The sequence below is a fragment of the Bradyrhizobium guangzhouense genome (genome assembly GCF_004114955.1).
GTDB lineage: Bacteria > Pseudomonadota > Alphaproteobacteria > Rhizobiales > Xanthobacteraceae > Bradyrhizobium > Bradyrhizobium guangzhouense.
On the sequence record NZ_CP030053.1, the window covers coordinates 3,733,875 to 3,791,545 of the forward strand.

49 protein-coding genes and 1 pseudogene (2 of these 50 cut by a window edge) are annotated in these 57,671 nt (G+C 63.3%); 25 read left to right on the top strand and 25 right to left on the bottom strand.

The window, feature by feature from the left end:
• The 5 genes from XH91_RS18045 to XH91_RS18065 form a co-directional block, all read left to right on the top strand.
• Positions 1-260 carry the end of a DUF3300 domain-containing protein gene (locus XH91_RS18045; RefSeq protein ID WP_128951814.1) on the top strand. It extends 1,465 nt beyond the left edge of the window, so the window shows 260 of its 1,725 coding nt (coding positions 1,466-1,725); its start codon lies off the left edge, out of view; its stop codon occupies positions 258-260.
• On the top strand, positions 257-1,174 hold the full coding sequence (locus tag XH91_RS18050) for a DUF2950 domain-containing protein (RefSeq protein ID WP_128951815.1): 918 nt from the start codon (positions 257-259) through the stop codon (positions 1,172-1,174). The genes XH91_RS18045 and XH91_RS18050 overlap by 4 nt, the downstream gene beginning before the upstream one ends.
• Positions 1,158-1,616, top strand: a complete 459-nt coding sequence (locus XH91_RS18055) for a hypothetical protein (protein WP_128951816.1) — start codon at positions 1,158-1,160, stop codon at positions 1,614-1,616. Before XH91_RS18050 ends, XH91_RS18055 begins: the two co-directional genes overlap by 17 nt.
• Before the next feature lie 278 nt (positions 1,617-1,894).
• Positions 1,895-2,086 carry a hypothetical protein gene (locus tag XH91_RS18060; protein WP_057756667.1) on the top strand — a complete coding sequence of 64 codons (192 nt, stop codon included), beginning with the start codon at positions 1,895-1,897 and terminating at the stop codon, positions 2,084-2,086.
• Between the two features lie 265 nt (positions 2,087-2,351).
• On the top strand, positions 2,352-2,678 hold the full coding sequence (locus XH91_RS18065; protein WP_164933965.1) for a DUF1476 domain-containing protein: 327 nt from the start codon (positions 2,352-2,354) through the stop codon (positions 2,676-2,678).
• Positions 2,679-2,692: 14 nt separating this feature from the next.
• Here XH91_RS18065 and XH91_RS18070 read toward each other — a convergent pair whose 3' ends face one another.
• Positions 2,693-3,268 carry a TIGR00645 family protein gene (locus XH91_RS18070; protein ID WP_128951818.1) on the bottom strand — a complete coding sequence of 192 codons (576 nt, stop codon included), beginning with the start codon at positions 3,266-3,268 and terminating at the stop codon, positions 2,693-2,695.
• A 197-nt stretch (positions 3,269-3,465) separates the two neighbouring features.
• Here XH91_RS18070 and XH91_RS18075 point away from each other — a divergent pair, with 197 nt between their 5' ends.
• Complete coding sequence (locus XH91_RS18075; protein WP_128954895.1) at positions 3,466-3,705, top strand: hypothetical protein; 240 nt, start codon at positions 3,466-3,468, stop codon at positions 3,703-3,705.
• A gap of 22 nt (positions 3,706-3,727) precedes the next feature.
• On the opposite strand, the gene XH91_RS39895 is transcribed toward XH91_RS18075, so the two are convergent.
• Positions 3,728-3,856, bottom strand: coding sequence for a hypothetical protein (locus XH91_RS39895; RefSeq protein WP_283813040.1), 129 nt, complete (start codon positions 3,854-3,856; stop codon positions 3,728-3,730).
• Positions 3,857-4,662: 806 nt separating this feature from the next.
• Here XH91_RS39895 and XH91_RS18085 point away from each other — a divergent pair.
• Positions 4,663-5,592: a septal ring lytic transglycosylase RlpA family protein gene (locus XH91_RS18085; protein WP_128951819.1), complete on the top strand. Its 930-nt coding sequence runs from the start codon at positions 4,663-4,665 to the stop codon at positions 5,590-5,592.
• Positions 5,593-5,607: 15 nt separating this feature from the next.
• Here XH91_RS18085 and XH91_RS18090 read toward each other — a convergent pair whose 3' ends face one another.
• Complete coding sequence (locus XH91_RS18090) at positions 5,608-6,567, bottom strand: alpha/beta fold hydrolase (protein WP_128951820.1); 960 nt, start codon at positions 6,565-6,567, stop codon at positions 5,608-5,610.
• A 152-nt stretch (positions 6,568-6,719) separates the two neighbouring features.
• Here XH91_RS18090 and XH91_RS18095 point away from each other — a divergent pair, with 152 nt between their 5' ends.
• The 7 genes from XH91_RS18095 to XH91_RS18125 all read left to right on the top strand — a co-directional run bounded on the left by XH91_RS18095 (position 6,720) and on the right by XH91_RS18125 (position 15,963).
• Positions 6,720-7,982, top strand: a complete 1,263-nt coding sequence (locus XH91_RS18095; RefSeq protein WP_128951821.1) for a D-alanyl-D-alanine carboxypeptidase family protein — start codon at positions 6,720-6,722, stop codon at positions 7,980-7,982.
• Between the two features lie 2 nt (positions 7,983-7,984).
• Positions 7,985-8,671, top strand: a complete 687-nt coding sequence (gene tmk / locus XH91_RS18100; RefSeq protein ID WP_128951822.1) for a dTMP kinase — start codon at positions 7,985-7,987, stop codon at positions 8,669-8,671.
• Positions 8,668-9,714, top strand: a complete 1,047-nt coding sequence (locus tag XH91_RS18105; protein ID WP_128951823.1) for a DNA polymerase III subunit delta' — start codon at positions 8,668-8,670, stop codon at positions 9,712-9,714. The genes tmk and XH91_RS18105 overlap by 4 nt, the downstream gene beginning before the upstream one ends.
• Before the next feature lie 108 nt (positions 9,715-9,822).
• Entirely contained in the window at positions 9,823-11,742 is a 1,920-nt protein-coding gene (metG, locus tag XH91_RS18110) for a methionine--tRNA ligase (protein WP_128951824.1), read from the top strand.
• A 419-nt stretch (positions 11,743-12,161) separates the two neighbouring features.
• Positions 12,162-14,219, top strand: a complete 2,058-nt coding sequence (locus XH91_RS18115) for a hybrid sensor histidine kinase/response regulator (RefSeq protein WP_128951825.1) — start codon at positions 12,162-12,164, stop codon at positions 14,217-14,219.
• A 156-nt stretch (positions 14,220-14,375) separates the two neighbouring features.
• Entirely contained in the window at positions 14,376-15,152 is a 777-nt protein-coding gene (locus XH91_RS18120; RefSeq protein WP_128951826.1) for a TatD family hydrolase, read from the top strand.
• A gap of 13 nt (positions 15,153-15,165) precedes the next feature.
• A complete protein-coding gene (locus XH91_RS18125) occupies positions 15,166-15,963 on the top strand; it encodes an MBL fold metallo-hydrolase (protein ID WP_128951827.1) in 798 nt (265 codons plus the stop codon).
• A 24-nt stretch (positions 15,964-15,987) separates the two neighbouring features.
• On the opposite strand, the gene XH91_RS18130 is transcribed toward XH91_RS18125, so the two are convergent.
• Genes XH91_RS18130 through XH91_RS18140 form a run of 3 tightly spaced genes read right to left on the bottom strand, consistent with a single transcriptional unit; the run spans position 15,988 to position 20,610 of the window.
• On the bottom strand, positions 15,988-17,649 hold the full coding sequence (locus XH91_RS18130; protein ID WP_164933964.1) for an acyl-CoA synthetase: 1,662 nt from the start codon (positions 17,647-17,649) through the stop codon (positions 15,988-15,990).
• Between the two features lie 24 nt (positions 17,650-17,673).
• The gene (locus XH91_RS18135; RefSeq protein ID WP_128951829.1) at positions 17,674-19,563 is read right to left on the bottom strand and encodes a TRAP transporter large permease; all 1,890 of its coding nucleotides are present in this window, start codon (positions 19,561-19,563) and stop codon (positions 17,674-17,676) included.
• Between the two features lie 15 nt (positions 19,564-19,578).
• Complete coding sequence (locus XH91_RS18140; RefSeq protein ID WP_128951830.1) at positions 19,579-20,610, bottom strand: TRAP transporter substrate-binding protein; 1,032 nt, start codon at positions 20,608-20,610, stop codon at positions 19,579-19,581.
• 95 nt (positions 20,611-20,705) lie between these two features.
• Between XH91_RS18140 and XH91_RS38885 the strand changes: the two genes are divergently transcribed.
• Positions 20,706-20,882: a hypothetical protein gene (locus XH91_RS38885; RefSeq protein WP_164933963.1), complete on the top strand. Its 177-nt coding sequence runs from the start codon at positions 20,706-20,708 to the stop codon at positions 20,880-20,882.
• A gap of 321 nt (positions 20,883-21,203) precedes the next feature.
• Here the strand turns inward: XH91_RS38885 and XH91_RS18145 are convergent, their stop codons facing one another.
• The 6 genes from XH91_RS18145 to XH91_RS18175 form a co-directional block, all read right to left on the bottom strand.
• Complete coding sequence (locus tag XH91_RS18145; protein WP_128951831.1) at positions 21,204-21,527, bottom strand: DUF3240 family protein; 324 nt, start codon at positions 21,525-21,527, stop codon at positions 21,204-21,206.
• Positions 21,524-24,601 (bottom strand): efflux RND transporter permease subunit, encoded by a 3,078-nt coding sequence (locus XH91_RS18150; protein WP_128951832.1) that lies wholly within the window; start codon positions 24,599-24,601, stop codon positions 21,524-21,526. The genes XH91_RS18145 and XH91_RS18150 overlap by 4 nt, the downstream gene beginning before the upstream one ends.
• Positions 24,601-25,725, bottom strand: a complete 1,125-nt coding sequence (locus tag XH91_RS18155) for an efflux RND transporter periplasmic adaptor subunit (RefSeq protein ID WP_128951833.1) — start codon at positions 25,723-25,725, stop codon at positions 24,601-24,603. The genes XH91_RS18150 and XH91_RS18155 overlap by 1 nt, the downstream gene beginning before the upstream one ends.
• Before the next feature lie 451 nt (positions 25,726-26,176).
• Entirely contained in the window at positions 26,177-27,592 is a 1,416-nt protein-coding gene (locus XH91_RS18165) for a sensor histidine kinase (RefSeq protein WP_128951835.1), read from the bottom strand.
• The gene (locus XH91_RS18170) at positions 27,589-28,254 is read right to left on the bottom strand and encodes a response regulator transcription factor (RefSeq protein ID WP_128951836.1); all 666 of its coding nucleotides are present in this window, start codon (positions 28,252-28,254) and stop codon (positions 27,589-27,591) included. The genes XH91_RS18165 and XH91_RS18170 overlap by 4 nt, the downstream gene beginning before the upstream one ends.
• Entirely contained in the window at positions 28,254-28,568 is a 315-nt protein-coding gene (locus XH91_RS18175) for a PepSY domain-containing protein (RefSeq protein WP_128951837.1), read from the bottom strand. The genes XH91_RS18170 and XH91_RS18175 overlap by 1 nt, the downstream gene beginning before the upstream one ends.
• Before the next feature lie 146 nt (positions 28,569-28,714).
• On the opposite strand from XH91_RS18175, the gene XH91_RS18180 reads away from it, so the two are divergent.
• Genes XH91_RS18180 through XH91_RS18190 form a run of 3 tightly spaced genes read left to right on the top strand, consistent with a single transcriptional unit; the run spans position 28,715 to position 30,299 of the window.
• Positions 28,715-28,987 (top strand): PepSY domain-containing protein, encoded by a 273-nt coding sequence (locus XH91_RS18180; RefSeq protein ID WP_128951838.1) that lies wholly within the window; start codon positions 28,715-28,717, stop codon positions 28,985-28,987.
• 10 nt (positions 28,988-28,997) lie between these two features.
• Positions 28,998-29,564 (top strand): cytochrome b/b6 domain-containing protein, encoded by a 567-nt coding sequence (locus tag XH91_RS18185; RefSeq protein WP_128951839.1) that lies wholly within the window; start codon positions 28,998-29,000, stop codon positions 29,562-29,564.
• 39 nt (positions 29,565-29,603) lie between these two features.
• Positions 29,604-30,299, top strand: a complete 696-nt coding sequence (locus XH91_RS18190; RefSeq protein ID WP_128951840.1) for a VIT1/CCC1 transporter family protein — start codon at positions 29,604-29,606, stop codon at positions 30,297-30,299.
• A gap of 66 nt (positions 30,300-30,365) precedes the next feature.
• Here XH91_RS18190 and XH91_RS18195 read toward each other — a convergent pair whose 3' ends face one another.
• The 6 genes from XH91_RS18195 to XH91_RS18220 all read right to left on the bottom strand — a co-directional run bounded on the left by XH91_RS18195 (position 30,366) and on the right by XH91_RS18220 (position 40,639).
• Positions 30,366-32,960: a cation-translocating P-type ATPase gene (locus XH91_RS18195; protein ID WP_245477146.1), complete on the bottom strand. Its 2,595-nt coding sequence runs from the start codon at positions 32,958-32,960 to the stop codon at positions 30,366-30,368.
• A gap of 136 nt (positions 32,961-33,096) precedes the next feature.
• The gene (locus tag XH91_RS18200) at positions 33,097-35,382 is read right to left on the bottom strand and encodes a heavy metal translocating P-type ATPase (protein WP_128951841.1); all 2,286 of its coding nucleotides are present in this window, start codon (positions 35,380-35,382) and stop codon (positions 33,097-33,099) included.
• A 66-nt stretch (positions 35,383-35,448) separates the two neighbouring features.
• Positions 35,449-36,648 (bottom strand): efflux RND transporter periplasmic adaptor subunit, encoded by a 1,200-nt coding sequence (locus XH91_RS18205; RefSeq protein WP_128951842.1) that lies wholly within the window; start codon positions 36,646-36,648, stop codon positions 35,449-35,451.
• A gap of 2 nt (positions 36,649-36,650) precedes the next feature.
• Entirely contained in the window at positions 36,651-39,014 is a 2,364-nt protein-coding gene (locus XH91_RS18210; protein ID WP_206733525.1) for an ABC transporter permease, read from the bottom strand.
• On the bottom strand, positions 39,011-39,748 hold the full coding sequence (locus tag XH91_RS18215; RefSeq protein ID WP_128951844.1) for an ABC transporter ATP-binding protein: 738 nt from the start codon (positions 39,746-39,748) through the stop codon (positions 39,011-39,013). Before XH91_RS18215 ends, XH91_RS18210 begins: the two co-directional genes overlap by 4 nt.
• A 54-nt stretch (positions 39,749-39,802) precedes the next feature.
• A complete protein-coding gene (locus XH91_RS18220) occupies positions 39,803-40,639 on the bottom strand; it encodes a universal stress protein (protein WP_128951845.1) in 837 nt (278 codons plus the stop codon).
• A gap of 481 nt (positions 40,640-41,120) precedes the next feature.
• On the opposite strand from XH91_RS18220, the gene XH91_RS18225 reads away from it, so the two are divergent.
• The 4 genes from XH91_RS18225 (at position 41,121) to XH91_RS18240 (ending at position 44,471) form a co-directional block, all read left to right on the top strand.
• Positions 41,121-42,194 carry an AI-2E family transporter gene (locus XH91_RS18225; RefSeq protein WP_128951846.1) on the top strand — a complete coding sequence of 358 codons (1,074 nt, stop codon included), beginning with the start codon at positions 41,121-41,123 and terminating at the stop codon, positions 42,192-42,194.
• A gap of 114 nt (positions 42,195-42,308) precedes the next feature.
• Positions 42,309-42,815, top strand: a complete 507-nt coding sequence (locus XH91_RS18230) for a Spy/CpxP family protein refolding chaperone (protein WP_128951847.1) — start codon at positions 42,309-42,311, stop codon at positions 42,813-42,815.
• Positions 42,816-42,896: 81 nt separating this feature from the next.
• Complete coding sequence (locus XH91_RS18235) at positions 42,897-43,283, top strand: DUF302 domain-containing protein (protein ID WP_128951848.1); 387 nt, start codon at positions 42,897-42,899, stop codon at positions 43,281-43,283.
• Between the two features lie 222 nt (positions 43,284-43,505).
• Complete coding sequence (locus tag XH91_RS18240) at positions 43,506-44,471, top strand: metallophosphoesterase (RefSeq protein ID WP_128951849.1); 966 nt, start codon at positions 43,506-43,508, stop codon at positions 44,469-44,471.
• Here XH91_RS18240 and XH91_RS18245 read toward each other — a convergent pair.
• Positions 44,452-44,940 (bottom strand): CDP-archaeol synthase, encoded by a 489-nt coding sequence (locus XH91_RS18245; RefSeq protein WP_128951850.1) that lies wholly within the window; start codon positions 44,938-44,940, stop codon positions 44,452-44,454. The genes XH91_RS18240 and XH91_RS18245 overlap by 20 nt on opposite strands.
• A 64-nt stretch (positions 44,941-45,004) precedes the next feature.
• Positions 45,005-45,571, bottom strand: coding sequence for a cytochrome b (locus XH91_RS18250; RefSeq protein WP_128951851.1), 567 nt, complete (start codon positions 45,569-45,571; stop codon positions 45,005-45,007).
• A gap of 262 nt (positions 45,572-45,833) precedes the next feature.
• Between XH91_RS18250 and XH91_RS18255 the strand changes: the two genes are divergently transcribed.
• Complete coding sequence (locus XH91_RS18255) at positions 45,834-47,027, top strand: OpgC domain-containing protein (RefSeq protein ID WP_128951852.1); 1,194 nt, start codon at positions 45,834-45,836, stop codon at positions 47,025-47,027.
• Between the two features lie 67 nt (positions 47,028-47,094).
• Here the strand turns inward: XH91_RS18255 and chrA are convergent, their stop codons facing one another.
• The 4 genes and pseudogenes from chrA to XH91_RS18275 all read right to left on the bottom strand — a co-directional run.
• Positions 47,095-48,279, bottom strand: a complete 1,185-nt coding sequence (gene chrA / locus XH91_RS18260; protein WP_128951853.1) for a chromate efflux transporter — start codon at positions 48,277-48,279, stop codon at positions 47,095-47,097.
• 70 nt (positions 48,280-48,349) lie between these two features.
• A complete protein-coding gene (locus tag XH91_RS18265) occupies positions 48,350-49,261 on the bottom strand; it encodes a DUF1259 domain-containing protein (protein WP_164933962.1) in 912 nt (303 codons plus the stop codon).
• Between the two features lie 17 nt (positions 49,262-49,278).
• Positions 49,279-49,512, bottom strand: coding sequence for a PepSY domain-containing protein (locus tag XH91_RS18270; protein WP_128951855.1), 234 nt, complete (start codon positions 49,510-49,512; stop codon positions 49,279-49,281).
• 49 nt (positions 49,513-49,561) lie between these two features.
• Positions 49,562-49,717: pseudogene (locus XH91_RS18275) on the bottom strand (sulfurtransferase); the annotation flags it as partial.
• A 436-nt stretch (positions 49,718-50,153) separates the two neighbouring features.
• Here XH91_RS18275 and XH91_RS18280 point away from each other — a divergent pair.
• Together XH91_RS18280 and XH91_RS18285 are read left to right on the top strand one after the other, a co-directional pair.
• On the top strand, positions 50,154-51,188 hold the full coding sequence (locus XH91_RS18280) for a Cj0069 family protein (RefSeq protein ID WP_128951856.1): 1,035 nt from the start codon (positions 50,154-50,156) through the stop codon (positions 51,186-51,188).
• 411 nt (positions 51,189-51,599) lie between these two features.
• Positions 51,600-56,363, top strand: coding sequence for a hypothetical protein (locus XH91_RS18285; protein WP_128951857.1), 4,764 nt, complete (start codon positions 51,600-51,602; stop codon positions 56,361-56,363).
• Positions 56,364-56,377: 14 nt separating this feature from the next.
• Here XH91_RS18285 and XH91_RS18290 read toward each other — a convergent pair whose 3' ends face one another.
• Positions 56,378-57,671 carry the end of an ATP-binding protein gene (locus XH91_RS18290; RefSeq protein ID WP_128951858.1) on the bottom strand. It continues 1,748 nt past the right edge of the window, so the window shows 1,294 of its 3,042 coding nt (coding positions 1,749-3,042); its start codon lies beyond the right edge, outside the window — the gene reads right to left on this strand; it ends in the stop codon at positions 56,378-56,380.

The window sequence follows — 57,671 nt, forward strand, 5'->3', positions numbered from 1 at the left end:
ATATCGCGCTGAAGCACGACATCGTCCTGCTTGGGCATCTTTCGAATGGGCTCGGTTATTATCGCTTCAGCTATATCGGCAGCGACAAGAGCTATGTCGGCGTGATGGCACAGGAGGTGGAGCGGGTGATGCCCGAGGCGGTGACCCGCGGCAGCGACGGTTATCTGCGCGTCTATTACGACAAACTGGGGCTGACGTTCCGCACTTACCGCGAGTGGCTCGCCGGCGGCGCGAAAATCCCCACGGAGGTGATGCCATGAACTGCGTGACATCGTTCCATCGTGCGATCCTGCCCGGCGTGATCGCGCTCGCGTTGTTCGCCTCGCCGTCGCTCGCGCAGGAATCCTACAAGTCCCCGGAGGATGCCGCATCAGCACTGGCGGCCGCCGTCAAGGCTGGCCCGAAAGACATCCTGAAGGTGCTGGGCAGGGCAGCCGAGGACATCGTCTCGTCCGGGGACGAGGTCGCCGACAAGGACATCCGCGCGCGCTTCTCGTCGATGTACGACACCAAGCATGGCATCAAGGCAGAGGGCAACAAGACCGCGACCCTGATGCTGGGACCGGATGATTTCCCATTCCCGATTCCGCTGGTGAACACCAAGGCCGGCTGGGCGTTCGATGCGGACGAGGGCCGCATCGAGGTGCTTCGCCGGCGCATCGGCCGCAACGAGCTCGACGCAATCCAGACTGCGCTGGCCTATGTCGATGCGCAGAACGAATACGCCGACAAGGACCGCGGCGAGGGCGTCGGCGTCTACGCCCAGCGCTTCGTCTCGTCGCCCGGCAAGAAGGACGGGCTGTTCTGGCGTGACGACAGCGATCCGAGCCCGCTCGGCCCCTTCGCGGCCGAGGCCTCGCGGGAGGGGTATGAGGCCAGCGACGTCGGGCCCACGCCCTATCACGGCTACTACTTCCACATCCTCAAGGGGCAGGGGCGTGACGCGCCTGGCGGCACGCTCAACTATGTCGTCAAAGGCAAGATGATCGGCGGTTTCGGACTGATCGCCTGGCCCGCCGAATACGGCAATTCCGGCGTGATGACGTTCCTCGTCAACCATGCCGGCACCGTCTATCAGAAGGATCTCGGCAAGCGCACCGAGTTCATCGCCGAGCGCACCACGTTGTTCGATCCCGATGAGACCTGGAAGAAGGTCGATGCCGCAAAACCCTGAACGACGCGCGCACCTGCTTCGCCTGATGGCCATGCTGCTGCTGGCATTCGGGCTCGCCGCGCCGGCGAAACCGTCCTTCGCCCAGGCGGCCGGCCATGTCAGGGTCAAGATCCTCAAGGCTGGCTTGCTGGTGGGCGGCGGCGCCGGCCGCGGCGTGCTGACCTATCGCGGCAAGACCTATCCTTTCAAGATCACCGGCCTGAGCTTCGGCATCACGGCTGGCGTCACGGTCGGTCGCCTCGATGGCTGGGCTTCTGATATAAGCGACGTCAGCGATTTCGCCGGCACCTACAGCTCCGTCGGCGGCGGCTTTGCACTGGTCGGCGGCGTCAACGGCGTTCACCTCCGCAACGAGAAGGGCGTCACCATGGTGCTGCAGGGCCCGAAGGCGGGGCTCGAGCTCGCGGCCAATATCAGCCAGATCACCATTGCGCTGAGGTGAGGCGCGTCGGACGCGCCGTGGAATGGCACGTGGGTTGAGTATTGTGCCGTCGCGCAGCGCGCGTGACAGTCAATTTCGGAATAGTCGCATTTTGCCACTGTTTTGCCCGACGCGTCAAATGGTTTTCCCGGACGTGCAACACGATGCGCGCAAGGTGTTGATTCGACCGGGCGCGCTACTGTGCATGGGGTTGTTTTCGGTTTTCTTCCGATGACATGCGGCGGAGGGGCCGCAAGGCCCGAGGTGGAACTTTCCAGTCACCGGCGCGTTATCCGGCCATGACTGAAGACCTTTCCTTCCGACGCAAACCCCTGACACCGGAACAGCGCCAGGCGCGCGATGCGGCTCGCCGGATCGAGGCCGAGAAGGCCATGCGCGACCATGAAGAGGCGCAGAAGGCGTTTCACGCCAATCGCGAGCGGCTGAAGGCCGAGCGGCTGGCCCGCGAGGCGGCCGCAGCAAAGGCCTGACGGCCCCGGGGCTGCTGGGCACGGCCGGTTCGGCACCGGCCGGACGGGCGCCAGGCGGCGTCTAAATCCCCGAAGCTCTGCTCATGCGTTGGCTCTCGATGTCCCCGGAGGCCGCGTGCGCGCCGTCGCCAGCCAGGCGCACGCGACGGCTTGACGCCGTCGGCCTTCGGCCGGAAGATTTCAAATCATCCTGAGATGACCAGAACCACGGAGACGTTCGCTCCCAGTCCAGATCCCACCAGCGATAGCGCAAATGGAGCTGACCATGACCACGTTCGACAAGCGCGAGCAGGGCTTTGAGGCCAAATTCGCCCATGACGAGGAGCTCATGTTCAAGGCCGCGGCCCGATCGAACAAGCTGCTCGGGCTGTGGGCTGCAGGCGAGCTCGGGCTCAGCGGCGATGCCGCCGCTGCTTACGCGACGAAGCTGGTGACCGACAGTCTGGCGAATCGGACGATGGACGAGACTTTGAACAAGGTTTCGAGCGACCTCGCCGCGAAGGGCATTTCGCGCGAGCATGTTGCGCAGAAGATGCAGGAATGCCTGCACCAGGCGCTGGCGCAGCTCGAAGCCGTATCGCGCCAGGCTTGACGTCGATCAGCACCTCACTCCTGGTGCTTGCGTGTGGTGTCGCTGAACCTGTCGACGAAGGCGATCCCGATCGCCGACGCGACGAACGTGATGTGGATCAGCACCTGCCACATCACGCCGTTCTCGGTCAGGCTGGCGCGGCTCGAGCCGAGATTGCCGGCCTCGATGAAGGTGCGCAGCAGCGCGATCGAGGAGATGCCGATGATCGCCATCGCGAGCTTGATCTTGAGCACGCTGGCGTTGACATGGCCGAGCCATTCCGGCTCGTCGGGATGGCCCTGGAGGTCGAGCCGGGAGACGAAGGTCTCGTAGCCGCCGACGATCACCATCACCAAGAGGTTGGAGATCATCACGACGTCGATCAGCGCCAGCACGCTCATCATGATCTCCTGCTCGGTGAGCTCGAGCGCATGCGATGCGAGGTGCCAGAGCTCCTTCAGGAACAGCACGATGTAGACGCATTGCGCCACGATCAGCCCGAGATAGAGCGGCAGCTGCAGCCAGCGGGACCCGAAGATGATCATCGGCAACAGGCCGAGGCGCGGCGAGGGCGGGCGAGGGCCGGTCGTCGTTTCAGGCTCTACCGACATGCAAGGTCCGAAGATGGAGGTGACGCTGGTCCCCATGTACCGCGCCACGATGGCCGGAGGAAGACGTCAGGCCGGGTCTGCTTCTGGAGCTCGTATCGTCTCGTGCTATCGTCCCGGACGGACGGCTGGCGATCCCCAGGAGGCAGACAGTGCGCGGCTTTGGCCAACGGCTCGGAAGGATCGCGCTTGCAAGCGCGATGATCTTTGCTGCCGGCAAGGCCGCGGAGGTGGCGGCGACGCCGCTGACGCCGTTTCGCTATGAGGCGCAGGCCCAGCGCCATTGCCCCGGCGACCAGGTGGTCTGGCTGGATTTCAGGAAGGGCGTCTACTACCGCAAGGGACAGAAGTTGTATGGCCAAGGGTTTGACGGCAGCTTCGTCTGCGCGAATGAAGCGCGCGACAGCCTCTATCGCAGCTCTCGGTTGGGCCTGCGCTGAGCGGGGCGAGCGCGAGGCGAAGCTATTTCTGCTTCGGCAGCGTCATCGGGACGTGCGGGGAGGTGCTGATGACCCGGGAGCTTCCGTCGGGATAGGTCCGGCCGCCGCGGATCAGCGATTCCAGAACCAGGATGAATTTCTCGGCTAGCATGTTCGTCACCTTGGCTGGTGGTGGCCTCTTGAAATTACGTCGAGGCGCCGAACACGAGAATTCAATCAACTAAATGGGAGCGGAGTCTGTCGCGCATGCTGCGCTGCGATGCGCAGCGATCTGAAAATGCAGAAGGGTTGGTCGGAGGATCAGGCGAAGGCCAACGCCACGAGGCTCGAGCAGAGCAGGACCAGACCGCCTGCGGTCAAGGCCAGAAAGCCATCGGACACGAGGTCATGTTTGCGCATGGGACACCTGCTACTCTCGTCCTCGATGCTCGATCGGATTGATTAAAATTGTCCGAACGTGCCGCTGTGAAGAGGTGATGCAATGTCGCCCGCGAGAGTGCCTTCAGGCCCTCGTGCGGTAGCCTTCAAACGCATGGGCCAGGAAGATCCCCGCGCTTACCAGACCCATCAGTGCCGAAACCGTCTCGATCATCGTTAAATTCCAATCCCGCCCCTGCAGGCGAGAAAACGCGGGCGGCCTTGCACAGTCAAAAGAATTCCGGTGAAGCCAGCGATATCGAGGGTGGAGTGAGCTTTTGCCGCAACAGCTTGTGCAGGACTGGCACAGACGAGCCGGTGCCAAGGCCTTTGCGCCCCGTAGATCAACGGAGAATTGCGAACGTCCTGTTTACCATCCCGGTGCGTACATTATGAACTCCCCATTTCCGCCGTGTTCGGGTTGCGTTATCGTTACCGCCTCTGGGTCGGTGGTGGGCCGCCTCGGAGCTTGAGGTCCGGAGGGCGCCCCCGCAGACAAGCGGGTTGGGTTCGGCTCCGGCGAAATGGTATTTGGGGCGAATGGGGATCCGACGGTCAGATTCGGTGGTGCGGGCGGCGCGGTGCGTTGCGGCGGTCGCCACCTGCCTAGCGCTCGCCAATTGCGCCTCGTCCAACAAGTTCGCCGGCCGGGTCGATCCCAAATATGGCGTGTCGTCGAGCCCGCGCGTCGTGGCCTGGGGCGAGCCCGTGCCCAAAGGCGGCGGCACCTATCGCGTCGGCAAGCCTTACGTCGTGGCCGGCCGGACCTATGTGCCGGAGGAGGACGTCAACTACCGGGCCGAGGGCATGGCCTCCTGGTATGGTGATGATTTCCACGGCCGCCTGACTGCCAATGGCGAGGTCTTCGACATGGGCTCGCTGACGGCAGCCCATCCGACCCTGCCAATGCCGTGCTATGCGCGGGTGACCAATCTCTCCAATGGCAAGTCGCTGATCGTCCGCGTCAATGATCGCGGTCCCTATCACGGCAACCGCCTCATCGACGTCTCGAACAAAGCCGCCGAACTGCTTGAATTCAAAGGCAATGGCGTCGCCAAGGTCCGCGTCGAATATGTCGGCCGGGCGCCGCTGGAAGGCTCGGATGACCGCCAGCTGATGGCGACACTGCGCACCGGCGTGCCGGCGCCGTCGCCCTCGATGGTGCGGGTCGCCTCGGCGCGGCCGTTCGTGCCAGAGCTGCCCTCGTCGAACCGCGGCGCCATCAGGGGCGAAGTCCCGATGCCGGAGGGGCGGCCTTACAGCCTCGGCAACACTTCAGCGGACGTTGCCTCGATCAATGCGACCTCCGAGATGTCGGCATCGAGCCGCAGCCGGGGCCGGGCGCTGCAGAATGTCCGGCAGGTGTCTTATGACCAGGACGGCCGCTACGCCTCCGATAGCGGTCTTGCCGCCTCTGACGACGGTGCAGCCGAGGCCCGCAGCATCCTGACTGGCCGCGGCCTGTACTGATCCCCGTGCGCCCGCTTAGTGCGACGACGCTTCGCGCAGAAATGCGACCAGCGCGGCGTTGACCTCGCCGGGCCGCTCCTGCTGCACCCAATGGCCGGCGCCCTCGAGGATCAGTTTTCGCGTCAGATTCGGCAGCACGCGCTCCAGCTCGTTGACGCGCTTGGCGCCGATCAGGCCGGTGATGACAGCGTCCTGCGCGCCGGCGATGAAGAGGGAGGGTTGGTGGATCTGCGCGTCCTGCCAGGGTGCGGTCAGTTCCCAATTGCGGTCGATATTGCGATACCAGTTCAGACCGCCGCGAAAGCCGGACCTGCGGAAGTTTTCGGTGAAATGAGCCAGATCGTCCTCGGTCAGCCACGCCGGTAGCGGCCCCTCGGCGGTCGCATGGCCGAGAAAGCCCTTGCCCTCCTGCACGAACATCGCGGCATCAGGGGCGGCAAGTCCGCGGCCGCCAAGCACGATGCGCATGGTGCGAGCAACGTCCTGCTCGAACTCGGCCTCGGCGACATCAGGCGTCTGGAAATACTGCCAGTAGAAATTGGTGATGCCGCCCTGGCGCAGCAGCTCGAGCGGCCGACCGCGTCCGCGGAACGGCGGCGGCACGCTCAGGCCTGCGACGGCCGTGAAGATATCGGGACGGAACAGAGCCGCATGCCAGGCGACGGGGGCGCCCCAGTCGTGCCCGACCACCATGGCTTTGGTCTTCCCGAGCGCCTGGACCAGACCGACGACGTCGCCCACCAGGTCAAAGATCGAATAGGCTGATACGTCCGACGGCGCAGCGCTCCGGCCGAAGCCGCGCATGTCAGGGGCCACGACGTGAAAGCCGGCGGCCGCCAGTGCCGGGATCTGATGTCGCCACGAATAAGACAGTTCCGGCCAGCCATGGCACAGCACCACCAGCGGTCCCTGGCCGGTGGCTTCGCGGATGAAGAGGTCGATCCCATTGGCCTTGATCACACGAGTCGTGGACATCGCTTTTCCGCCTTGTTTCAGGGATTTGGTCGGGAAACATAAGGTGCCACGATAGGGATGCGGCGAGAATCGTGCAATCTCGCGGCAAGCGCTGATCCTCATGTTGTTCGCACCGGTTCCGTTTGTTAGAACGCCGCTCTCAGGGCTTCGCCATGGCATTTGGTCTGATCTTGCTCCGCCATCCCCGGTTCACAGCCGGAGCGCTGGTGCGCGGGCTGGTCGCGGCGGCGCTTGCGGTGAGCCTCGGCTGGGGCGGGGTGCTCTATGCCGCCAACCAGAGCGTCCAGGGCGCCAAGAAGACTGAAGATGCCGGCTTCGACGGCGATGCACCTACGGCGATCCTAGTCGAGGCCTCCAGCGGCAGCGTGCTGTTCGAGAAGAACGCCGACGAGCTGCGTGCGCCCTCCAGCATGATGAAGCTCATGACCGCGGAGGTCGTGTTCAACGCGATCAAGAAGGGCGACGTCAAGCTGACCGACGAATACCGGATCAGCGAGAACGCCTGGCGCAAGGGCGGGGCACCCTCCGGCACCTCGACCATGTTCGCGGCCATCAACAGCAAGGTCTCGGTCGATGACCTGCTGCACGGCGCGATCATCCAGAGCGGCAACGACGCCTGCATTGCGCTTGCCGAGGGCATCGCCGGCAACGAGAAGATCTTTGCCTCCGACTTCATGACCAAGCGCGCCCGCGAGCTCGGTATGACGAAGTCGACCTTCGCCAATTCCAACGGCTTGCCTGACCCCGGCAACAAGATGACGGTGCGCGAACTCGGCATGCTCGCGCGGCACATCATCCTGGACTTTCCGGAGTTCTACAAACTGTTCGGCGAGAAGGAGTTCACCTGGAACAAGATCCGCCAGCCCAACCGCAATCCCCTGCTCAATTCGATGGAAGGCGCCGACGGCCTCAAGACCGGTTACACCAAGGAAGGCGGCTATGGCATGGTCGGCTCGGCGGTGCAGAACGGCACGCGGCTGATCGTGGTCGTCAATGGGCTTGAAGATGTCGAGGATCGCGCCACCGAAGCCAAGAAGATGCTGGAATGGGGCTTTCGCAATTTCGAGACCCGCACGTTGATCGCGGCCAACCAGCCCGTCGGCTACGCCAAAGTATTTGGCGGCGATAGCCGCTCGGTGAAGCTGGTTGCGAAAGAGCCGGTGAAGGTGATGGTGCACAAGAGCGGCGGCGACAAGCTGATCGCGCGCATCGTCTATAGTGGTCCCGTGCGCGCGCCTGTTCAGGAAGGTCAACAGGTCGGCGTGGTCAAGGTCTGGCGCGGCGGCAATATCGCTGTGGAAACGCCGGTCTACGCCGCGGAATCGATCGGCACCGGCTCGACCATACGGCGCGCGATCGACGGCGCCAGCGAGCTCGTGATCGGCATGTTCCGCGCGGGCGCCGAGAAGCTCTGATCATGAGTGAGAGCACGGGACAGCGGCCGTCCGGACGCGGACGCTTCATCACCTTTGAAGGCGGCGAGGGGACCGGCAAGTCGACCCAGATCAAAAAGCTCGCCGAACGTCTCAACGCGACCAGACTGCGGATTTTGGTCACACGCGAGCCGGGTGGCTCGCCGGGCGCCGAGATTATGCGCCATTTGGTGCTGTCGGGGATGGGCAAGCTGCTCGGGCCCGAAGCCGAGACGCTGCTATTTGCCGCCGCGCGCGACGACCATGTCCGCACCGTGATCGAGCCCGCGCTCAAACAAGGCGTTTGGGTGCTGTGCGACCGCTTCGCCGACTCGACGCGAGCCTATCAGGGCAGCCTCGGCAGCGTGCCTGCCGGACTCATCAACGCGATGCAGCGGGTCACCATCGGCGATCTCAAGCCTGATCTCACCATGATCCTCGATCTGCCGGTCGAGATTGGGTTGGCGCGTGCGGCGGCGCGGCGCGGCAGCGGCACGCCTGACAGGTTCGAGGGCGAGAAGCTCGCCTTCCACCAGGGTCTGCGCGAGGCCTATCGCAAAATCGGCGCGGACGATCCCGCGCGCTGCGTCCTGATCGACGCGAATTCCGACCCTGATACGGTCGCCGGCCGCGTCTGGACCGCATTGCGCGATCGCCTCCTGCCGACGCCTGCTTCGGTGATCTCGGCATGAGCCCGCGTCAAGCCGAGCGCGAGAGCGCGATCCCGCATCCCCGGGAGACCAGCCTTTTGTTCGGCCATCGCGAGGCCGAGGCGGCGTTGCTGACCGCCTATCGCAGCGGACGCATCCCGCATGCGTGGCTGATTGGCGGGCCGCAGGGGATCGGCAAGGCAACGCTGGCCTATCGCATGGCGCGCTTCGTGCTCGCCCACGGCCAGCCGCTGGCGACGGCCGTGCAGGCGGCCGAAGACCTCGCCATTAATCCTGATGACGCCGTGGCGCGACAGGTCGCAGCCGGCTCGCATGGCGGACTGCTGACGCTCGAGCGCACCGCCAACGACCGCGGCGTGATGCGCACCGTCATCACGGTCGACGAGACCCGCGAGACCATCGCGTTCTTCGGCTCGACGGCTGCAGCGGAGGGCTGGCGCGTCTGCATCGTCGACACCGTCGACGAGCTCAATCCGAATGCGGCGAACGCGCTGCTCAAGATCCTCGAGGAGCCGCCGCAGCGATCGCTGTTCCTGTTGGTGAGCCACGCACCGGCGCGCGTGCTCGCCACCATCCAGTCACGTTGTCGCAAGCTGCGTTTGCGAGCACTGTCGACCGACGAGGTCATTGGCGCAGCGGCTGCAGCCGCCGACGTCGCGCCGACCGATTTGGCGCTGCGCGAGGCAGCGGAGGCCTCGGAGGGCAGCGTCTCGCGCGCGCTGACGCTACTCGGTGGCGATGCGCTGAAGCTCCAGCAGCGCACGGCGGCGCTCCTGGCGCGATTGCCCGAGGTCGATCCGCGTGATCTGCACACGCTCGGTGAATCCCTCGGCACCAGCGACCGCGTGGCGCTTGCCGCCTTCGTCGACGGCATCGATCGCTGGATCGCGGACCGCCTGCATGCCGACGAAGCCAATGCCAACCAGAACCTGCCGCGCCTTGCGCGCTTGAGCGAGGTATGGGAAAAGATCGTCCGCGCCGCGCGCGACACCGAAACCTACAATCTGGAGCGAAAGCCCTTGGTTTTCTCGGTGTTCGGCTGGCTGGCGGACGCAACGCGCTAGAGCATGATCCGGAAAAATGTGTAGCGGTTTTCCGAGAGGATCATGCTCAGAATAACAACCTAAGCAGGTTCGTTTCCAAATTTCGAGAAGCCGGTAAAGGAATTTGTCGTGGCAACACGAGCTAAGAAAGCCGCCAAGGGCAAGCGCAGCAAGAAGGCTGCAAAGAAGGTCGCCAAGAAGGCCGTGAAGGCGCTGGCGCGTAAGGCTGCCAAGAAGGTCAAGAAGACCAAGAAGGCTGTCGCCAAGAAGGGCGTGAAGAAGAGCGCTGCGAAGACGGTAAAGAAGGCCAGCAAGAAGGCGGCGAAGAAGCCAGCCAAGGCTCCTGCAAAGAACGCGGTCAAGAAGGCGAAGAAGGCTGAGGCCACCGTGATCGCCGCGCCGGCTCCTGTCGTCGCGCCGCCAAAGGCCGTCAAGCCCAAACCGTCAAAACCCAGAGCGCCGAAGCCGGTGGCCGCGCCGAAAACGGATGTGCCCGCGGCCGCACGTGGCGACAATGTCTTCTACATCTCGACCGCCATCGCCTATCCCAACGGCAGCCCGCATATCGGTCACGCCTATGAGGCGATCTCGGCCGACGTGCTGGCGCGCTTCGCCCGGCTCGACGGCAAGGACGTGTTCTTTCTGACGGGCACGGACGAGCACGGCCAGAAGATGGTTCAGACCGCGCAGAACGAGGGCCTGTCGCCGTCGGCGCTCGCGACCCGCAATGCCAACCGCTTCAAGGAGATGGACCAGCGCCTGAACGTCTCGTTCGATCGCTTCATTCGCACCACCGAAGAGCAGCATCATCGCTCGAGCCAGGAGATCTGGCGGCGCATGGAAGCGAATGGCGACATCTACGCCGACACTTATTCGGGCTGGTATTCGGTGCGTGATGAGGCCTATTACGCCGAAGACGAGACACGTCTGAACGATGATGGCGTCCGCCTCGGTCCGCAGGGCACGCCGGTCGAATGGGTCGAGGAGAAGAGCTATTTCTTCCGCCTGTCGACCTACCAGGACAAGCTGCTGAAGCTCTACGCAGACCATCCCGAATTTATCGGCCCGGACTCGCGCAAGAACGAGGTGGTGAGCTTCGTGAGAGGCGGCCTGCGCGATCTCTCGATCTCGCGCACCACCTTCGATTGGGGTGTAAAAGTGCCCAGCGACGATGAGCATGTGATGTATGTCTGGGTCGACGCGCTGACCAACTACATCACCGGCGTCGGCTTCCCCGACGAAAGCGACAAGAACTGGCGCTACTGGCCGGCCGACGTGCATATCATCGGCAAGGACATCATCCGCTTCCACGCCGTGTACTGGCCGGCATTCCTGATGTCGGCGGGCCTTGCGCTGCCAAAACGGGTCTATGCCCACGGTTTCCTGTTCAACAGGGGTGAGAAGATGTCGAAGTCGGTCGGCAACGTCGTCGACCCCTTCAATCTCGCCGACCAGTACGGCGTCGACCAGATGCGCTATTTCTTCCTGCGTGAGGTCTCCTACGGCCAGGACGGCAACTACAACCATGAAGCCATCGTCGCGCGCATCAATGCCGATCTCGCCAACGATCTCGGCAACCTCGCGCAGCGCTCGCTGTCGATGATCGCCAAGCAGCTGGGCGGCGTGCTGCCGGAGCCCGGCGCGTTCAGCGACAACGACAAAGCGATCCTGGCGATGGCCGACGCCATGATTGGCGCGTCGCGCGAAGCCATGGCGACGCAGCAGATCCATCAATGGCTCAATGCCGTGTGGGCGGTGGTCGCGGAAGCCAATCGCTATTTCGCGGGAGAGGCGCCATGGGCGCTCGCCAAGACCGATCCTGTCCGGCAGAAGACGGTGCTCTATGTCACCGCCGAAGTCGTGCGCCAGATCGCGATCCTGGCCCAGCCGGCGATGCCGACCGCATCAGGGCTGCTGCTCGATAGCCTCGGCATCCCGGCAGCTGAGCGCAATTTCGCGATGCTCGGCGGCGAGAAGCGGATCGCACCTGGCGCGGCGCTGCCAGCGCCGACGCCGGCGTTCCCGCGCTACGTCGAGCCGGCGGCCTAACTTTCAATCTCGTGGTGATGCGATTCGGAAACCGGATCGCGTCACCGCGCAGCGGTTGCGGGGTACCAAGACCTGCCAACCATCGCCGATGGCCGAAACCGGTATCGAGATAGGCAGCGTCGCCATGCGAGCGGTGTCAGGCGCGAGATACGATTCGCGTCATTGATCCAGATCATTGCAAACGAAACGCAGGTCTCTGCTTCTCATACGGGACGAAGTGGCAGGACGACGCTGCTTCGCGTTCGATGGGTGAGGCATCCATCGCGGCGGTGACGCAACGCGTGCCGATGAGAGATCCGTGCTTTCGTGGCCCCAGTGGGTGCAACCGCGCAGGGACGCAACGTGCCAAGGGAGACGGTCAGCTCGATGTTACGTCGTTCGCCTGGAAGTGGCCTCGAGAGCCGCATGGTAGGTGAGATTTGAGTCATCCGGGTACCGGAGACGATGACGAGGCTTCCGAAAAACTGAAAACCTCGTTGTGGTCCAAACTACAGCAGCGATTGCGCGCCCTCAAACTTGGCAAGGCTGGCGCGCATCGGGCGAAGGCGGCAGCCGATTTGCACGCGAGCGAAGTGAGATTCAGAGGCGTCCTCGCCGCGAGCCCGGACGCGGTGCTGATGGTCAACAACGCCGGTGTGATCGAGTTCGCGAGCGACCGCGTCTTTGACATTTTCGGGTATGCCCCTGAAGAACTCGTGGACAAGCCCGTCAGCATACTGATTCCGGAGCGATTCCGCGGCGGACATTTGCCGCATTTGAACGCCTATTTTACGCACCCGAAGACCCGGATGATGGGCGGCGGTCTGTTGTTATCGGGACGCCGCAAGGACGCGACGGAATTCCCAGCCGAGATCAGTCTTAGTCCAATTGCAATGGCGGGTCGATCCGCCGCGATCGCCGCGGTGAGGGACGTTTCGGAGCGCAGGGCCCTCGAAGCTCTCCAGCAAAAGGCGGCAGAAGCCTTGCGGGAGAGCGAAGAACGCCTGAGATATTTCATCAAGTACGCCCCCGCTGCGATTGCGATACTCGATAAAGAGCTGCGCTATCTCGTCTACAGCGACCGGTGGCTTGCGGACTATGGCCTTGGCGGCCAGGATCTGCGCGGGCTGTCTCATTATGAGGTGTTTCCGGAAATCCCCGAGCGCTGGCGTCAAATTCATCGCCGTGCACTCGAGGGCGAGACGCTTCATGCCGACGAGGATTCCTTCACGCGACACGACGGACGTGTGCAATGGCTACGTTGGGAGGTGCGACCCTGGTTTGATACTCTTGGTCGCATCGGCGGTGTTGCCTTCTTGACCGAGGACATCACGGATCGCAAGCGGATGGAGTCTCAGCTGCTGCAGGCGCAGAAGATGCAAGCAATCGGCCAGCTGACCGGCGGCGTCGCCCACGACTTCAATAATCTATTGACTGTCATTCTCGGCAATGCAGAGGTCTTGCTCGACGAGCTGAATAGTCACGATGCGCATCGCAAGCTCGTCGAGCCAATCGTTGCGGCCGCCGAACGCGGCGCAAGTCTGACGCAGCTAATGCTTGCCTTCGCCCGCCGCCAGGCGCTGGAGCCGAGCACTTTTGATCTGAATGAGGTCGTGACGCGCATGAACTCGCTGCTACGGCGCACCATTGGCGAGAACGTCGAAGTCGATCTTCGTTTGACGAAGTCGTTATGGACGGTAACCGCCGATATTCGTCAAATGGAGACTGCAATCCTCAACGTCATTCTGAATGCGCGCGATGCTATGCCGCAGGGAGGCAAGCTGACGATCGAGACCAGTAATGTCGAACTGTCGGACGACTATGCCGCGCACAGGGTGGAGGTCGATCCTGGCCAATATGTCATGCTGGCTTTGTCCGATACGGGGAGCGGAATAGCACCAGGAGTCATCGACCGCATTTTCGAACCGTTTTTCACGACCAAGCCGGTCGGCAAGGGGACGGGACTTGGGCTCAGCATGGTGCACGGCTTCGTCAAGCAGACGGGCGGACACATCCAGATTTACAGCGAGGTCGGACACGGCACCTGCGTGAAGATCTTTTTGCCGCGCGCCAAGGCCGATGCGACGACGGCTGTTCAACCAGCCCGTGCTCCTGCGACGCTTGCGACGGGCGCTGAATCGATCCTCGTGGTGGAGGACGATCCTCATGTGCGGATGTTCGCGGTCCAGCAATTGCGCCGCTTGGGTTATACGGTGACCGAGGCCAGCGACGGGCCGTCCGCGCTGCAGCAGGTGACGCGTTCCGGTGCCCCCGATCTCTTGTTCACAGACGTTGTCATGCCTGGCGGCATGACTGGAAGGCAACTCGCCGAGCGGGTGGGGCAGATGGCCCCCGGCACCAAGATACTGTACACGTCGGGCTACACCGAGAACGCGATTGTCCATCATGGCAGGCTCGATCCAGGGGTCCATCTGCTGCAAAAGCCCTACAGGGGCGACAAGCTCGCGCGCAAGGTGCGCGAAGTGCTGGACCTCTGATCGCACAGCGACACTTGGTCGTCGCGGCTGAATCGTGCTCCGGAACCAGCCATATGAGCGGTTATCGGTCCCGTTGACGTCCTCTCACGCTTCCCCTACCTGTGAAAGGCTGGTACCGGCCGGCCTCAGGATGGATTTGGAAAGCGATACTCGGAGATGCTGGTCGACAGTCACTGCCATCTGGATTTCCCGGACTTTACGGAGGATCTCGACGGGATAGTGTCGCGTGCCCGCGCGGCCGGGATCGGCCGCATGGTCACGATCTCGACGCGGGTGCGAAAGCTCGGTCAGCTTCTCGCCATCGCCGAGCGTTATGATGACGTCTATTGTTCGGTTGGCACCCATCCGCACAACGCGGATGAGGAAGACGGCATCTCGCCTGACCAGTTGATCGCGCTGACGCTGCACCCCAAGGTGGTTGCGCTGGGCGAAGCTGGGCTCGACTATTTCTACGACGACGGCTCGCCGGAGGCGCAGGCGAGGGGCTTTCGTGCCCATATCGCAGCCGCGCGGGCCACCGGCCTGCCGCTGGTGATCCACACCCGCGAGGCGGACGAAGACTGCGTGCGCATCCTGGAGGAGGAAGCGGCAAAGGGATCGTTTCGCGCCGTGCTGCATTGTTACACCGGCGGGCGCGAGCTGGCGCTGAGGGCGGTGTCGCTCGGGCTTTATATCGGCTTTACGGGTATCCTGACGTTTAAGAAGTCGGACGCTCTGCGCGCGCTCGCCGCCGAGCTGCCGTCCGACCGCATTCTGGTTGAAACAGACTCGCCCTACCTTGCTCCGGGCAAGTTCCGGGGCAAGCGCAATGAGCCGGCCTATGTGATCGAGGTCGCCAAGGTGCTCGCTGAAACGCGCGGCGTGTCTCTCGAGGAGATTTCGCGCCAGACCAGCGAAAACTTCTTCCGCCTGTTCTCCAAGGTGAAAGCTTGAGGTTGCAATCCGCATGACGCTGACACTGACGATCCTGGGCTGCGGCTCCTCCGCCGGTGTGCCGCGTCCCGCTCTCGGTTGGGGCGCATGTGATCCCACCAATTCAAAGAACCGCCGCCGCCGCTGCTCGCTGCTGGTCGAAAAGACATCCCACCGCGGCACCACGCGCATCGTGATCGATACTTCGCCGGACCTGCGAGAGCAGTTGATCTCGACCGATGTCGACCACATCGACGCGGTGTTCCTGACGCATGAACATGCCGATCAGACCCACGGCATGGACGATCTGCGTCCGGTCGTGATGCACATGCGCAAGCGCATTCCCGTTTATTTCAACCAGTCGACCGCGAAAGACATCATGGCGCGGTTCTCCTATTGCTTCATCGCGCCGGAGGGCAGCGACTACCCGCCGATCCTCGTCAGGCATTCGATCGAGGCCGGCGGCAGCCAGGTCATCAGCGGCAAGGGCGGCGACGTGACCATGAGTGCCTTCCTGGTCCAGCACGGCAATATTCCTGCGCTTGGCTATCGCATCGGCAATGCAGCCTACACGCCTGATCTCAACGATATTCCGCGCGAGAGTTTTGGCGCGTTGGAGAACCTCGACCTCTGGATCGTCGACGGCCTGCGCTACACCCAGCATGTCAGCCATTTCAGCATCAGCGATGCCTTGTCGTGGATCGAGCGCTTCAAGCCGAAGCGCGCCGTCATCACCAACATGACGGCGGACGTCGATTATGAGGCGATCCGGCAGAAACTACCCGCAGGCGTGGTGCCGGCCTATGACGGTTTGAGGCTGGAGACGCATTAATTAGTTTAGCAGTAGCGCCCCTCGCTAGGTCGAGATCGCTTTCGCCGATCCAACTTCGTTGCGCAGCAGGAATTTCTGGATCTTGCCCGTCGACGTTTTCGGGATCGATCCGAACACCACGGCCTTCGGTGTCTTGAAGCCGCTCATATGTGTGCGGCAGAAGGCGATGATGTCGGCCTCGCTCGCGCTCGCGCCGTCCTTGAGCTCGACGAAGGCACAGGGTACTTCGCCCCATTTCGGATCGGGTTTTGCGACCACGGCCGCGAACAGCACGGCCGGGTGCTTGTAGAGGATGTCCTCGACCTCGACGGAGGAGATGTTCTCGCCGCCCGAAATGATGATGTCCTTGGAGCGGTCCTTGATGGTGACGTAGCCGTGCTCATCGAGCACACCAAGATCGCCGGTGTGAAACCAGCCGCCCTCGAAAGATTCCTTGGTCGCCTTCTCGTTCTTGAGATAGCCCTTCATCACGATGTTGCCGCGGAACATGACCTCGCCGATGGTCTCGCCGTCGCGCGGCACCTCTTGCATGGTCTGCGGATTGATGACGGTGACGCCTTCCTCGAGCGGGTAGGGCACGCCCTGCCGACGCTTCATCTTGGCGCGCTCGGCAGGCGGAAGCTCGTCCCAGCCGGGCTGCTCGGCGCAGACGGAGGCGGGGCCGTACACCTCGGTCAGGCCGTAGACATGCGTGAGCTTGATGCCGATGTTTTCGGCGCCTTCAAGCACTGCAACCGGCGGGGCTGCGCCGGCGATCAGGCCGACGACGCGGCGGGCCGCGTTGCCGGTTGACGTTACTTTGGGCGCATCGGGCGCGTTGATCAGCGTGTTGTACACAATTGGCGCGCCGCACATGTGGGTGACGCCGTGCAGCCTGATCAGCTCGAAGATTTTGGTCGGCTCGACCTTGCGTAGGCAGACATTGATGCCGGCGGCCGCCGCAAGCGTCCAGGGGAAGCACCAGCCGTTGCAATGGAACATCGGCAGGGTCCAGAGGTACACTGGATGCTGGCCGAGATTGCCGGCGAGAATGTTGCTGACAGCGTTCAGATACGCGCCGCGATGATGGGTGACGACGCCCTTGGGATTGCCCGTGGTGCCCGAGGTGTAGCTCAGCGCGATCGCGTCCCATTCGTCGCTTGGAAGGATCGCCGTGAAATTCGCGTCGCCCTGAGCGAGGGCGGATTCATATTCGATCTCACCGATGCGCTTGCCGCCTTTGAAGGCGGCATCGTCGACGTCGATCACGAACGGCTTCGGCCCGGTCATCTGCGCCAGCGCATCGATGATCACGCCCGAAAATTCAGGATCGACCAGAATGATCTTGGCGCCACCATGGTCAAGCTGAAATGCGATCGAGGGCGCGTCGAGGCGGATGTTGAGCGCATTGAGCACCGCGCCGGTCATGGGAACCGCGAAATGGGCCTCGTTCATCGCCGGGATGTTCGGCAGCATGGCAGCGACCGTATCGCCGACGCCGATGCCCTTGCCGGCGAGATAGGAGGCAAATCGCTTGCAGCGCTCGTGCGTCTGGCGCCACGTGAAGCTGCGGCCCTCATAGACCGTGCTGACGTGATCCGGATACACCGCGGCGCTGCGCGCGAGGAAGCTCAGCGGCGACAGCGGCACGTAATTGGCGGGGGTCTTGTCGAGACCGATATTGTACTGGTTCTGCAGATCACTCATCGACACCCTCCTTGGCGCCGCGCGTTACAGGAATCCGATCGAGATCCAGGGAAAGACTGCGACGACGATCAATCCGGCCAGAAGCGCCAGCAGATAACCCCAGATCGGCCTGATGCCCTCGGCCGGCTCGACGCGTCCGATGGCGCAGGCGGCATAATAACCGACGCCGAAGGGCGGCGCGAATAGCCCGATACCCATCGCCAGAATGATGATCATGGCGTAGTGCACCTCGTGCACGCCGACGGCGTGGGCGATCGGAAACAGCAACGGCCCGAACAGCACGATCGCGGGAATCCCCTCCAGAACGCTGCCGAGGATGGTGAAGGCCAGGATCGACACGGCGATGAAGGTCGCAGCTCCCCCAGGCAAGCCGGTCATGGCGGAGGCCAGCGAGCGCGAAAAGCCCGATTGCGTCAGGCCCCAGGCCATGCCGGTGGCCGTACCGATGATCAGCAGGATCGCACCCGACAGCGCCGCCGTCTCGACCAGCATCGGAAACAGCCGCTGCCAGTCGAAGCGGCGATAGACGACCAGGCCGACGAGGGCGCCATAGACGATGCCGATGGTGGAGACTTCGGTGGCGGTCGCAATGCCTTCGACCACGGCGTAGCGGATCACGAAGGGCAGCGCGAGCGCGGGCAGGGCGATGACGAAGGTCTTGCCGATCTCGGACGCGGTGGCGCGGCGGACATGGCTCATGTCCTCATGGCGATAGCGCCACCACACCAGCGTGCAGAGCGTGAGTGCGAGCACGACGCCGGGCAGCAGGCCGCCAGTGAAGAGGGCGGCGATCGACACGCCGGTGACCGAGCCGATCGTGATCAGCACCAGGCTCGGCGGAATGGTTTCGGTCTGGGCACCCGTGGCCGCGAGCAGTGCGACGAGATCGCCGGGCTTGGCGCCGCGCTGCTTCATCTCGGGGAACAGAACGGGCGCGACCGCAGCCATGTCGGCGGCCTTGGCGCCTGATATGCCGGAGACAAGGTACATGGCGCCCACCAGCACATAGTGCAGGCCGCCGCGGACATGGCCGAGCAGGCTCGCCAGGAACGCCACCATGGCCCGGGCCATGCCGGTCATCTCGATCAGAAGCCCCAGAAACACGAAGAGCGGCACCGACAGCAGGATGAGATGGCTCATGCCTTCGTCCATCCGTCCGACCAGGACCATGACCGGCGTGTGCGTGGTCAGTGCCAGATAGCCGAAGATCGCAAGGCCGAAGCCGAACGCAATGGGAACGCCAGCGAAGACGCAAAAGCCAGCGACTCCGACGAAGAAGATGAGGAGGTTGAGATTTCCGAGCGGCCGCAGGTAAGGCTGCGCCAGCCAGAACAGCCCGACCACGGCAGCGACCGACAACGCGGCCGTCAGCACCTTCAGGTAGTCGGCCGCACGCACGAGACGCAGCAGCGCGAATGCCGCCATCAGGCAAAGCCCGACCGGCAGCGCGACGGCGCGCCACATGTTCGAGATCTGGAGCGCCGGCGTGGTGATGAAGCTCTCTTCGTACGCGTAGTCGTAGGCCGGCCAGACGATCATCGCGAGGAATGCCAGCGCGGCACAGACCGCCACCAGATCGAGCCAGGCCCGCATCGCAGGCCCGGCGCTGCCGACGATCGCGGTCATACGCATGTGCTCGGAGCGGCGGAACGCCACCGCCGCGCCCAGCATCGCCAGCCACAGGAACAGGATCGAGGCAAGCTCGTCCGACCAGATCAGCGGCCGGTGCAGGCCGTAGCGTGCGACCACGCCGGCGAACAGGATCACGATCTCGGCGGCGACCAGGATCGCGGCGGGGATATCGACGGCGAGGCCGAGAAGGCGCTCCAGCGAGGCCAGCCGTGAGCGTCGGCGAGGGGACTGGACAGCCGCCTCGCCCGCCATTTCGGTCACCTGAACCCCGACCCGAGCCATGACGGCCCCAACGCGTTACGACAGCTTGCCGACGGCCTTTTCCAGCAGCTCCCAGGCCTGCTCGCCGTATTTGCCCTTCCATTCGGCATAGAAGCCGGCGGAGCGCAGCTTGTCGCGGAATGGCGCGATCGCCGGCTGGTTGAAGGTCAGGCCCTTGCCCGCGAGCTCCTGCTGGAGATTTGAGTTCAGCTTGGCGGTATCCTCGCGCTCCTTGACGGCGGCGGCGTTGATGTTCTTGGCGACGATGGCCTTGATGTCGTCGGGCAGCGCAGCCCAGGCTCTGCGGTTGGCCAGGAACCAGAAGCCGTCCCACATGTGGTTGGTCAGCGAGCAGTATTTCTGGACTTCGTACAGCTTCGCCGTCGAGATGATCGCCAGCGGGTTCTCCTGGCCCTCGACGATCTTGGTCTGGAGCGCGGAATAGACCTCGGCGAAATTGATCGAGGCGGGCGCGGCGTCGAACGCCTTGAACATCGAGGTCCACAGCGGCGACACCGGCACGCGGATCTTGAAACCCTTGAAATCATCAGGGCCGTTGATCGGCTTGGTCGACGACGTGGTCTGGCGGAAGCCGTTGTCCCAGATCTTGTCCATCACCTCGAGGCCGGCCTTCTTGATCTCGCCGCGGACATAGGCGCCGAGGTCGCCGTCCATGGCCTTCCAGACCGTGTCGTAGTCCGGGAACGCGAAGCCGATGCCGTTGATGGACGTAGCCGGCACCAGGGTCGACAGGATCAGGCCGGACAGCGTGAAGAACTCGACGCCGCCCGAGCGGATCTGGCTGAGCATGTCGGTGTCGGAACCGAGCTGGTTGTTCGGGAAGATCTGGAGGTCGAACTTGCCATTGGTCTCGCTCTTGATCGCCGCGGCCATCTCCTTGGCGCGGGCGTTCATCGGGTGCGAGTCAGGCAGGTTGTTGGCGTATTTGTAGGTGAACTGCGCGGCCTGGGCCCGGGCCACATAGGGCGCGCTGACGCCGCCGAAAACGGCGGTCGCGGCAGAGGCCTTGAGAAGCGTGCGGCGGGAAAAACGCGTTGAAAGGACCATGGGTCTGCTTCCTCAAAAGTTTGTTCTTGTTGTGAGACGCAAACCTATACGGACGTCAGGTCGGCAGTCATCTGCGATCTCGCGGAGTTCGCTTATTGCAGCCGGACAAGGTCGCGGCAATATCGGCTTTCGGTGTGGCCGGCCGCGATGGAAAACGCGAAAACAACCCCATGCACAGTAGACGTCTGGTCGGGAAGCGATCGGCGATCGCCGGGCCCGAAATTGATGCCGGAGCCAAGGTGGCGTGGCAGCAATCCGGCCTAAATAACTGATCTAATTCGACATAAATATATTCCATAATATACCTTATGCGAATTACGGATATGGCTGGATGGACCTGGGCCAAGGTCCTGGAGCCCTCGCCAAACGGCACTCCTCCGCTGGGCGGACAAACGTGCCTTGTGTTTGTGGAGTGCCGTCGAAGTGATTCCAAAAGCGGAAGGCTGTGAGGCAGCAGTTCTCCGGCTCGCGGATATCCGCGCTTGAGCTGGTCTTCGATATGAACCGCGGTGGCCAACCGGACCGGGGATAGCCGCTGGAATGAATTCCGGGTTTGGCATCCCGGTATGGTGCCGCAGCAGGTATCGCGGGGCTCATCGATCGGGACGATCGACGACGCCAAATTCCGTGACTGGCATGATCCAATAGACGATCCTGGATCCGACAAAGGCCGCCTTCAGCCGTTCGAGCAGTTGCGCCGCCTGTTGTCCCTGTAGAATGATCAACACCATGAGCTCGTCAGCACGTCCCCTCACCTGTTCCTCCGGCGTCTGCAACCGGACGTCGGGACCGTGGCCGGCGGCGTCCGAGGCCGTGAAGCCGGAAACGAGATCGCGCTGCTCGCTCAGAAAGTCGAACAATTCGTCGCGGAGCGCTCGGCCCGCGATCAGCGTGAGGCAGGCGAATTCGGCGCTCATTTGGGCTCCTTCATGATGCCGCCAAATCGGCGATAAAGGATCGGCAAAAGGATCAGCGTCAAGGCTGTCGAGGAGAGCAAGCCGCCGATCACCACGATGGCGAGCGGACGCTGGATCTCCGATCCCGGGCCGGTTGCAAACAAGAGCGGGATCAGGCCCAGGGCCGTGATGCTCGCCGTCATCAGGACCGGTCTGAGCCTGCGCATGGCGCCATCCACGACGATGCGACCCTCCGGTACGCCGTGGGCACGCAGCTGGTTGAAATAGGAGACCAGAACGACGCCGTTCAGCACGGCGATTCCCAACAGCGCAATGAATCCGACGGACGCCGGAACTGAAAGGTATTCGCCGGTAAGCACCAGAGCAAACACGCCGCCAATCACGGCGAACGGGATATTGACGAGCACCAGCAGCGCTTGCCGGATCGAACCGAACGTCGTGAAGAGCAACACGAAGATCAGCCCGATCGCGACCGGCACCACGATTGAGAGGCGCGCCGCCGCCCGTTGCTGATTTTCGAACTGACCGCCCCAAGTCAGCCTGTAACCCCCGGGCAACGGCAATTCCGCGGCGACTTTCTGCCGGGCCGCCTCGACGAAGCCGACCATGTCGCGGCCACGCACATTGGCTCGCACGACGCTCATCCTGTTCCCATTCTCGCGATTGACCACAACGGGACCGTCCACCCGCTGGATGCGGGCGACTTGCGAGAGCGCTACGTGCTGGCCCGAGGCGAGCGTCAGCGGCAGGCTCGCGAGCAGTGTCGGAGCCTCGCGCGTCGTTTCGCTGCCGCGAACCAGGATGGGAGTACGGCGGCCCTCTTCCAGCACCGTGCCGATCGTGCGTCCCTCGATCTGGGTGCGCAACGAAGTGGAGATGGCATCCACCGTCAGGCCGAGGCGTCCCGCCTCCATCCGATTCACGGCGACCGTGTAATATTGGGCACCCTCGTTGAGTGTGGTGTAGACATCCTCAGCGCCGTCGATGCCGGCCAAAATGGCGGATAGCTTGCTCGCAATCTCATTGAGCTTGGCGATATCAGGTCCAAAGATCTTCACCGCGACATCGCCGCGGACGCCGCTGATCATTTCCTGCACGCGCATGTCGATCGGCTGTGTAAAGCTGAGAGATAGCCCCGGGAAGTTGCCGAGCACCTGCCGCAACTCTTCGATCAGGGCAGATTTGTCGATTGCCTTTCGCTCTTCTGCGGGCTTCAAAACCAGGAACGTGTCGGTCTGGTTGGGTCCCATCGGGTCAAGCCCGAGCTCGTCGGATCCGGTTCGGGCCACGATACTCTTGACGTCAGGGACCTTCGCGAGAATGGCCGATTGAAGCCTGGCGTTGATCGCGATCATTTCGTCCAGGTTGATCGACGGTAGCGCCTCGACGCTGACGATGATATCGCCTTCGTCCATCGTCGGCATAAACGTCTTGCCGAGCTGGGTGTAGGCATAGCCGGCAGCAACGAGGGCCGCCACCGCCGCGATGATGACCTTGCGCTCATTATTCAGAGCCCAAGCAAGTGCAGGCGCATAAAGTCGCGACGCGATTCGGATCAGCCACGGCTCGTGGTGCGAGGTGCTCTTGAGGAGAAACGAAGTTGCCACGGGGATGACCGTGAGCGCCAAGAGCAGCGAGCCAGCAAGCGCGAAGATGATTGCGAGCGCCACAGGGATGAATAACTTCCCTTCAAGCCCCTCCAGCGTCAGCAGCGGCACGAATACGATCATGATAATCAGCACGCCCGAGGCAACCGGCTGAAGCACCTCGGACACCGAGCGATAGATGATATGGACAAGCGGCGCGGCCTTGCCCTGCGACTCCTTGCTGAGGTTTCCCACGACGTTCTCGACCACCACCACCAGCGCGTCGATCAGCATGCCGATGGCGATGGCAAGGCCGCCCAAGCTCATCAGGTTTGCCGACATGCCCACGATGCGCATGACGATGAGGGCAATCATGATCGCGAGCGGCAGGCTCAGGGCGATCACCAGAGAGGCTCGCCAGTTACCGAGAAATAGCAGGAGGAGGACGACGACAAGGACGGTTGCCTCGCCAAGGGCGCGGATAACCGTGCCGACGGCGCGGTCGACCAGTCGGCCACGGTCGTAAAAGACCTGGATACTGACACTTTGAGGCAGTGATTGCTTGATCTCGTCGAGGCGTGCCTGCACGTCGGCCACGAGTTGACGCGCATTGGCCCCTCGCAGACCAAGCACGAGGCCCTCGACCGTTTCGCCATGGCCATCCGCGGTGACAGCGCCGTACCGTGTCAGTGCCCCTAACTGGACGCGGGCAATGTCCTTGACCCGGATCGGAACCCCATCCTTGGTATCGACCACGATCTGCCTGATGTCGTCGATGGTCCGAATGCTGCCTTCGATACGCACGAGAGCGCTGTCTTCGCCCTGATTGACACGGCCGGCGCCGTCATTGCGGCTGTTCGTCTCGATCGCGCGCCGAAACATCTCGTAGGAAATGCCGCGGGCTGCAAGCGCATCGCTGAGCGGGACGATCTCAAAAGCCCGCACATAGCCCCCGAGCGCATTGACATCGGCCACTCCCGGCACCGTCCGTAGCGCCGGACGGATCACCCAATCGAGCAGACTCCGTCGCTCGGCCAGCGAAAGTTCCGCACTTTCGATGGTGAACATGAACATTTCGCCGAGCGGGCTGGTGATCGGGGCGAGCCCACCCGCCACCCCCTCCGGCAAGTCACGGGTGATGTTGGCCAAGCGTTCGGACACTTGGTTGCGGGCCCAGTAGATGTCCGTGCCGTCCTCGAAATCGACTGTGACATCGGCCAGGGCGTATTTGGTGGTCGAGCGCAGGATCTTTTTGTTCGGCAGTCCAAGAAGTTCGAGCTCGATCGGCACCGTGACCCGCTGTTCCACCTCCTCCGGGGTGAGACCCGGCGCCTTCATGATGACCTTGACCTGGACCGGCGAGACATCCGGAAAGGCGTCGATCGGCAGGCTGGGCAACATGACCAGTCCGGCGCCGATCAACAGGAGCACGCCAAGGGCGACGAACAGCCGCTGAGACAGCGCAAAAGCGACAAGGCGTTCGAGCACTAGCCTGCTCCCAGCTTCAGCAGGATACCGCGGAGCGCGGAGATGCCGCTGACGGCTACCTCGTCGTCGTTCGAGATGGCGCCGGAGACCACGACATGGTCTTGGTCCTCTTCAAGCAGCGTGACCGGCACCAGGCGGAAGCCGCCCTGCACTGCCACGAATACGGAAGCTTGCTCGCCGCGGCGGAATATCGCGCTGTAAGGGAGTTCCCAGGCGTTCTCCCGTTTGGAGGCAAAGGAGATGCGAGCAGCAGCCGTTTGACCCGGCCGCAAATCGCCCGAATTGGGTACTTCGGCACGGACCAGCACCGTTTGCGTCGCCGCATCGGCCGTCTCGGAAACCAGCATCACCTGGCCCGGAGTTTCGTAACCATCGACCTCCACCTTTGCGCCTTGTCGAATGGCTTTGATGTTCAATGCCGGAACCGCGATCTCGACCCATAGCGGAGAAAGTTGTGCGAGCTTGATCAGTGGCGCCGATTGCTCCACGCGTTGGCCAGGAGAAACGGCAATATCTATGACAGTCGCCGGCCGCGGAGCGGCAACCGTAAGAGTCGCGCTGATCGCCGCCTCGCTGGTCAGTTTTGCGATGGTCTCATCCGAGAGGCCGCTGAGACGAAGCATCTGACGGCGCTCTGCTACCGCAATGCTCGCTTGCCGTGCCTCGGCCTGGCTCGCCTCGAGAACGCGCTGCGCGACCGCGTTCCCTTGAAATAGCTGAGTGTTGCGGTTGAGCTGCTGAGCCGCCAGGACGTCCTGCGCAACGGCATGCAGATAGTCGCGCTGCTGCGACACGAAGCCCGGGCTCTCCATCAAAGCGAGCGGCTGCCCAGCCGTGACGCGGTCACCTCGCGCCACTGAAAGGTTGATGACCATGCCAGCCACAGGAGCGCTAACGACCCACATTTGCGGCGTCGGGACGACGATCTGTGCCGGATAAGGCAGTGTCTTGTCGGTTGGACTGGCGACGGGACGAACGACGCGAATCCCAAGGCTCGTTGCCTGCTCAGGGCTGAGTTTCACTCCATCCTCGGCCATGGATATGGATGGCAAATTCAGGAACGCCGTGGCCATCAGGATGCGAGCCCCGTTCCTCCACGAGAGCATCAGTGAATTCAGATGCATTGCGAAAATCCCATCGTGGCGACCGAGACCGGAGAATTGGCCTTTCCGGCGAACTGTTCTCCGATCTGCCTGTCTGAGGGTTGATCTTCATCAAGTGCGCCGCCAGTCGCGGCCTGATCAATAAGACACCCCCGCTGACGGGACGCTGTTGGACATTGTCAGCGAATTGTAAGGTCAAATCGGCATAAAGACTGACTATGAAACCGAAGTGGTACATCTCCTTCGAACCGGCCGCCCCCGGAAAGGACCGAATTTACCGGCGCGAGACCAAGACCTTTCTTACGGAAGCCGAGGCCAAGGCATTTGCACGAATGATCCTCGAACGCGCCCTGCGCATTTCCGCCGGGACAATAAATCCCGCTCAGCCGAAGCGAGTGATTGGATCTCCGCGCGAGCTTTCTGAGTGGCTTTCACGGACTTAATCAGAATGCTGGTGCCGGCATCTGCGGCGTCAGGCGTTCTGCGGCGAAGGCAATGACGCGTTCGATTCTTTCGAAGAACTCGATAGCCGGGCCGCCGCAGATTTCGGACCGATTGTCGCCTTCAGCCCACCGAGCTCCGACTTCGAGAGTTCCAGTCCCCACTCGTACGCGTCCAGAACGTCCTGAACGATGGCAAGCCCCAGACCCGCAGCTCCTCCGCGCTCGTCGAGGCGAGTGCCGCGCGCGATCACGCGCGACAGGTGGGTTGGTTCAATGCCTTCGCCGTCGTCTCCGACAGCGAGGGACGGCCGATTGTGATCGGCGGCAATGCGGACGCATCCTGCCGCATGGCGGGCAGCGTTCTCGATCAGATTACCGAGGATTTCCGCAAGGTCGGTCCTATCCAGCGGCAGACAAAGATCATCGGCGACGAGGTTCTCGAATCTGACTCGCGCACCCTCGGGCGTGCGGGACACAGTCGCGATGATGGACCCCACGAGCGGTTTCACGGCAACGGATGTCGCTACGCCGCCTCTGGCGCGCCCACGAACCCTGGCGCGGGCAAGTTCGCGGTCGACGTGGCGCCCCATGGCTTCGCCAACGGCCTCGATATCCTTGGCGATATCATGCTCGCCCCGCTCCCGGAGGCGCGACGAATCGGCCGCGAGGGCCGCCAGCGGCGTCTTGAGGCCGTGCGCGAGGTCCGCTGCGCGACCGCGGGATCGTTCGATTTCGGTGTCCTGCGCATCGATGAGCGCGTTGACTTCTTCGACCAGAGGATGGACTTCGGTCGGGACCGAGGAAGGCAGGTGGCGAATTCGCCCTGCTCTGATATCGGCTACTCCGCGATGCAGTGCGATCAGCGGATGCAAGCCGACACCAACCTGGACCCAGGTCGCAAGGGCCAGGACACAACCGAGAAGAGCGAGCGCAATCGAGAGATCCTTGGCGAACGCGGAGCTTGCCTCCGAAACCCTCGCCAGATCCTCTGCGACGGCAAGGCGGATGGTCACGGGCTTGCCGCCTGCGGAAAGCGTAATGGCTCGCTCGGCCACCAGCACGCGCTGACCATCAGGTCCTGCCGCTTCGTGCTGGTGCGTTTCGCCGGGCGCGAGCCGATCCGCCGGGAGCGCCATGGCGGAATCCCACAGCGAGCGTGAGCGCAGCAACTGCCCGTGATCATCGCCAACCTGCCAGTAAAGTCCGGAAAGAGGATCCGCGAACCGCGGATCGACTGGGGTCTGCGTCAAAACCAGCTTGCCTTGGGAATTGACGTCGATATTGGCGAGAAGCTGCTTCAGATGGACGTCGAGATCCTGGGCCAGGGTGCGCGAGACATGACGCTCGAAAACGACGACCAGCGCGACGCCGGCGATCCCGAGCGCGATCAGGATCGCGACAATGCCGCCGGCGACAAGCCGCAGTCTGAGCGAATGCCGGCTCATTCGGGGGCCCCGTGCATCAGATAGCCGAACCCACGCCGCGTCTCGATCGCATCCGCGCCCAGCTTCTTGCGTACGCGGCCGACCAGCACCTCGAGCGTGTTTGAATCGTGCTCTTCGCCGTGGCCATAGACATTTTCATCGATCTCCTGCGGCGAGACGACTCGACCTCGATTGCGGAGAAGATGGGCGACTAATCTGTATTCGAGCGGCGAAAGCGTGATCGGCACGCCGCGACGGGTCACCTTCATCTGTCGCTCGTCGAGCGTGATCTCTCCAGCGGTCATGACCGAGGAGCCGTGCCCCACCGATCGCCGCACGATGGACCGCAGCCGCGCCAGCAACTCCTCCATCCGGAATGGCTTCGGCAAGTAGTCATCCCCACCCGCATCGATGCCATCCACCCGCTCCGCCCAGCTCCCGCGCGCGGTGAGAATGAGAACGGGCAAGTTGCGCCCATTGGCGCGCCAGCGCTTCAGGACCGCGAGTCCGTCCATCCCGGGCAGGCCGAGATCGAGAATGACGGCTCCGTAGTCCTCGGTATCGCCGAGAAACCAGGCGTCCTCGCCGTTCGCGACCGTTTCGACCACGTAGCCGGATGCTTCGAGCGTGCGCGCGACGTCCGATGCAATCCGCGGGTCGTCCTCGACAACAAGCACGCGCATCACCTCTCCTGGGTCCGTTCGACTTCGCCACTCCTGGCGTCGACGTGGATTTCGAACAGGCGCCCGTGGTCGTCCACGACACGCAGCTCGTACATCCAGGCGCCGGCTTCGCGTTCGAGCTTCACACCGACGACTTCGCCCGGAAGCTTCCGCTTCACTACATTGAGGATGTCGGCGAACGGCCGGATCTCGCCGGCCTCGACGGCCCGCCGTGCATCATCGTGATCGCGCGCAACGGACGGCACACCGCTGCTTGCGGCCACAAGGGCAGCCGCAAGGATCAGGGTACGAATTCGGCGCAGTCCTGAACACATGAAGAAGCTTGTCATCCCGAAGATATGGATACCAGAGATCACCTGACAAATAGCTGACCCGGCTCAACAGGCGTCGGTCAGGCCGCTTCTGGCAGGTTGCCGCATCGCCGGCGCATGGTGCGGCCGGCCACCGTCAGGAGATACCTATGCGCAAGGTCGCCATTCTTACCGTTGCCGCCGTGACGCTCGGGGCGGCGTCCGCCCAGGCCGGCAGCTTCGGCAAACCGTGCACGTCCGCTCCCGAGGCCCAGTGGCTGCCGATGGCTCAATTGCAGGCCAAGGTCGAGGCCCAAGGCTACAAGGTCCAAAAGGCCAAACTCAAGAACGCCTGCGGCGAGCTCTATACGCTCGACAAAAACGGCAATCGCGTGGAGCTGTTCGTCGACCCGACCAACGGCCAGATCATCGGCCAGATGTGACGGTCCGCAAATGAGAACCGTGAGCAACGGGATCGGAGCCGGCGGCGTGAGGCCGCCGGCCATGGTCAAGGTCTGGGATCCGTTCGTCCGGATCTTCCACTGGTCGCTGGCTTGCCTGTTCGTCCTGGCCTACGCCACCGGCGATGAGATCGCGCGGGTGCACATCGCTGCCGGCTACGCCATCGCCGGCCTCCTCGCGATCCGCATCATCTGGGGCTTTGTCGGCCCGCGACATGCGCGCTTTTCGAAATTCGTTCGTCCGCCACGCGAGGTGCTCGCCTATCTTCGCGACCTCGCCCTGCTCAGGGCTCCCCGCTACATCGGACATAACCCCGCCGGTGGTGCCATGATCCTGGCCCTCATGATCGCGCTGGCCGGCACCTGTGCGACAGGCTACATGATGACGACGGATGCCTATTGGGGCTCGAAACTGATCGAACACGTTCACGAATTCCTGGCCAACCTGAACGTCGGCCTGGTCGTGGCGCATGTCCTCGGCGTGGTGATCGCAAGCTTCGAGCATCGCGAGAACCTGGTCGCGTCCATGATCTCCGGCCGCAAGAGAGCTGCCGACTAGGCACTCTCTTCAAACCCAAACCACTACCAGGAGCGTCCTGTGCCAGCCACCCCTCATATCGAGAAGCACTTCACTGCCTCCGAAAGCGTCCGTGACGTCGTGATCGGCATGGCCGACGGACTGACGGTGCCGTTTGCGCTGGCGGCCGGCCTTTCCGCGGCCGTCACCAGCACCGACGTGATTGTCACCGCAGGATTGGCCGAGGTCGTCGCCGGCGCGATCGCCATGGGACTTGGCGGGTATCTCGCCGCGCGTACAGACGCCGAGCACTACGCCGCGGAAGAACAGCGCGAGCACCATGAGATCGATCAGCTTCGCGAGCGGGAGATCCAGGAGGTGGAGCAGATCTTCCGGGAATACGGCCTCGAAGGAGATGCGCTCAAATCGGTCGTCGGCGCGGTTTCGGCGAACCGTCAGCGATGGGTCGATTTCATGATGCGCTTCGAACTGGGATTGGAGCGTCCCGACCCGAAGCGCGCGCCGATCAGCGCCGCGACGATTGGAGGCTCATATGTGGTCGGCGGCCTGATTCCGCTCGTGCCCTACATGTTCACCCACAACATCGGAACGGCCCTGCAGATCTCGGTCGCCGCGACTGGCGTCGCCCTGCTCTGCTTTGGGGCCGTCAAAGGCCAATTCACGGGCGTCAACAAGGTCAAGTCGGCGCTGCAAACGCTGCTGGTAGGCGGATTGGCCGCCGGAGCGGCGTTTTGGCTCGCGCATCTGTTCGGATAGCTTAGTAGCGATCTTCACCTCAACATCGCGGCCGTTGCTGCCTTGCGACTCATAGCTCCCTCCTCGTCATCGCACGTCCGCAAGCCATCCCCTGACGGCCGCGCTGGCTGCCTGCGTGGCGAGCAACGGCAACGCACTCGAGACAATCACGATCGACCACATTTCGGCGGTTGGGGGCGCAAGCTGTAACAGATGCGCAGCCGACGATAGGTAGGGCGGTACAGCGAGTAGTGTTGCACAGAGCAGAAGCGCACCCCAAACCCAGCCGTTCCGCGTGACTTCGTTGACGAAGAACGGCGAGCGCGGATCGCGCATGTTGAACACGTGCCAAAGCTGGGCAAAGGCGAGCGTCAGGAACGTGGTGGTGACTGTTGAGCGGGCATCGAGAGCGAACCAGGACGATGCAGCCAGCGCCCCGAAGGTGCCTGCGGTCAACGTCGCCCCGTGCAGGACGATGGCGACCCATTGCCGGCGGCCCAGAATGGGCTCTTTTGGATCGCGCGGCGGACGTTTGAGGATGCCCTCCTCGCCCTCGCCCATGGCGAGCGCGAAAGCGGGGAAGACGTCGGTTACCAAATTGAGATACAGGATTTGCAGCGGCAAGAGCGGTAAAGGCAGCGCCAGCGATACGGCAAGGCCGACCGCCAACACCTCGCTGAGATTGCAGGACAAGAGGTAGGCGACGAAGCGACGGATATTGGCGAAGATCACCCGCCCTTCGTGGATCGCCCTGATGATGGTTGGAAACGCGTCGTCGAGCAGGATCATGGCGGCCGCTTCGCGGGCCACATCGGTCCCACGCAATCCCATCGCCACACCGATATCGGCCTGCCGCAGAGCGGGTGCGTCATTCACCCCGTCCCCCGTCATGGCGACAATCTCGCCCGAAGCCTGATACGTCCGGACGAGAGCGAGTTTTTCATCCGGAGTTACTCTCGCGAAAATTCCGACGTCCCGGAGCGCAGGCTGCCCGGTTTCAATCATCCGCCCGATATTCCTGCCCTCCACGACATTCGCAACGTTCTCCCCAAGCCCGACGGCTCGACCGATACTTTTCGCCGTCACCACGTGATCGCCTGTGACCATGACAACGCGAATTCCCGATTGCCGGCAGTCCTGGATGGCCGGTGGCACGTCGGCCCGCGCGGGGTCTTCCAAGCCGACAAGACCAGCAAGCACCAGCCTGTCATAGGGTGCGGCATCGGCCACCTGGTCGATCCTCGTCGCGCAGGCGAGTACCCGCAGGCCTTCATGGCCGAGCCGATCGGCTCGGCTGAGCCACTCCGCTCGCAAGGCGTCATCAAGCGCGACTTCGCCGCCCCCGACAGCTACGCGCGTCGTCGCCGCCAGGACCGCCTCGGGCGCCCCTTTCACGGCAATCAGTACACCCTCCCCATGCTCATGAACGGTCGCCATCATCTTGGCGACGGGATCAAAAGCATGCTTGCGCACGACGCCGCGCCCTTCCAGCAAGGCTGTCCGCCTGAATCCGGCGCGCAGCCCGGCACGCAGAAGCGCAATCTCCATGGGATCGCCGCTGCCGCGCTCCTCGGAAGCATCGAGATGCGCGTCGTTGCAGAGGACCGCGATCCGGAGCAATTCGGCCGCCTGTGGATCGTGAGCGACCTGCGGCTCCTCGCCTCCCCCTGGAGCGCCGGTCCCGAGCGCGATCTCGCCTGAGGATGTGCAGAGCCGTCGTACCGTCATCCGATTTTCGGTCAGGGTACCGGTCTTGTCGGTGAGAATGACCGTGGTCGCCCCGAGCGTCTCGACCGCCGAGAGACGTTCGATCAGCGCATTTTGCTGCGCCATGCGCCACATGCCACGGGCGAGCGCAAGCGTCGCGACGATGGGGAGACCTTCTGGAATTGCGGCTACGGCGAGCGCGATAGCCGCCTCGATCATCAGGAGAGCGTCCTTGCCACTCGATAGACCAATGGCACCGATGATGGCGGCGACAGCGATGGTCGCCCAGACGAGTTGCATCGACAGACGCTCGAGCTTGCGCTCGAGGGGCGAATGACCCGGATCGGCTTCGAGAACGAGCCGCGTCACCCGGCCGAGTTCCGTGATGATTCCGGTCGCGACCACGACACCCGCGCCGGTGCCGCGCGTAATCGCGGTGCCCTTGAACGCCATCGACGCGCGATCGCCGAGACGGGTGTCTGCGCCGACCGGCTCGATCTGCTTGTCGACGGCGACTGATTCTCCGGTCAGCGACGACTCGTCCGTTGAAAGACGAGATGTCTCGATGAGGCGCAAATCGGCCGAAACGGCATCACCAGCCTCCAGGACCACGACATCGCCCGGAACCAGATCCGCGGCCGGGATCACATGAACCCGTCCCTCGCGTCGGACGCGGGCGGTCCGCGTGCCGAGCGCGCGCAAAGCCTCGATCGATCGGACCGCCTTCAACTCGGTCACGAAGCCGATCAGCGTGTTGATGGCAAGCACCGCAAAGATGGCGCTGCCCTCCTCGAGCTCGCCGAAATAAAACGCCAGTCCTGCTGCGCCGCTCAGGAGATAGACGACCGGGCTCTTGAACTGGTGCACCAGCAGGCGCAGCACGCCGGCTGGACGCCGCGAGGCGATGGTGTTCGCGCCGAAATGCTTGCGCCGTGCGCCGACCTCGGCTTCGGACAATCCCTCGGCGCCGGACACACGTAACTGCCCCAGCAGTTCTGCGACGGGCAGCGCGTGCGGGAATTTCGGGAGTATCAGCGGGTCAACGACTTGCTGCTTGGCGATGGCGTACCTCGTTTGCGCCGGAATGGAGAGATGTGTCGCCAGACGGGACCTAAGCCGACACGGCTTCGTAGATATCCTCTTCCTGGGCGGTGTGCATGCGCACCAGCGTCTCGATCGCCTCGATGACGCGTTGCGCGTCCCGCACGATATAGCGGTCGATCTTCTCCGAGGGCATGTCTTCGACGATGCGGCTGAGCAGCCGGGCAAGATGCAGGATCTCGCGATGCGCCCGGCTCATGGCGGAGAGCCCATGGCGCTCGCGCAGCACCTCCGCGAGCTTCGGATAGACGCTGTCTTCGTCGTCGCGCTCGTGCTTCACGACGCTGCTCTGAACCAGAAGCTGGGCCTCGCCGATCAACGTCCCGGCCGAGTCCGGCGTCACGTCGTCCAGGGCATCGACGATTTTGCGCAGGCGGTCCAGGTCCCTGAACAAGGCCTGATGATCGTGACGCAATGTCAGCCCCTGCTCCGCGGTGATGCGACGGCCGCCAGCGCCGAGGGCCGGAGTGAGTGCGCGCAGTGCGTTCAGGATGACGGCGACATCGATCACCTCCTGCGCGATCGCCGCCGGCACCGGGGCGAGCCAACCCAGCGTGGCAGCGACCATCGCGACGAGCGACAACCCGATGCCGACGATAATACTTTGCAGGGCAATCCGCCGCGCCCGCTGCGCAATGATGATGGCTTCGCCCACACGGTCGAGGCGGTCGGCCAGGATCACCACGTCAGCCGCTTCGGACGACGCGCTGGCGCCCCGCGCCCCGAGCGCGACGCCGACGTCGGCTACGGCCAGCGCCGGGGCGTCGTTGATACCATCGCCGACCATGATGGTCGGATGCAGCCGTTGCTCGCCCCGCACCGCCTCGACCTTATCGGAGGGGACGCGGTCGGCCAGCACGGCATCGAGGTCGAGCGCCGCGCCGATGGCCTGTGCCGCCGCGGCGCGATCGCCGGTGACCATCACCATCCGCGCGACGCCCGCATCGCGGAGCAGCCGGATCGCCCGCGGCGTATCGGCCCGCAACTCGTCCGCCAGAAGCAACGCACCGATGGTACGTCCATCCACGGCGACAAAGACGATCAGCGCCGAGCGCCACGAGGCGCGCCGGATTGCCCGCAGCTCCCACGGCGACAACGCGGCATGCGAAGGAAGCATCTGCCGCGCGCCGGCGGTGACCTGCCGTCCGTCGATCATGCCGCTCAGACCGGAGCCCATCGCCTCCTTGACCTGTTCGGGGGCTTTCAGCTCGAGGCCGCGCTCGACGGCCGCCGCCACCACGGTCTTGGCCAGCACGTGATGCGAGGCCTGCTCGAGCGATGCCCCGAGCCGGAGAACCTCGTCCGGGTCGCCTCCCGGTGCAACCTCGATGGAAAGCAGCCGCGCCCCTCCGACGGTCAGCGTGCCCGTCTTGTCGAACAGCACGGTATGCGCGCGCGCCAAGGCCTCCAGCGCCGCACTGCCCTTGGCCAGGATGCCGCGGCGCGCCGCTTGCGCGACGCCGGCAATGAAAGCGACCGGTGCAGCCAGGATCAGCGGGCAAGGCGTCGCCGCCACCAGCACGGCAAGACTGCGGGTCAGATCCCCGGAGATCCGCCACGCCACGAAGGCGATCGCAATCGTCACCGGCAGGAGAAGCAGCGCGTAGCGATCGGCCAGCCGCACAAAGGGCGCTTTTGCCGTTTGCGCCGCCGTTACCATGCGCACGATGCCGGCATAGGTGCTCTCGCCGGCCGGCGCAGTCACGGTCAACTCGAACGTCTCGCCCGCATTCAGCGACCCCGACAGAACGGCACTGCCACGCGCCTTTTCGACCGGGATCGGTTCGCCTGTCACGGCGGACTCGTCGATGGTCGCCGAGGCCGAGCCAACGATACCGTCGACCGGCACGATCTCGCCGGCGCGCACCAGGAGTTGCTCGCCGACCAAGACGGCATCGACCGGAACCTCTTCGATCCGTTCCCCGCTCTTGCGGTGAGCCTGGCGCGGCGCGCGATCGACCAGCGAGCGCAGGTCGCGCTCGGCGCGTGCGACCGCGATGTCTTCCAGCACGTTGCCGCCGGAGTACATCAAGGCGACCACGGCTCCAGCAAGCGGTTGGCCGAGCGCCAAGGCCGCGCTCATGGATAGCAGCGCTATCGCGTCCACGCCGAGGCGGCCGCTGAGAAAATCCCTGACGATCGAGACCGCCAGTCCTCCGATCACGGGTGCCGTGCCTAACTCCCAGGCGAGATCGGCCAGATCGGGCCGGCCAATCACTCGTGCAAGAATTCCACCGGCCAGTCCCGCGATGGCGATCGTGACCAGGGCCCATCGCAGGACGCGCTCAAACGACATAACCTTGTTCTCACGGCTGAAGACACATCACATTGTCCCGAATCCGGCTTTAGCCGTTGAGCAGGATCAAGGCGTTCGTTGCGAGACGCGCTTGCCCGGCGCCACACGATCACTGGGATAGACGATCACCTTTTCCCCCGGAGCGAGGCCGGACGCGACGGCCGCGACGCGACCCGAACGGCGCAAGAGCTCGAGTTGACGTAATTCGGCCCGCCCATCCTTCTCCACATAGACGTTCCAGCTCTCTCCGCGGCGAAACAGCGCGCCAGATGGGATGATCGTCGCATCGTCCGCTGCGAAGACGGTGATCTGAACGTCCACCTGATAGCCGTCGCCGAGTCGCGCCCACTTTTCCGCTGGCGACAGGATATCGACGAGAACATTGACCCTTTGCTCTTCGACGCCGAGGGTAGAGATCTTGGTGAAGGCCGCGGGCTCAACCCGGCGCACTCGCCCCGTCAGCTTCCCCTCGCCGCCCCAATGGTCGATCGTGACGTCAGCCCCCGCGCCGATCTCGACCGCGTCAGTGCTGAGGACATCGACCACGATTTCGAGATCCCTGGCGTCGCCGATGTCCAGAAGCGGCGTACCAGGCTGCACGATCGTCTCGCTTGGCGTCGTCACCTTCAAGACGACGCCGGCGACCGGCGACGCGACGCTCCAGCTTTCCGGCTGACCGTCGCCGCCGTTGGCGTAGCGGGCCAGCAACGCGCGCATTTGGCTGATCTCATGCTCGGCGGCGTGATCCTGGAATTCTGCCGCACGCAGTTCCCGGTCAGCCAGGCGTGCCGCAAGTTCCGCACGTTCAAGTGTCTGCGTCGTCGCGGCCCCTTGCTGGGCCAGGGTTCGCGCCCGCGTCAGATCGGCATTTGCCTGGTTGACCTGGGCTTGCGTCCGCTCGACGACGGCCTTGGCCCGTTCGAGGTTGGCTTCGGCCATTCCCAGTCTTTCCTCGACCTCACGCCGGGTTCGTGGATCCATCAGCGGCGCCGGCGACGGCTCGATCGTCGCGACGGAGTCGTCGACCTGCACCTGGTCGCCGACCTTGAAGCGGATCCGGCCCAACCGTCCTGCGAGCGGCGCAGCGACGACATATCGCTCGCGTACGCGTGTCTTGCCGTCTTCATCCACGGTGGCGACGAAGCGCCCCTTGGTCGCGATAGCCGTCTCGACCGCAACCGGCGCCGGCACCATGAACCAGACCGTGATCCCGGCGACAGCGAGAGCTCCCGCGGCAATTCCGATATGGCGGCCAGTAATGCGCATCCTCATTCCCTGGTCTTGAGGGCTGCAACCAGATCGAGCCGGTCAACGCGCCCCTTGACGATGTAGGCACTGGCGGCGGCCGCGAGCAGCACGACTCCAGCTGCAATCACGTAAGTCTGCGGTGCGACCACCGCAGGTATCTGAAAGCTTTCGTTGGAGTGTAGCCTGGCGATCAGATCGATGACGATGCGGGAAAGTGGCAGGCCGATCACTATGCCCAACGTGATCTCGACGGCGAATTCACCGAAAAGGATGCCCGCAACCTCGCCGCGGGTGAAACCCAGCACCCGCAAACTGGCCAATTCCCACGCTCGTTCCTGCAAGCCGATGCGGGCACTGTTGTAGACCACGCCCACCGTGATGATCGTGGCAAAGGCAGCAAGGATGCCGGCCGTGACGAAGACAAGGCCGGCGATCTTGTCCATGAAGGATGTGAGCGTATACGCCTTCATCGTCACGGATTCGATGGTTGGGAGGTTCTTGAACTTCCGCCCCAATGCCAACATTGCCGTCGGCTCGACATACAGGCTTGCAGCCGAAACCACGGCGCCCTCGTCCGTGAAACGGTTCAGGGTCTCGATCTCCATGTAGGTTGCCATCCCGATCGATTCGTCGACGATGGCACTGACCGGAAGATCTCGCTTGCGCCGCCGCCCCTCCATGGCTTCGACCGAGATGATGCCGCCGGCCTGTACGTCGAGCCGCTCGGCAAGACGCCGGGTGAGCGTGATGGCGTCGGGCGCGGCCGCGATCGGGCGCAGCATGGCGTCACGCGGCCGGCGCAATTGGTGCCCGACAGAAAGACCGATCACGGACGTCAGATAGCTTCGTTGCCCGGCGCGAAGCCGCACCGGCACAATGCGCTGTCCTTCCGCCGCCAGCACGCCCGGTTCGCGGGCCAGATCGCGAATGATCGCGCGATCCATCGGATGCGGAAACGTGACCGTCGCATTGCCACGCTCCACCAGATTGAACTGCAGATCGATCATCTCACCGATGGCGTCGCGCCAGAATATCCCAAGCACCATCATTGGAACGGCAAGGGCTACTCCGGCCACCGTCAGCAGCGAACGAAGCGGACGCCCGGCGGTATTCCGCAGGATCATCATCCGGCGCGATCGCGCGGCATTGCGTGGCAGCAGCGCCTCGATCCAGGACCGGCGAAAGTCGAGCGGCGCGGCGGGCCGCATGGCAACCGCCGGCGCAAGACGGACGACCTGCCGCAACGCGGTCAAAACGCCGAGAGAGGCTGCGGTCACGCTAATGGCGATGCCCACCGCCGCAGCCCAAGGGACGAGCTCGAACGGGAGTTGCGGCAGGCGAAAGAACCCCTGATAACTTGCGATCATTGCCTTTCCGAAGCCCCAGCCGGCAGCAATTCCCAGCACCGCCCCAATCAACACGATGACGAGTATCAGCTTGAGGTAGTGCAGGCTCAGCGCGGTCGTAGGAAAGCCCAGCGCCTTCAATGCCGCGATCTGCTCGCGCTGGGCCGCAACCAGCCTGCCGAGCGCGCTGTTGAGCAGGAACGCAGCAACGCCGAAGAAGATGAACGGGATGGTCGTCGACATCACCTTTTGCTGGTTCAACTCGTCTTCGAGAAACCGGTTGGACGCCTGATCCCGCCGCTCGACCGCGCCAACCGATCCATACGGTTCGAGCAGGCGGTCCAACTCGTCGATCACCGGCTTGGGGTCTGTGCCCGGCGCCAGAGAAATGACCACGTCGTTGAAGGCCGCTTTCATGTCGAAGCCGGCCTCCGCCGCGCTGCGGTCGACCCAGAGAATTGCATAGAGCCGATCGTCGGGAATCGGCAGCCCCGGCTTGACGGCGTAGACATATTCCGGCGAGAGCGCGACGCCGGAAATGTGAAAGGCTTTCACCTTTCCGTTCAGCAGCACGCGGATATCATCACCGGGATTCACCCCATTCGCTTCTGCGAACGCCTCGTTGATCGCGGCCTCCCTCGAGGAACCCGGATCGGGCGCCGTGCCTCGGCGTAGACTCAGTCGGGCAAGGTTCTCGTCCCCGGCATGATTGAGCGATACCATGCGGGCCGAGACCGGCTGCGAAGCCGCCGGCCAGTCGACGATGACTTCGCGGACGATGCGCGGCTCGACCGAGGCGACCCCGGGAATTGCATTGAGCTGCGTGACGATCGACAATGGTGCGCGCTTGAGCGTCACGAACACTTGCGGAAAGCGCGTCGTCGCGTAGAAGCGCTCCACGGCCCTGCCGAGGGATTCGTATGTCGAGACCGACCCCACGAAGACGGCGACGCCGGCGGCGACCAGCAAGGCGATGGTGAGCACCTGTCCCCGCATGGCACTGATGTCGCGCCGCAGTTTTCGATCGAGCAGGCTCACCAGCGCACCTCTTCCGCCGAGAGCCGATGTGCATTGCGCTCCTCGGAGACGATTCGCCCGCCGCCAAGCCGCAGCACGCGGTCTGCCATGCCTGCGATTGCGGCATTGTGAGTGATGATGATGGTCGTCGTGCCCAGTCGTTCATTGGCCCGTGCGATGGCCGCAAGCACCACCTTTCCGGTCTCGTAGTCCAGCGCGCCGGTCGGTTCGTCGCACAACAGGACATCGGGCGACTTGACGATGGCGCGGGCCACTGCAACGCGTTGCTGCTCGCCGCCCGACAGTTGCGAGGGGAAGTGGTCGATCCGCTTTTCAAGCCCGACCAGGGCTAGCACTTCGAGCGGATCGAGCGGCTTGTCCGCGATCTCGTTGACCAGGGCAACGTTCTCCAGCACCGTGAGGCTGGGGATGAGATTGTAGAACTGAAAGACAAAGCCGACATGCTCACGCCTGTAGCGCGTCAATTCAGCGTCGGTTGCGCCGACCAGATTGTGGTCTCGCCAACGAGCCTCGCCGGACGTCGGGCTGTCCAAGCCCCCAAGGATGTTCAGCAAGGTCGACTTGCCCGACCCTGACGGCCCGAGGAGCACGACGAACTCGCCCTCAAAGATGTCGAGATCGACGTCGCGCAGCGCATGCACGTCGATCTCTCCCATTCGATAGGTCTTCGAAAGCGCTCTGGCGCGAAACACCGGGGATCCGGTGCTACCCGTCTTGGGCGGATGGACGTCCATCAGCATAGTCCGCTTACGGCCACCCTTCGGGAATTCGGCCGATGACTGATCGGTTCAGTGTGACAGCAGCACGGGAATTGGCGGCTTCGTCAGAATGCTGCGGGTCGCGCCTCCCAATATGAACTCTCGTAAGCGGGAATGACCATACGCCCCCATGACGAGCAGATCCGCCCTGCGAGACGCTATCTGAGCCGCCAGAACATCGCCGATGGACCGTCCTGCAGCGTCGACCTCCTCGACGACCACATCGATGCCATGACGCGAGAGATTCTTCGCGAGCTCGGACGACGAACGCCGGCTCGAAATCGCCTTCTCATTGGTCACCGTGACGACAAACACCTCTCGCGCCTTCTCCAGGATCGGGATCGCATCGGAGACCGCACGTGCCGCCGCGCGGCTGAAGTCCCACGCAACGATCACCCTGTTGAGTTCGGCTTCCTTCGAGGCGGAGGCCTCCGGCAGCACCAGCGTCGGTCTTCCCGAACCGAAGATGATCGCTTCAGCATGCCATTGGTCGTAGGACTCCGGCACCGGCACGATGGTGAGATCACGCAGCCGAGCATAGTCTATCAGGAGGTTCGGGACCTCGGACGTCAGGCAACGCTCGAGAATGATCTCGTGCAGCAGCGCCGATTTCGTGGAGGCGGCTTCAAAGGTCGCCAGCAGGTCCTGTGCATTTTTCCTGCTCTTGTGAGCCTCGCCGGCCACGATTGATCCGACATGGCCGACCCCGGACAGGAAAGTCCCGGGTATCTGCACATGAACTTCACAAGAGATCGCGGCGATGTGCGCGGCAAATGGCGAGATCAGCGAAACGGCGCGGTCGATGACCGAAACCGGCGTCGGTTCGGGATAGCTGGTCAAGGTGAGTAGAACGTCCCTGATGGCCATCGCGTGTGTCTCCGAAAATGCAATTTTGGTACGGTATCAGCGTCGGGTCCGGGTCGATTGATCTAGGTCAGAAGCCTCTGGTTCAACCCCGCCGTCAAAACTTTCCGATCGCCGGCCCGCGCTACAACCTCAGGCTCGCCGAATTGACCCAAATCAAGCGGCCGAGGCTCGGTCTGTCCGATAGAGGCTCCGGTCGTCGCACCCTTGCTCGTAACGGCTAAAAATGGAAGCTGGGCCGGATTATCCAAACGCACCTCGCACTCACGCTCCCCCTTGAACCGCTGGCAGAATGCACGGCGCATCGTCACGCTGCTGATCCTTGGGTTCGTCAACCTGGCTCTGCTCCGCGTTCGATTGCGGCAGAGGCGATCGAATGAAGCCATCGTGCGCGTCCAGCTATGGATATCCTCGCCGGCCTCGTCACATGCATGGCTGCTGATAGGTGGCACGCTGGCCTCGCGACAGCGCATTCGATGGAAAATTGAGGCAGACCCGATCAATGCTTTTAGGCCCAAAATCTCCCGATCGAGCACCGGCTTCGGTCCCTCTGGCGGTCGCCATCTCGCTAGGCGTTGTCATCTCTGCCGTGATGGCGGCGCCATTTCTGGGAGCTCTCGTCTGGTCGACGACGATCGCGGTCCTGTTCACGCCATTCGACCGCGCTGTAAGCAGCCGCGTCAAGTCCCGCAATCTTTCGGCATTGATCACGGTCATGGTGACCGCCTTTATCGTGGTCGTTCCGGCCATCCTGGTGACAGGCACCTTGCTCAACGAGGCCGGGCGCAGCGCAGCGATTGTCGTGCCGATGTTCGACGCCGACGACTGGACGCGTCTCATGGACGAGCATCGCTGGCTTGCCCCTGCGCTGCAATGGGTCCATGACAAGGTGGATTTTCCGGATCTGATGCGAACGGCGACTTCTGCGCTCGCGACGTGGAGCGGCTCCGTGCTCCGCGCGTCCTTTTCCGGAATGGCCAACTTTCTGCTTACTTTCTATTTCTTGTTTTATCTCTTGCGCGACCGGGAGGCGATTGCGGAGGCCGCGCGGCTCCATCTGCCGCTTTCGGAGCTGGAATTTGCGCTGATCGCCGGGCGCTTTAGCGATACCATTTTCGCGACCGTCTTCGGGACCGTCGCCGTCGCGGCGCTGCAGGGCGGGCTGGGAGGCCTGATGTTCTGGTGGCTGGGCCTGCCCGCTCCGGTGTTCTGGGGCGTATTGATGGCCCTTCTGGCTGTCGTTCCGTTTCTCGGCGCCTTCGTCATCTGGGCGCCAGCCGCCGTCTATCTCGCGTTGAGCGGCAGCTACACGTCCGCAATCATTCTAACGGCGTGGGGGACTTTCGTCGTCGGGCTCGTCGACAACGTCGTGTACCCGATCCTTGTCGGCAGCAGGCTTCGCATGAACACGATGCTGTCTTTCATCGCCGTCGTTGGCGGGCTGGTCTTGATGGGAACACCCGGAGTGGTGCTCGGTCCATTGCTGCTCGCCCTCACCCTGACCCTGCTGCAAATCCGGCGCGACCGGGCGGCAACCGCGGCGGGCGTTACGTCATAGCGGCGGGGATACGCCGGATCGGCATCTCCATTGATGTATCTCAACGCGATAACCGCATACCCGGTTAGGCTTTAAAATAGCCCCTGAGATTGACGGCAAGGGAGGACAGACGCCATGCGCAAACTCAATCAGCTCGCTGCGGTTGCTTCAGTAGCGACCGCGATGCTTGTCGCGACCGCCACCGCGCAGCCCTTCGGACCCGGAGGTATGGGATCGGGACGCGACATGATGGGACCCGGCATGATGATGGGGCCGGGATTCATGGGCCGAGGCGGCCATGCGGGCGCCTGCAGCCCCACGGCTGCCGGCTTTCTCGGATGGCGTATCGATCGGATCGAGCAGGTCATCAAGCCGACAGAAGCGCAGCGCGCCAAGTTCGATGATCTGAAGGCAGCCTCGGACAAAGCCTCCGAAGCCCTGCGTCTGGCTTGTCCGACCGAGGTACCGACCACCGCGGTCGGCCGAATGGAATTCATGGAGAAGCGCATGGAAGCCATGCTGCAGTCCGTCAAGACCATGCGCCCCGCGTTCGAGGCCTTCTACGCGACGCTCAGCGACGAGCAGAAGGCTCGACTGGATTCGCCAACCGAACGCGGCCGCTTCTGGCGACACCTTTGGTGAAGCTCCAATCGGGCTGAGACGACGCCGTCGTGTTCAAAGGCAGCGATGCTGTCCACGCACGTGACGAGGAGGAATTGCAAGATGACCTACTATTTCGGCAAAACCCTGCCGGTCAGCTTCGAAGCAGCGTTGCAGCGCGTAACGGAAGCCCTCAAGCAGGGTGGCTTCGGAATCATCACGGAAATCGACGTCAAGCGAACATTCAAGGAAAAGCTCGGCACCGATTTTCGAAACTATCGCATCCTCGGAGCATGCAATCCGAAGCTCGCTTACGAGGCCCTGCAACTCGAGGACAAGGTCGGCACAATGCTGCCGTGCAATGTCGTGGTGCAGGAGGTCGCTCAAGATCGCACCGAGATCGCGGCCATTGATCCCGTCGCGTCGATGCAGGCAATCGACAATCCGGGGCTCAAAGCATCAGCCCAGCATGTCCAGACGCTGCTACGGAAGGTGATCGAGAGCTTGTAGGAAGCCCTTGATGACTGCTGGGTCTCGCTAGGCGAACTTTGCTCCGCGCTGGCCTCACGAGGGATTTCGGTCCCCGACGGCTTGCGATCACGACCGACGCCAATCGCGAGGCGCTCTCGCTGGACGGCGTCGCAGATGCGTTCCACACCCTCCTCCTCCGCCGCCAGAACGACGAACCAGTGCGGGTACGCAGTTGATTGCCACGAACCGAAAGGCGCCCTAGTGGAAGACGAACTGCTTTCGACATTGGAGCAACGCCTGGGCCGGATTCACGCCCGGCAGCGACTCGGAATCGAAACGGATCATGAAGCGCAGATCTTCGGCCAGGGCCTCAACTTCTTCCATATCGAGAATTGGTACTCCATTCATTCGCTGATCCGAACCATTCTGAAGCTGTCGGGGCTTTACTGGCGCGGGCGCCGAAATGCCGAGCGGATTGCCGTAAAATACAACAGCATCGAATGCGCGAATTTGCCGGCCTCGTTCGAAGGATTCGCGATACTTCACATCAGCGATACCCACGTGGATATGAGCCAGCGCGCGATGCGGCGCCTGGCCGAGGTGGTGCCTGGCCTCAACTACGATCTCTGTGTCCTGACCGGCGACTATCGCGGCAAGACCTTCGGAGCGTTCGACGCCGCGTTGGAGGGCATGGTCCGGGTCACCGCCCACCTGAAGCAGCCGATTCTTGGCGTGCTCGGCAATCACGACACGATCAGGATGCTGCCCGGCCTCGAGGCGATGGGCATACGGATGCTTCAGAACGAGTGCGCGGTCATCAAGCGCGACGATCAGGAGATATTCGTCGCAGGAATCGATGACGCGCACTACTTCAGGGTCGACAACATCGAGAAGGTCGGATCGGAGATCCCCGACGGAGCCTTCTCGATCCTGCTGTCCCATACACCGGAAATCTATCGGCAAGCGGCGCATGCCGGCTTTGATGTACTGCTGAGCGGGCATACACATGGAGGGCAGATCTGCCTTCCGGGGTCAATTCCGCTCACGCTTGACTCGGTGCTTCCGCGTCGGATGGGCGCCGGCGCGTGGCGCTATCGAGACATGGTCGGGTACACATCCGTGGGCGCCGGATCAAGCGTCGTAGCCGTTCGATTCAATTGCCCGCCGGAGATTACGCTGCATCGGCTGTGCCGTCCGACCGATCGCGTCAATACGGCTGATCCCTGATGCGCAACATGTACAGCAGGCGGGAGATCACAAGCTCGCCGACAAAGAACATCAAGACGACCATGAAGACGTCGGCGTAGCTCAGAGCGAGGCTCTCCCGGCAAGCCAGGAGTGGAAACAGAGATTCCGGAACCTGGTCCAAACCCAACGCCTGGCTGCTTGGCGGCATGTTCATGCGCCGTTTCACGAAGCTGGAAAACAGGTCTCCCACCATCGCGACCATGGCCATGAGAGCGCCCAATTCATAACCCAGCCCAAGAAGCCTCCCGCCAACGGCGGTCACGACGATTGACGCAACGATGCCGCGGACGGTCTTCGAGGCGCCGAATATCGGTCGGCCATCGAAGAGCAATAGCCCTCCATCCACCGAGAGCGCGAAACGAGAGCCGAACATTTTCTTGGCCACGACCGGCGACCCGTTCGCGAGCGTCAAAAGAGCAATTGAATAGAAGATCGGCATCGCGGCCATCGAGCATCTCGCGCACAGCACCGAGGTATGAGCAGGCAGACACGTCCGCGGCTCGTAAGACGTCTCAATCTTTGGAGTGGGGCAACATCCGGATGAGGGTTCGGTCCCGAAATACCCAATGATGAATGAGCGCAGCGATCGCATGAAACGCTGCGATAACCACCAGCGCATGCGCCAGAACTTCGTGCACTTCCTTCACATTGTGAGCAAAATTCGCGTCCTTGAGCCAGGGTGACGGAATGGCGGCAAGACCGAACAATGGCAATGCATCACCCCGCGCGAACTGAAGCACAATTCCGGCGACTGGCACTGCGACGAGCAGCGCGTAAAGAGTATAGTGCGCGATCGCGGCGGCAGGATCGCCCCACTTCCCGAGCCAGACCCCAAATTCGGTCGTTTCCGAAACGGGGGGTGGATTGATCGTTCGCCAGATCAGGCGAGCCACAAGCAGGACGAGAATTGCGATCCCGGCGCTGACATGGACGGCAAGGCCCGTCTGCCGGGATTCGCCCTTTGGCAAGTCATCGCCAAAAGTGCCCAGTACCCAAGCAAGAATGACAAGAACCACCGTCAGCCAGTGCAGGGTCTGCGCAATAGCACCATAGTTCCTGTTCGAATTGAGCAGCTGCATGTCGGAGCCTCTCAATCATGATCTTCCAAAACGCAATTCAATGCGTTGATGTGAATCAAGCTGGCCGAGGCGCAGCCGTTACCCTTCGGCACACCCATAAAAACGCCGCCTGCTTAAATGACCGCAGGCGGCGGCTTTCCAGCCCCGGGAGGACAATGCAAAACCCGGTATGTGACATCCTGCACGACCTGGAGCGGCTGTCACTTTGCTCTAGATCAAGACTCGTCCGGCCACAGAGCTGCAATGTGTAACAATGGTTCCGATGCCGCGTGCGGACCGGTTCCCGCTACAGCAAGGTCACGCGGCGTGGCAGATTCGAATTTTGATTGCTTTGACAAAAGCTCGAGGGAGGTCACAGATTTCCGGCGATGGTCGTGACTTGCGGCTCGACGTTTGTCGCGGGCTGGCGCTCTGGTTTGTTTTCATCGACCACATCCCCGGCAACGCCTTCGACTGGTTGACTATTCGCAATTACGGATTTAGCGACGCCTCCGAAGTATTCGTTTTCGTGTCGGGCTATACGTGCATGGTCTCGTATGGCGGCACGCTGCGAAGTCGAGGTTGGCCAACCGTCATCGCACGCAGCTTGCGACGCAGCTTCGAAATCTACGTTGCGTTTCTACTGCTGGTCATCATCTATCTCGTTCTGGCCTGGCTGAGCGGTTCCTATCTCGACGAAACCAACACAAAGCACTTCTTCAACGATCCCGGGACAGCCCTCGTCCACCTCCTGGCTCTTCAGTACGCTCCCGTCAACACCGATATCCTGCCCACGTTCGTCATACTGCATCTCGCATTTCCGCTGGTGCTGTGGCTCATGGCTCGCAATGCGGCAATCGCGCTCGCTGCATCATTCATGCTTTACTTGATGGTGCAGCTCTACAGTTGGCAAATGCCGGCGTGGCCGACCGGAGAACTCTATTTCAATCCATTCGCCTGGCAGGTATTGTTTGTCGTCGGCGCCTGCTGCGCCGGTCCGGGCGCTCCGTATTTTGCTGCCTTCTTGCGACACCGGGGCACGATACCGCTCGCCGCCGCTTATGTTTTGTTCAGTCTCATCGTCGTCTTGAGTTGGCGTGTGGACGCCTTCAAGTGGCTAGTCCCGCAAATGATAGAAGGCTGGCTGTATCCAATCTACAAGAGTCATTTGGATCCGGCTCGGCTCATCCACTTCTTGGCAATCGTTGTTTTGTTGACGCGCTTCGTGCCGCCGGGCGGCCACCGTCCACCCGGGCCCTGGATGAAGGCGCTGATCCGTTGCGGCGAAAACTCGCTATCCGTTTTTTGTTTCAGCGTGCTAGCTTCCTTCGTTGCGTTCGTCATATTGAACCGGGTCTCCGACGGGCTGCCAATGCAGGCCGCGGTCAGCGCGCTTGGTATCGCCTTCATGATTACGATTGCCAACCTTTTCACATGGGAGGCCAAGCTCGACCGGCGGGGGCCAGCGCTATTCTAGGCGCCAACAGTCGACCTCGATCGGCTGCGGGCCAGACCATCCCGAGCACCGCGCACATCGCCACCCCTCACTTGAGTCCTGTGAGCACCCATGCCGGCTGCAGGATCGGATAGGCGATCAGCCCGACGACGGCCGTGACCGCAATCAGCAAGGGATTGCTGACCTTCCAGCGGAACAGCACGGCCAGCGACACGATGCCGATCAGTGCGGTCAGCCAGTCCCCGATCGCGATCTTGCCCAGCAGGAAGCTCGCTCCCACGATGGTTCCGATCGCGGCCGCGTAGGCCCCCTTCACGAACCCCTGCACGTTCGGATTCTTGCGGTGGCGCGCCAGCAAGGGCGCCACGATCAGGACCAGCAGGAAGGACGGGAGGAAGATGCCGACCGTCGAGATCAGCGATCCCCAGAAGCCCGCCACCAGATAGCCGACGAACGTCGCCGTGATCACGACCGGTCCCGGGCTCATCATGCCGATCGCGACAGCCACCAGGAATTCGCGCTCGTTGAGCCAGCCATACTGCTGGACGAGGCCCTGTTCGAGGAACGGAACGATCACCAGGCCGCTGCCAAACGTGAGCGAGCCCGCCTTGAGGAAGAACAGCAGCAACTTGCCCAGCGTCGAGCCGGTCGCCACCGGTGCCGCTGCGGGCGCCGCCGCCGGGATCACAGCGAGCTGGAGGGCGACCGGCGCCCGCTTGATGTTGCCGTAGTAGATGATCCCGACGATCCCCGCCCCGATGAACAGCAGCGCGACCTCGGCCTTCAGGATCACGGTGACGGCCAGACAGACGGCGGCGATCACCCACTGCAGCCAGTCTTCCATGCCGAGCTTGGCGAGCCGGTAACAGGAGTGTAGGATCAGAGCGATCACCGCAGGGCTTACGCCATAGAAGATCCCGGTTACCGCCTTGAGATCCCCAAGGTGGACGAAGAGCGCGCCGAGCGCCGCGACGATGACGAAGTTCGGCAGGATGAACGACCAACCGCCGGCCCAGGCCCCCCAGAATCCGCAACGCAGATAGGCGATGAAGATTCCGACCTGGATCGCGAGCGGGCCGGGAAGCGACTGGCAAATGGCGATGGTCTCGCGCATCTGCTCCTTGGTGAGCCACTTCTTGGCGTCGACGAGCTCGCGCTCCATCTGGCCGACCAGCGCGACCGGTCCGCCGAAGCCGAGAAAGCCCAGCCGCAGGAAATAGCGCACCAGTTCGCCCATCTTTCCGCGTTCGATGTCAGTCGTTGTCGTCGTCATCACTTGTCCCCATCGCCGTGATATGCGGGCTGCAAAATCGATCGAGCGGCTCCTTCGCTCAATCCTTGGCTCAACTCTTCGTGCTGGCAGTCTTGTCGAGCGCCGCGCGCAGACCTTCGGCGAGCTTGACGGCGTCGTCGTTCGCCCAGAAGTGCATGAAGAACAGCCTGGGCTGCTCGTCGAGCATGTGGCTGTGCAGCGCGGTCACCTCGATGCCGTGTGCCCGCAGCGCCTGTATGACCGGGTTGACCTCGTCGCCGGTCAGCACGAAATCGCCGGTGATGGCAGCCTTCCCGCCCCCGGTCGGCTGGAAATTGATGCCGATCGCGACGCCCATCGGGCCGACGGGAGTCAACGCCGTGCCGTCCTGTGTGATTGGGTCTCGCCGCTTGACGTTGAACTGGTAGACGCCGCCGTTGGCCTGGCCCTTCACGCCGATGATCTGGTCGAGCTTCGCCGTGTCGAGATCGACGGCCGGCGGCGGGCTCGCCGGCGCTGCGACCGTCAGCGGCGTCTTGCTCTCGGCCAAGGCATCGTGGATCGCCGAGGCCAGCTTGACGGGGTCGCCCTGGCCGGCGACGTGCATGTAGAAGGTCGCCGGGCTCGCGCGCAGCAGATGATTGTGCACGGCGGTGATCTCGAGACCGCCCGCGATCATCTTCGCCATTACGGGATTGATCTCGGTCTCGAGCAACACAAGGTCGCCCATGACCATGACGCCGCCGTGCCCCGGCTTGAACGCGACCCAGCCGCCAAGCGCCAGCGCCGGCTTGATCGTCACGCCGTCCAGCGTCACGGAAAGATCGGTCCGGGGGAAGCCGTAGCGATGGACGTCGTCCGAGACGGCGGGCTTGCGTCCCAGCGTCTGGTCGACCTTCTGCCAATCGACATTCTGCGCATTTGCCGCCGAGACGAAGGAGCCGGAAGCAGGTGCCAAGAGGCATGCGCCGAGCGCGATCAGCGCGTGAATTGTCAGTTTCATCGTACTGCTCCTCGAACTCAGTTGCGTTCTTTGATCTGGCCGCTGCTGTCGACGACGAGCGTCACCGGCTTACCGTCCTTCAGCGCTTTGGCGGTGGTACCTTCGGCCGTCGACTTGACGTCTTTCACCTGCGAGTAGCCGGCCGCCTGAATCTTGGCGACCAGCTCTTCCTGGGTCAGGGCGCGGGCGGGCGAGAAGCTCGCCGCTAGCGCCACGAAGAGCGCTGCCCGATCAATCGTCGATGTTCGCATGTCTGATCTCCTGGTTGTCACTGCCCCAGAAGTCATCAGTGCTCCGGCCTCACTTGACCTTGTTGGTCGGCCAGTTGCGTGTCTCCTTGGTCGCGTCGCGGCACCATCGGTAGAACACGTCGTAGAGCTGGAGACCGGCGTCCAACTGCTCGAGGTCGTCCTGGAACATGCGCGACCGGCCGAGCGATGCCGCGAGCAGGCCCGCGCCTCCGGCGCTCGTCGATGCGGACATCAATGAGCGTCGGCGCGGCTGCCGTGCCTACAAATCGAGACAGTTTATCCGGGGAAATGGAGGGATACGATGCTGACATGCTGCGCCCTTGGTGATCAGGACGCGATTCTTTGGCATGACGCCTCGCGGGGAGATCGCACATCCCCGTAGCGCAAATAGAACGCCTCAGGCGCGAGCTGTCAACGGCGTTTGCCTTGGGTGCGCCCGAAAACCATCGATGGAGCGTCACGAAGATTTCAGCACACGATAGGAACGAAATCGAGATCGCCCCGGGGTCACACCTCTGGCGGGGAACCCCCGCTTGAAGGAGCCACGCAATATCACATACACTGGTCGTCCGGGATCAAGCAGACTCCCGGCGAGACTTCGGTCCAAGTTCTGCGCAGCACGCAACACGTGGAGCTTGCGCATGGATACCGAACGACAACTCTCTCCCCGACGCATCGTCGCCATCCTCTCGCGAGGAGATACCGTCGCGCGCCGAGATGCCACCTCGAGAAACGGCCGCTTCGCTGACGTGTTCGAAGCTCTCGCCACCGTCGGCGTCGACGGGCGCCCCGTGATCTACGACGAAAGCTTTGCCGACGCCGTCCGCGAACAACTGCTCGCGGTCGACGGCGTGCTCGTCTGGGTCAATCCGATTCAAGACGGCCGAAACCGCGCAAGCCTCGACGCTTTGTTGCGCGACGTTGCTGCGCAGGGCGTGTGGGTCAGCGCCCATCCGGACGTCATCCTCAAAATGGGCACCAAGGAAGTCCTCTATCGTACCCGTTCGATGAGCTGGGGATCGGACACGGCGCTGTATCAAACCGCGGCCGCCATGCGCGCCGAGTTGCCGAGCCGGCTCGCCGCCGGTCCGCGCGTGATCAAACGCAACCGGGGCAATGGCGGCCAAGGCGTCTGGAAGGTCGAGAAACTGCCGACCTCCTCCATGATCAAAATCCTGGATGCGACCAAGGTCGCACCCGAGGAACTGACGCTGGATGATTTCCTGCGTCGCTGCGCGGAGTATTTCGAGAACGGCAGCGTCATCGACCAGGCATTCCAGTCCCGCCTGAGCGAGGGGGTGGTGCGCTGCTATATGGCCGGCGATCGCTGTGCCGGGTTCGGGCACCACAAGGTCAAAGCCCTGGTCGAGACGCCGGCCGCGCGATCCGAGGCCGGACCGCGGCTCTACACATCGAACGCGGACCCGCGCTTCCAGCGGCTGCGCCGGTTGATGGAGGACGAGTGGACGCCACAGCTAATTTCGCTGCTGGACATCGCGCGAGATGACCTCCCCGCGATCTGGGACGCCGACTTCATGCTCGGGCCCGTCCAGCCCGACGGCAGCGACAGCTACGTGCTCGGCGAGATCAACGTCAGCTCGGTGCATCCCTATCCGAGCGAGGCGACGGCGGAAATCGCCAGGCGGGTTGCCGACCGGCTGCAACTTAAGCTCTGACGCGCGCTGACGGTCAGCGGCTCAAGCGCCTGCACCTTTCCGTGTCACTCGATTTGCAGGACGGAGAATGTGTCGCCCTGCAAGGGCCCTCCGGGATCGCAAAGACCTTGCTGCTCCGCCCTCCCCAGCGAGCCCTCTCGACAGAGGCTCTCCGCACCAAAATGAAAGTTCGAAAGTGTGGGCCAGTTCATAGAACCGCCGGCGCCGGACCAGCACAGTTGGAAGAGCGACTTTGGCTTGAAGTGGCGCCGACGTTACGGCCGAAGGTATGGGGCAAGTTCTTTTGGCCGAGCCGGCCGATCTCATCGACATTGCGACCTAAAGATGTATCTACTGAAATAGTATGTAATAGTTGTACTCTGGCTCGCCCTCGAACGACAGTTCGGCCGCGAGCCGCCAGGGAGGCAGGACATGCGTCGCGATTTGACGATCAAGACCGGCAGCATGGCCGGCACGTCGGACTTCCGGGTGCTGGCCCCGATCAAGAAGGGGTTCGTGCCGTCCCTGGACGCGACCACGTACAAGACGCGCGTCAAATACGTTCTGCGGGCGCTCAACGGCGGACGCGCGAGCGCATATGAATACGAACTCGCCCGCGTCCTGTCCGACTCCGTGGACCGCGTCGGACGCATCCACTCCGTCGGCATCGCCGTGCTCGAGCCCGAGGACGATGCCGCGGATGCCGTGGACTACGTGCTGCTGACGGCAACGTTCGACGGCTCCTGGGAGGCCTATGTCCGCGTCATCTGGCAGAAGGCCGCGCGCCTGCTCGATCTCATCTTCTGCAATACCGAGGGCTATGTCCTCGGCTACGAAAACACCTATGAAGACTGGGGCATATGGCTGAAGAGCCGGCAGAGCGAAGCCTACTTCCTCTACACCACGCCAGACCTGACCGTGGACGACACCCGCTTCCTGCGGATGGAAGAGCGGGTTTATCGGCGCGCCTCGGGCGCCGATGCCGATCGGATCGTCACGGAAATCAAGATTCCCTCGCCGGAGGAGATTGCGCGACGGTCCATCTTCCAGGTCGACGGCCTCATCGGTGTCGATCCCACCGACGCAGGCTTCAGCAAGCCCCTCACCCTCGAAGCCGCCGGCCGGCCACCCTTCCGTCACGGCGTGCGCGCGCTCGCCGGGCTCTACCATCTGGCCGATTTCTATCCGCCGGGAACGCATGACGGGGTGATCCTGCACCGTGCGGCGCATGAGCTGCTGCCGGAATTCGTCGCCATGATCAACGACGGCAACAGCTACGCCGAAGGCATTGGCCGCGCGCGCCTGCGCATTGACGAGGCGATGACCTGGCTGATGACCCCGCCCGATGTCGCGGAGCCGCGGATCGACCTGCCGTTGACCCCGCCGAGCGAACAGACATTGCAGGATCCCGGCAACGTACAGGCCGGGATTGTGAACCCCTACCCGGATTCGGACCATGGCGGCCTGCTGTTGCTGCAGTTTGCGACGCCGGCTGCACTCGCCGCGTTCCTGAACGTCCTGAAGGTGACGACCGAAGCCGACGCCCTGAGCGCGGGGCAGATCGTCACCAACATCGCCTTCACGGTCGAGGGCCTGCGTCATGCAGGACTGACGGACGACGAGGTGCGCAGCCTGCCGGAGGAATTCGTGCAGGGCATGGAACGGCGCGCCGGCCTGCTGGGCGACGTCCGCTGGAATCATCCCGGGCGATGGCGCCTGCCGGCGAGCAACTGGGCGCTCGGGGTCGATGCGCCGGACCTGCGTGCAGATGACCCGACGCCGCGCATCGACATGGGCGCCGTCCACGCCATGCTTCAGCTGCGCCACTTGTCCGCGGCCACGCCGATGGCGGAGACGCGAGCCGCGCTGATGGCCGAGATGAAGCGTCTGGTCGATGTCGATCCCGGCATAAGGCCGCTCTCGATCCAGTGGATGCAGCGACAGCGCGATGCCTCCGGTGACGTGCAGGACCATTTCGGTTTCAAGGACGGCACGTCCAATCCGGTGCTCAACAAGCGCGATGCCGGCCTGCGCTATTCCAATCAGGTGCATCTCGGCGAGATCCTGTGCGGCTACCCGAATGTGGCCGACAAGACCGCCCCCTACGGCGACACCGACAATCGCGCTCACGCAATGCTTCGCGACGGCAGTTTTCTGGCGCTGCGCAAGCTGCGGCAGGACATCGAGGAGTTGGAGGAGGTCCTGCTTCGCAGCACGCGGCAGGCGACCGATGCCGCAGCCGCCGGCGACCCCGTCCCGCCCCTGACGCGCGAGACGTTTCTGGCCAAGATGATGGGGCGCTGGCCCACCGGCCACCCGAAGGCGGGGCAGCCGCTGACCCCCACGCCCCCAGCCGGCCCGGGGTACAACGACTTCAACTATGATTACGACGCGAAGGCCGAGCTGTGCCCGTTCCACGCCCATATCAGGCGCGCCAATCCGCGGGTGCGATTGACCAGGGCCGATGGCGGCGCCCGGCCGCCGCGCATCGTCCGACGCGGCATGTCCTACGGTCCGCCTGCCAAGCGCGGCGACGCGCAGGCTGCCAAGGACGCCCTGCAACAGGAGCGCGGTCTCGTCTTCATGGCCTACAACGCCAGCCTGGGCGAGCAGTTCGAGGTGGTGCAGAGCTGGCTGGCCGGCGGCAACAGTTCGGGCGGCTCCTCCGGGGAAAGCGATCCCTTCCTCGGCCTCGCCGAACCAGGCCGGCTCCGGCATTTCCGCTTCGAGCACGAAGGCCAGACCGTTCGCATGGCACTCGACGGCTCGGACCGCCTGCACGACGAGCCCCGCCCTTTCGTTCGTCTCGAATGGGGCGCGTATTTCTTCGCGCCATCGAAGAAGGCGCTGGCGAGCCTGCAACAATGGGCTGCGAGCCAGGGACGCAAGCCACTGGTGCCTTGGAGCGTGGACGACGGCGAGAAAGAGATCGCACGGCTGCGCGAGATCGAGCGCGTCCAGGGCGAAGCCGCAGCGATGGCAGGGTGGAAGACGGTGATCGAAGATCCGGATTCGGCCGCGAATTTCATCAATGCGTCGATCTGGGCCGCGATCCGCGAGCGCCACGGCGGCGTGCTGCGCACACCCTTCGGGGTGCTGGTGGCCGACCGGGACATGGTCACACAGGTGCTGACCGATCCCTACCGGCATTTGACCATCACCGGCTATCTCCCCCGCATGCAAGTGTCGTTCGGCATTCTCTATCTCGGCCGCGACGCCGGACAGGAAGACCAGGCCTATGAGAAGGAATCCGCCGTCTGCAACGACGCCATCATGGCTCTCGACCAGCCGGCTGCATTCCTACTCGCGCGAGCGACTACGCAGAAAGTCCTGCAAACTCTGGTCGACCTATCGATCAAATTTGCCAAGGACGATGGCGAGGCGAGCTGGGAGCTGACGGTCGATGTACGCGAGCTGCTGGAGCCGCTGCTGGCCGTGTTCTGCGAGGAATGGTTCGGGCTGACCGAGCAAGACGGTTTCTTCCGCAAGCAAGGCTATCGCTGGGACTGGACGCCGGATCAGCCGCCGAACTATCCCGGCCATTTTCTGTCGCCCTCGCGCTACATCTTCCAACCACATCCCAATCAGGAGGTGGAGGCGATTGGCGCTGCGCACGGCTCGGCAGTACGGACCGCCATGATCGGTTTCCTCAACCGCTTCAAGACAACGATCACCGCGCCCGTCACCAGGGCCGTGCTCGATTCTCAACGGGCGCAGGGCGACATCCCGTTTGTGGCGCGCACCGTGGCCGGCTCGATGATGGGCTTCATTCCAACCGTCGAAGGCAATTTGCGCCGGATCTTGAATGAATGGTTGCGCGAGGGGACCTTGTGGTCGTTGCGCGCGCGCTATGCCGGCACGGCCGCAACAGACTACACCGATGCCCTCAACCGGTTGGGAGACGATTTCATCCCGGCGATGCAGCTGCGCGCGGTGCCCGAATTGATATGGCGGACGGCCGTCGCTTCGTTCGCGCTGGGAACCGGCGAGCACACGGTCGATGTCAGCCCAGGTGACATCGTCGTCGCCGGCGCGGTCTCTGCGACCCAGCAGAACCTCGTCGATGGCCGCAAGGACTACTATCACGCTTTCGGCGGTAACCGCAGGGTCGCGGGCCATCCCACGCATGCGTGTCCCGGCGCGCATCCGGCGCTGGCGGTGATGCTCGGTTTCTTCAGCGGGCTGGTGGAGTCGACGCTGCCGTTGCGCGCGGGCCCGGCGCCGCTGACGCTAAGTTTGGACGGAAGGCTGCCGGGAAACCCCGGCTCTCCCCTCACCCTTGCCCTGGAGACCAGAATGCTGACCGCCAACGATTTTCGTTCATTCGATTTACGCTCGGCACCCATTGCAGCACTCCACGATCCCCATGAATTTCAGATCCGGAGCGCCAAGCAATTGCCGCGCATCGCCACGGCTGAGCTGGTGACACTCGGTGATTCATGGCTGTTCAAATTCCCGTTTGGCCTTCGCCCAAGCCTCACTTCATCACTCGAGAAGCTCGGATACGCGGCGGCTGACAGCCATCGCTTCGGTACATTCGGAGCGCGCCTGGAGGATTTGGCCGGCCCCAGTAGCCTGGACGCACTGAGAAACTGTTTTCAAAACCCCGATCCATTCGCGCCGCCACCGCAGGCGTTGCTGATCGGCGGCGGCGGAAACGACATCGTTGCTGGCTACACCACGCCGTCAAGCACGCCGCTTTACAAGATGCTGCTTCAGGCGCCCCCCACCAATACCGACCCGTTGATCGAGAGTGAGGTTCACGCGTTTATCGACGTCAAGATCGCGAACTTCTACCGGACCATCCTCGATTGCCTCGTTAACGAGCTGAACACCAACATTCCCATCCTGATCCACGATTACGATCATTCGATTCCCGACAACCGCCCGGATCCGGCGGCAGGGCCCTGGCTGCACCCGATCTTCAACGCACGCGGCATCACCGATCCGGCGGTATCGCAAGACGTTATACGACGTCTGATCGACAGGGTGGGCGCGATGGTGGCAACGGTTGCAACGAGCTATCCGGGCCACGTATTCCCGGTCAAAACCGCGGGCACGCTGGAAGCGGATCCTCGTTTTCAGCAAAATTACAAGCTGCTGTGGGCCAACGAATTCCATCCGACCGAGGACGGCTTCGACCTGCTTGCCAAGGTGGTCGCCGATAAGCTCAAGACCGGTTTCAACATCGGCTGAGGCGGGGCGCCGGCTTACTGGAGCCGTCCTGCCTGTTCCGCATGCCAGTGCATGCCGAGCGCGCGGAGCTTTTCGGCAGCCTCAGTTGCGGTTTGACGGGCCATTTCAACCTGGCCCTGCTGCGCGAGAAGCTCGGCGTGCGCGGCCAGGTTCAGAGCGGCATCGCGCAGCGAGCCGCGCCAGCCTGCGGAGGTTTCGGCCCGCAGCAACCAGCGCCGGCCTCGTCCAAAATCCCCCCGACGGGCCGAAAGCCTCGCGAGTGCGCGGCACGCCATTGCCTCGCCCAGCCGCTCGCCTTCGCGCGCGCGGCCCAGCACATGGGCTGCGTACCGCCGTGCCGTATCGACATCGCCTTCGGCCGCCGCCGCCTCGACCAGCCAGCTATATTGCACCGACGTGTAGAAGTGAAAGTTGCGCCGCTCCATCCATTGCGCGGCGTTTCGTAGCTGCTGCAAGCCATCGGCATCGCCGGTCGTGGACCAGCGGGCAAATCCGGATGCCGCGCGGCACGCCGTCAGCATCAGCAGGCTGCGCATGTTTTCGGCGGCGCGAGCGCCCTCCACGGCCAATTGCTCGGCCTCCTGCCAGCGGCCTTGCCAGACCAGCGCGACCGAGACCCAATTGCGCACAGAGCTCACGACCGGATGGGTCGAACCTTCGACCAGGCTCATCGCCTCGTTGAAACACTCATGGGCGCCATCGAAATCGCCCCGATCGGCCAGGATGCTGCCCTTGCACGACAACGAATAGGCCGAGCCGACGGCAATCGCGCCATGGCGGCGGCTGCGCGCAGTCGAGATGGCAGCGTCGATCAAGGCGGTGGCCTCGTCGTATTGGCAGCTCGCGGCGAGAATCTGCCCCAGCACGGCTTTTATCCGAGCGATCAGGCGGGGCTCCCCGAGCTTGTGCGCCCATTCCAGCGCCGTTCTCGTGTGTGTCACCCCTTCGCGAAAGCGGCCGAAGCCGTAGCAGGTGTAGCCGAGCCACTCATAAGCAGCGGCCGTCGCGCCGGTGTCGCCGAGCGAGGACGCGATCGCGACCGCCCGTTCGAACACGCTGGTGTCCTCGGTCAACGACAGGGGATCGAAGATGTTGGCCATGCCGAGTTTATTCGCCAGCAGGCACCAGCGCAGGGATTGCTCGCGCGAGCGATCCGGCAACCGATCCAACGCATCCATGGCAGCCTTGTACTGGGCCCCGGCAAGGTCCAACGCGAAGGCCGCCATGGCCTTGTCGCCGGCGCGTTCGGCATAATGAGCGGCGTTTTCCCAATGCCCTGCCCCGCGCGAATGGTGGGCCAAGGCTTCC

Excerpts from the sequence above, each read along its gene's own strand:
- XH91_RS18050 (WP_128951815.1), top strand. The coding sequence starts at position 257 with ATGAACTGCGTGACATCGTTCCATCGTGCGATCCTGCCCGGCGTGATC.
- XH91_RS18055 (WP_128951816.1), top strand. The coding sequence starts at position 1,158 with ATGCCGCAAAACCCTGAACGACGCGCGCACCTGCTTCGCCTGATGGCC.
- XH91_RS18060 (WP_057756667.1), top strand. The coding sequence starts at position 1,895 with ATGACTGAAGACCTTTCCTTCCGACGCAAACCCCTGACACCGGAACAG.
- XH91_RS18065 (WP_164933965.1), top strand. The coding sequence starts at position 2,352 with ATGACCACGTTCGACAAGCGCGAGCAGGGCTTTGAGGCCAAATTCGCC.
- XH91_RS18070 (WP_128951818.1), bottom strand. The coding sequence starts at position 3,268 with ATGTCGGTAGAGCCTGAAACGACGACCGGCCCTCGCCCGCCCTCGCCG.
- XH91_RS18075 (WP_128954895.1), top strand. The coding sequence starts at position 3,466 with ATGATCTTTGCTGCCGGCAAGGCCGCGGAGGTGGCGGCGACGCCGCTG.
- XH91_RS39895 (WP_283813040.1), bottom strand. The coding sequence starts at position 3,856 with ATGCTAGCCGAGAAATTCATCCTGGTTCTGGAATCGCTGATCCGCGGC.
- XH91_RS18085 (WP_128951819.1), top strand. The coding sequence starts at position 4,663 with ATGGGGATCCGACGGTCAGATTCGGTGGTGCGGGCGGCGCGGTGCGTT.
- XH91_RS18090 (WP_128951820.1), bottom strand. The coding sequence starts at position 6,567 with ATGTCCACGACTCGTGTGATCAAGGCCAATGGGATCGACCTCTTCATC.
- XH91_RS18095 (WP_128951821.1), top strand. The coding sequence starts at position 6,720 with ATGGCATTTGGTCTGATCTTGCTCCGCCATCCCCGGTTCACAGCCGGA.
- tmk (WP_128951822.1), top strand. The coding sequence starts at position 7,985 with ATGAGTGAGAGCACGGGACAGCGGCCGTCCGGACGCGGACGCTTCATC.
- XH91_RS18105 (WP_128951823.1), top strand. The coding sequence starts at position 8,668 with ATGAGCCCGCGTCAAGCCGAGCGCGAGAGCGCGATCCCGCATCCCCGG.
- XH91_RS18120 (WP_128951826.1), top strand. The coding sequence starts at position 14,376 with ATGCTGGTCGACAGTCACTGCCATCTGGATTTCCCGGACTTTACGGAG.
- XH91_RS18125 (WP_128951827.1), top strand. The coding sequence starts at position 15,166 with ATGACGCTGACACTGACGATCCTGGGCTGCGGCTCCTCCGCCGGTGTG.
- XH91_RS18130 (WP_164933964.1), bottom strand. The coding sequence starts at position 17,649 with ATGAGTGATCTGCAGAACCAGTACAATATCGGTCTCGACAAGACCCCC.
- XH91_RS18135 (WP_128951829.1), bottom strand. The coding sequence starts at position 19,563 with ATGGCTCGGGTCGGGGTTCAGGTGACCGAAATGGCGGGCGAGGCGGCT.
- XH91_RS18140 (WP_128951830.1), bottom strand. The coding sequence starts at position 20,610 with ATGGTCCTTTCAACGCGTTTTTCCCGCCGCACGCTTCTCAAGGCCTCT.
- XH91_RS18145 (WP_128951831.1), bottom strand. The coding sequence starts at position 21,527 with ATGAGCGCCGAATTCGCCTGCCTCACGCTGATCGCGGGCCGAGCGCTC.
- XH91_RS18155 (WP_128951833.1), bottom strand. The coding sequence starts at position 25,725 with ATGCATCTGAATTCACTGATGCTCTCGTGGAGGAACGGGGCTCGCATC.
- XH91_RS18165 (WP_128951835.1), bottom strand. The coding sequence starts at position 27,592 with ATGAGCCGGCATTCGCTCAGACTGCGGCTTGTCGCCGGCGGCATTGTC.
- XH91_RS18170 (WP_128951836.1), bottom strand. The coding sequence starts at position 28,254 with ATGCGCGTGCTTGTTGTCGAGGACGACCCGCGGATTGCATCGGACGTC.
- XH91_RS18175 (WP_128951837.1), bottom strand. The coding sequence starts at position 28,568 with ATGTGTTCAGGACTGCGCCGAATTCGTACCCTGATCCTTGCGGCTGCC.
- XH91_RS18180 (WP_128951838.1), top strand. The coding sequence starts at position 28,715 with ATGCGCAAGGTCGCCATTCTTACCGTTGCCGCCGTGACGCTCGGGGCG.
- XH91_RS18185 (WP_128951839.1), top strand. The coding sequence starts at position 28,998 with ATGAGAACCGTGAGCAACGGGATCGGAGCCGGCGGCGTGAGGCCGCCG.
- XH91_RS18200 (WP_128951841.1), bottom strand. The coding sequence starts at position 35,382 with ATGTCGTTTGAGCGCGTCCTGCGATGGGCCCTGGTCACGATCGCCATC.
- XH91_RS18205 (WP_128951842.1), bottom strand. The coding sequence starts at position 36,648 with ATGCGCATTACTGGCCGCCATATCGGAATTGCCGCGGGAGCTCTCGCT.
- XH91_RS18215 (WP_128951844.1), bottom strand. The coding sequence starts at position 39,748 with ATGGACGTCCATCCGCCCAAGACGGGTAGCACCGGATCCCCGGTGTTT.
- XH91_RS18220 (WP_128951845.1), bottom strand. The coding sequence starts at position 40,639 with ATGGCCATCAGGGACGTTCTACTCACCTTGACCAGCTATCCCGAACCG.
- XH91_RS18230 (WP_128951847.1), top strand. The coding sequence starts at position 42,309 with ATGCGCAAACTCAATCAGCTCGCTGCGGTTGCTTCAGTAGCGACCGCG.
- XH91_RS18235 (WP_128951848.1), top strand. The coding sequence starts at position 42,897 with ATGACCTACTATTTCGGCAAAACCCTGCCGGTCAGCTTCGAAGCAGCG.
- XH91_RS18245 (WP_128951850.1), bottom strand. The coding sequence starts at position 44,940 with ATGGCCGCGATGCCGATCTTCTATTCAATTGCTCTTTTGACGCTCGCG.
- XH91_RS18250 (WP_128951851.1), bottom strand. The coding sequence starts at position 45,571 with ATGCAGCTGCTCAATTCGAACAGGAACTATGGTGCTATTGCGCAGACC.
- XH91_RS18255 (WP_128951852.1), top strand. The coding sequence starts at position 45,834 with ATGCCGCGTGCGGACCGGTTCCCGCTACAGCAAGGTCACGCGGCGTGG.
- chrA (WP_128951853.1), bottom strand. The coding sequence starts at position 48,279 with ATGACGACGACAACGACTGACATCGAACGCGGAAAGATGGGCGAACTG.
- XH91_RS18265 (WP_164933962.1), bottom strand. The coding sequence starts at position 49,261 with ATGAAACTGACAATTCACGCGCTGATCGCGCTCGGCGCATGCCTCTTG.
- XH91_RS18270 (WP_128951855.1), bottom strand. The coding sequence starts at position 49,512 with ATGCGAACATCGACGATTGATCGGGCAGCGCTCTTCGTGGCGCTAGCG.
- XH91_RS18280 (WP_128951856.1), top strand. The coding sequence starts at position 50,154 with ATGGATACCGAACGACAACTCTCTCCCCGACGCATCGTCGCCATCCTC.
- XH91_RS18285 (WP_128951857.1), top strand. The coding sequence starts at position 51,600 with ATGCGTCGCGATTTGACGATCAAGACCGGCAGCATGGCCGGCACGTCG.